Source organism: Streptomyces sp. NPDC002499, from assembly GCF_053595415.1.
The window spans coordinates 1-56,372 of the sequence record NZ_JBSFXO010000016.1 but is presented as its reverse complement, the minus strand read 5'-3'; the positions used below and the strand labels follow the sequence as shown (position 1 = coordinate 56,372).

The 56,372-nt window shown below is 70.1% G+C and carries 50 protein-coding genes and 2 pseudogenes (1 of these 52 running past the window's edge); 28 read left to right on the top strand and 24 right to left on the bottom strand.

Annotated elements, in window-relative coordinates:
* The 3 genes from ACWD5F_RS38990 to ACWD5F_RS38980 all read left to right on the top strand — a co-directional run.
* Positions 1-625 carry the 3' portion of an acetyl-CoA C-acetyltransferase gene (locus tag ACWD5F_RS38990; RefSeq protein WP_123997700.1) on the top strand. 578 nt of this gene lie to the left of the window's left edge, so only the last 625 of its 1,203 coding nucleotides appear in the window; the start codon falls outside the window, past its left edge; the stop codon is at positions 623-625.
* A gap of 53 nt (positions 626-678) precedes the next feature.
* On the top strand, positions 679-1,635 hold the full coding sequence (meaB, locus tag ACWD5F_RS38985) for a methylmalonyl Co-A mutase-associated GTPase MeaB (protein WP_451261005.1): 957 nt from the start codon (positions 679-681) through the stop codon (positions 1,633-1,635).
* Between the two features lie 319 nt (positions 1,636-1,954).
* On the top strand, positions 1,955-3,220 hold the full coding sequence (locus ACWD5F_RS38980) for an MFS transporter (RefSeq protein ID WP_451261004.1): 1,266 nt from the start codon (positions 1,955-1,957) through the stop codon (positions 3,218-3,220).
* A 15-nt stretch (positions 3,221-3,235) separates the two neighbouring features.
* Here the strand turns inward: ACWD5F_RS38980 and ACWD5F_RS38975 are convergent, their stop codons facing one another.
* Positions 3,236-3,877, bottom strand: a complete 642-nt coding sequence (locus tag ACWD5F_RS38975; protein ID WP_451261003.1) for a PepSY domain-containing protein — start codon at positions 3,875-3,877, stop codon at positions 3,236-3,238.
* A gap of 116 nt (positions 3,878-3,993) precedes the next feature.
* Between ACWD5F_RS38975 and ACWD5F_RS38970 the strand changes: the two genes are divergently transcribed.
* Together ACWD5F_RS38970 and ACWD5F_RS38965 are read left to right on the top strand one after the other, a co-directional pair.
* Positions 3,994-4,662: a response regulator transcription factor gene (locus tag ACWD5F_RS38970; RefSeq protein WP_401728811.1), complete on the top strand. Its 669-nt coding sequence runs from the start codon at positions 3,994-3,996 to the stop codon at positions 4,660-4,662.
* Positions 4,659-6,098, top strand: coding sequence for a sensor histidine kinase (locus ACWD5F_RS38965; RefSeq protein WP_451261002.1), 1,440 nt, complete (start codon positions 4,659-4,661; stop codon positions 6,096-6,098). Before ACWD5F_RS38970 ends, ACWD5F_RS38965 begins: the two co-directional genes overlap by 4 nt.
* A gap of 5 nt (positions 6,099-6,103) precedes the next feature.
* Here the strand turns inward: ACWD5F_RS38965 and ACWD5F_RS38960 are convergent, their stop codons facing one another.
* The 4 genes from ACWD5F_RS38960 to ACWD5F_RS38945 all read right to left on the bottom strand — a co-directional run bounded on the left by ACWD5F_RS38960 (position 6,104) and on the right by ACWD5F_RS38945 (position 8,748).
* Positions 6,104-6,580, bottom strand: coding sequence for a MarR family winged helix-turn-helix transcriptional regulator (locus ACWD5F_RS38960; protein ID WP_451261001.1), 477 nt, complete (start codon positions 6,578-6,580; stop codon positions 6,104-6,106).
* A gap of 92 nt (positions 6,581-6,672) precedes the next feature.
* Complete coding sequence (locus tag ACWD5F_RS38955; RefSeq protein WP_401728808.1) at positions 6,673-7,467, bottom strand: AIM24 family protein; 795 nt, start codon at positions 7,465-7,467, stop codon at positions 6,673-6,675.
* Positions 7,464-8,114 carry an AIM24 family protein gene (locus tag ACWD5F_RS38950; protein WP_401728807.1) on the bottom strand — a complete coding sequence of 217 codons (651 nt, stop codon included), beginning with the start codon at positions 8,112-8,114 and terminating at the stop codon, positions 7,464-7,466. Before ACWD5F_RS38950 ends, ACWD5F_RS38955 begins: the two co-directional genes overlap by 4 nt.
* A 1-nt stretch (position 8,115) precedes the next feature.
* Complete coding sequence (locus ACWD5F_RS38945; RefSeq protein WP_123999261.1) at positions 8,116-8,748, bottom strand: AIM24 family protein; 633 nt, start codon at positions 8,746-8,748, stop codon at positions 8,116-8,118.
* A 159-nt stretch (positions 8,749-8,907) separates the two neighbouring features.
* Here ACWD5F_RS38945 and ACWD5F_RS38940 point away from each other — a divergent pair, with 159 nt between their 5' ends.
* The 7 genes from ACWD5F_RS38940 (at position 8,908) to ACWD5F_RS38910 (ending at position 15,888) form a co-directional block, all read left to right on the top strand.
* The gene (locus ACWD5F_RS38940; protein WP_451261000.1) at positions 8,908-9,252 is read left to right on the top strand and encodes a DUF3817 domain-containing protein; all 345 of its coding nucleotides are present in this window, start codon (positions 8,908-8,910) and stop codon (positions 9,250-9,252) included.
* The gene (locus ACWD5F_RS38935) at positions 9,249-9,542 is read left to right on the top strand and encodes an MTH1187 family thiamine-binding protein (RefSeq protein ID WP_451260999.1); all 294 of its coding nucleotides are present in this window, start codon (positions 9,249-9,251) and stop codon (positions 9,540-9,542) included. Before ACWD5F_RS38940 ends, ACWD5F_RS38935 begins: the two co-directional genes overlap by 4 nt.
* Before the next feature lie 155 nt (positions 9,543-9,697).
* Positions 9,698-10,495: a hypothetical protein gene (locus ACWD5F_RS38930; protein ID WP_451260998.1), complete on the top strand. Its 798-nt coding sequence runs from the start codon at positions 9,698-9,700 to the stop codon at positions 10,493-10,495.
* On the top strand, positions 10,492-11,178 hold the full coding sequence (locus ACWD5F_RS38925) for a DUF4166 domain-containing protein (protein ID WP_451260997.1): 687 nt from the start codon (positions 10,492-10,494) through the stop codon (positions 11,176-11,178). The genes ACWD5F_RS38930 and ACWD5F_RS38925 overlap by 4 nt, the downstream gene beginning before the upstream one ends.
* Positions 11,175-11,825, top strand: coding sequence for a TetR/AcrR family transcriptional regulator (locus ACWD5F_RS38920; protein ID WP_451260996.1), 651 nt, complete (start codon positions 11,175-11,177; stop codon positions 11,823-11,825). The genes ACWD5F_RS38925 and ACWD5F_RS38920 overlap by 4 nt, the downstream gene beginning before the upstream one ends.
* Before the next feature lie 319 nt (positions 11,826-12,144).
* Positions 12,145-13,929, top strand: coding sequence for a glycosyltransferase family 2 protein (locus tag ACWD5F_RS38915; RefSeq protein WP_451260995.1), 1,785 nt, complete (start codon positions 12,145-12,147; stop codon positions 13,927-13,929).
* 3 nt (positions 13,930-13,932) lie between these two features.
* A complete protein-coding gene (locus ACWD5F_RS38910; RefSeq protein WP_451260994.1) occupies positions 13,933-15,888 on the top strand; it encodes a galactose oxidase-like domain-containing protein in 1,956 nt (651 codons plus the stop codon).
* Positions 15,889-15,921: 33 nt separating this feature from the next.
* Here ACWD5F_RS38910 and ACWD5F_RS38905 read toward each other — a convergent pair whose 3' ends face one another.
* Both ACWD5F_RS38905 and ACWD5F_RS38900 read right to left on the bottom strand, forming a co-directional pair.
* Positions 15,922-16,917, bottom strand: a complete 996-nt coding sequence (locus ACWD5F_RS38905; RefSeq protein WP_451260993.1) for a glycoside hydrolase family 6 protein — start codon at positions 16,915-16,917, stop codon at positions 15,922-15,924.
* Between the two features lie 315 nt (positions 16,918-17,232).
* Positions 17,233-18,216 carry a DUF5937 family protein gene (locus ACWD5F_RS38900; protein ID WP_451260992.1) on the bottom strand — a complete coding sequence of 328 codons (984 nt, stop codon included), beginning with the start codon at positions 18,214-18,216 and terminating at the stop codon, positions 17,233-17,235.
* 85 nt (positions 18,217-18,301) lie between these two features.
* On the opposite strand from ACWD5F_RS38900, the gene ACWD5F_RS38895 reads away from it, so the two are divergent.
* The 4 genes from ACWD5F_RS38895 to ACWD5F_RS38880 all read left to right on the top strand — a co-directional run bounded on the left by ACWD5F_RS38895 (position 18,302) and on the right by ACWD5F_RS38880 (position 22,276).
* Positions 18,302-19,564 carry an MFS transporter gene (locus tag ACWD5F_RS38895; protein WP_451260991.1) on the top strand — a complete coding sequence of 421 codons (1,263 nt, stop codon included), beginning with the start codon at positions 18,302-18,304 and terminating at the stop codon, positions 19,562-19,564.
* Between the two features lie 21 nt (positions 19,565-19,585).
* Complete coding sequence (locus ACWD5F_RS38890) at positions 19,586-20,095, top strand: MarR family winged helix-turn-helix transcriptional regulator (RefSeq protein WP_401728794.1); 510 nt, start codon at positions 19,586-19,588, stop codon at positions 20,093-20,095.
* Between the two features lie 66 nt (positions 20,096-20,161).
* Positions 20,162-20,500: a DUF3817 domain-containing protein gene (locus tag ACWD5F_RS38885; RefSeq protein WP_451260990.1), complete on the top strand. Its 339-nt coding sequence runs from the start codon at positions 20,162-20,164 to the stop codon at positions 20,498-20,500.
* 75 nt (positions 20,501-20,575) lie between these two features.
* The gene (locus ACWD5F_RS38880; protein ID WP_451260989.1) at positions 20,576-22,276 is read left to right on the top strand and encodes an acyl-CoA mutase large subunit family protein; all 1,701 of its coding nucleotides are present in this window, start codon (positions 20,576-20,578) and stop codon (positions 22,274-22,276) included.
* Positions 22,277-22,399: 123 nt separating this feature from the next.
* On the opposite strand, the gene ACWD5F_RS38875 is transcribed toward ACWD5F_RS38880, so the two are convergent.
* Positions 22,400-23,020 (bottom strand): TetR/AcrR family transcriptional regulator, encoded by a 621-nt coding sequence (locus ACWD5F_RS38875; protein WP_451260988.1) that lies wholly within the window; start codon positions 23,018-23,020, stop codon positions 22,400-22,402.
* Between the two features lie 203 nt (positions 23,021-23,223).
* Between ACWD5F_RS38875 and ACWD5F_RS38870 the strand changes: the two genes are divergently transcribed.
* The gene (locus ACWD5F_RS38870) at positions 23,224-24,201 is read left to right on the top strand and encodes a tetratricopeptide repeat protein (RefSeq protein WP_451260987.1); all 978 of its coding nucleotides are present in this window, start codon (positions 23,224-23,226) and stop codon (positions 24,199-24,201) included.
* 646 nt (positions 24,202-24,847) lie between these two features.
* Entirely contained in the window at positions 24,848-25,480 is a 633-nt protein-coding gene (locus ACWD5F_RS38865) for a DUF6230 family protein (RefSeq protein ID WP_451260986.1), read from the top strand.
* Positions 25,481-25,484: 4 nt separating this feature from the next.
* On the opposite strand, the gene ACWD5F_RS38860 is transcribed toward ACWD5F_RS38865, so the two are convergent.
* On the bottom strand, positions 25,485-25,634 hold the full coding sequence (locus ACWD5F_RS38860; RefSeq protein WP_450357109.1) for a hypothetical protein: 150 nt from the start codon (positions 25,632-25,634) through the stop codon (positions 25,485-25,487).
* Between ACWD5F_RS38860 and ACWD5F_RS38855 the strand changes: the two genes are divergently transcribed.
* Together ACWD5F_RS38855 and ACWD5F_RS38850 are read left to right on the top strand one after the other, a co-directional pair.
* The gene (locus ACWD5F_RS38855) at positions 25,633-26,214 is read left to right on the top strand and encodes a DUF6114 domain-containing protein (RefSeq protein ID WP_451260985.1); all 582 of its coding nucleotides are present in this window, start codon (positions 25,633-25,635) and stop codon (positions 26,212-26,214) included. The genes ACWD5F_RS38860 and ACWD5F_RS38855 overlap by 2 nt on opposite strands.
* A complete protein-coding gene (locus tag ACWD5F_RS38850; RefSeq protein ID WP_451260984.1) occupies positions 26,204-27,532 on the top strand; it encodes a hypothetical protein in 1,329 nt (442 codons plus the stop codon). The genes ACWD5F_RS38855 and ACWD5F_RS38850 overlap by 11 nt, the downstream gene beginning before the upstream one ends.
* A gap of 107 nt (positions 27,533-27,639) precedes the next feature.
* On the opposite strand, the gene pyk is transcribed toward ACWD5F_RS38850, so the two are convergent.
* The 3 genes from pyk to pta form a co-directional block, all read right to left on the bottom strand.
* A complete protein-coding gene (pyk, locus tag ACWD5F_RS38845; protein ID WP_451260983.1) occupies positions 27,640-29,067 on the bottom strand; it encodes a pyruvate kinase in 1,428 nt (475 codons plus the stop codon).
* A 109-nt stretch (positions 29,068-29,176) separates the two neighbouring features.
* The gene (locus ACWD5F_RS38840; protein ID WP_451260982.1) at positions 29,177-30,385 is read right to left on the bottom strand and encodes an acetate kinase; all 1,209 of its coding nucleotides are present in this window, start codon (positions 30,383-30,385) and stop codon (positions 29,177-29,179) included.
* Positions 30,382-32,472, bottom strand: a complete 2,091-nt coding sequence (gene pta, locus ACWD5F_RS38835; RefSeq protein WP_451260981.1) for a phosphate acetyltransferase — start codon at positions 32,470-32,472, stop codon at positions 30,382-30,384. The genes ACWD5F_RS38840 and pta overlap by 4 nt, the downstream gene beginning before the upstream one ends.
* 236 nt (positions 32,473-32,708) lie before the next feature.
* On the opposite strand from pta, the gene ACWD5F_RS38830 reads away from it, so the two are divergent.
* Complete coding sequence (locus ACWD5F_RS38830; protein ID WP_123997670.1) at positions 32,709-33,734, top strand: ATP-dependent 6-phosphofructokinase; 1,026 nt, start codon at positions 32,709-32,711, stop codon at positions 33,732-33,734.
* Between the two features lie 14 nt (positions 33,735-33,748).
* On the opposite strand, the gene ACWD5F_RS38825 is transcribed toward ACWD5F_RS38830, so the two are convergent.
* Positions 33,749-34,480: a helix-turn-helix domain-containing protein gene (locus ACWD5F_RS38825; RefSeq protein WP_451260980.1), complete on the bottom strand. Its 732-nt coding sequence runs from the start codon at positions 34,478-34,480 to the stop codon at positions 33,749-33,751.
* A 337-nt stretch (positions 34,481-34,817) separates the two neighbouring features.
* Between ACWD5F_RS38825 and ACWD5F_RS38820 the strand changes: the two are divergent.
* A pseudogene (locus ACWD5F_RS38820) lies at positions 34,818-35,165 on the top strand (maltokinase N-terminal cap-like domain-containing protein); the annotation flags it as partial.
* A gap of 16 nt (positions 35,166-35,181) precedes the next feature.
* Here ACWD5F_RS38820 and ACWD5F_RS38815 read toward each other — a convergent pair.
* The 6 genes and pseudogenes from ACWD5F_RS38815 to ACWD5F_RS38790 form a co-directional block, all read right to left on the bottom strand.
* On the bottom strand, positions 35,182-35,538 hold the full coding sequence (locus ACWD5F_RS38815; protein ID WP_451260979.1) for a VOC family protein: 357 nt from the start codon (positions 35,536-35,538) through the stop codon (positions 35,182-35,184).
* A gap of 33 nt (positions 35,539-35,571) precedes the next feature.
* Positions 35,572-36,435 (bottom strand): carbohydrate ABC transporter permease, encoded by an 864-nt coding sequence (locus ACWD5F_RS38810; RefSeq protein WP_451260978.1) that lies wholly within the window; start codon positions 36,433-36,435, stop codon positions 35,572-35,574.
* A gap of 5 nt (positions 36,436-36,440) precedes the next feature.
* Entirely contained in the window at positions 36,441-37,388 is a 948-nt protein-coding gene (locus tag ACWD5F_RS38805) for a carbohydrate ABC transporter permease (RefSeq protein WP_401728762.1), read from the bottom strand.
* Positions 37,389-37,401: 13 nt separating this feature from the next.
* The gene (locus tag ACWD5F_RS38800) at positions 37,402-38,799 is read right to left on the bottom strand and encodes an extracellular solute-binding protein (protein WP_451260977.1); all 1,398 of its coding nucleotides are present in this window, start codon (positions 38,797-38,799) and stop codon (positions 37,402-37,404) included.
* Positions 38,800-38,896: 97 nt separating this feature from the next.
* The gene (locus ACWD5F_RS38795) at positions 38,897-39,589 is read right to left on the bottom strand and encodes a response regulator (RefSeq protein ID WP_451260976.1); all 693 of its coding nucleotides are present in this window, start codon (positions 39,587-39,589) and stop codon (positions 38,897-38,899) included.
* A 653-nt stretch (positions 39,590-40,242) separates the two neighbouring features.
* Positions 40,243-41,850, bottom strand: a pseudogene (locus tag ACWD5F_RS38790) (sensor histidine kinase); the annotation flags it as partial.
* Between the two features lie 230 nt (positions 41,851-42,080).
* Here ACWD5F_RS38790 and ACWD5F_RS38785 point away from each other — a divergent pair.
* On the top strand, positions 42,081-43,457 hold the full coding sequence (locus ACWD5F_RS38785) for a cation:dicarboxylate symporter family transporter (RefSeq protein ID WP_401728757.1): 1,377 nt from the start codon (positions 42,081-42,083) through the stop codon (positions 43,455-43,457).
* 46 nt (positions 43,458-43,503) lie between these two features.
* On the opposite strand, the gene ACWD5F_RS38780 is transcribed toward ACWD5F_RS38785, so the two are convergent.
* The gene (locus ACWD5F_RS38780; protein ID WP_451260975.1) at positions 43,504-44,133 is read right to left on the bottom strand and encodes a TetR/AcrR family transcriptional regulator; all 630 of its coding nucleotides are present in this window, start codon (positions 44,131-44,133) and stop codon (positions 43,504-43,506) included.
* Positions 44,134-44,287: 154 nt separating this feature from the next.
* On the opposite strand from ACWD5F_RS38780, the gene ACWD5F_RS38775 reads away from it, so the two are divergent.
* From ACWD5F_RS38775 to ACWD5F_RS38755, 5 genes are all read left to right on the top strand, one after another.
* On the top strand, positions 44,288-45,052 hold the full coding sequence (locus tag ACWD5F_RS38775) for a DUF2127 domain-containing protein (RefSeq protein WP_451260974.1): 765 nt from the start codon (positions 44,288-44,290) through the stop codon (positions 45,050-45,052).
* Positions 45,053-45,187: 135 nt separating this feature from the next.
* The gene (locus ACWD5F_RS38770; RefSeq protein WP_451260973.1) at positions 45,188-46,714 is read left to right on the top strand and encodes an AAA family ATPase; all 1,527 of its coding nucleotides are present in this window, start codon (positions 45,188-45,190) and stop codon (positions 46,712-46,714) included.
* A gap of 29 nt (positions 46,715-46,743) precedes the next feature.
* Positions 46,744-47,130, top strand: a complete 387-nt coding sequence (locus ACWD5F_RS38765; RefSeq protein WP_451261170.1) for a MerR family transcriptional regulator — start codon at positions 46,744-46,746, stop codon at positions 47,128-47,130.
* A 14-nt stretch (positions 47,131-47,144) separates the two neighbouring features.
* Entirely contained in the window at positions 47,145-47,459 is a 315-nt protein-coding gene (locus ACWD5F_RS38760; protein WP_451260972.1) for a thioredoxin family protein, read from the top strand.
* 152 nt (positions 47,460-47,611) lie between these two features.
* A complete protein-coding gene (locus ACWD5F_RS38755; protein ID WP_451261169.1) occupies positions 47,612-49,840 on the top strand; it encodes a HelD family protein in 2,229 nt (742 codons plus the stop codon).
* Here ACWD5F_RS38755 and ACWD5F_RS38750 read toward each other — a convergent pair.
* From ACWD5F_RS38750 to treS, 4 genes are all read right to left on the bottom strand, one after another.
* Positions 49,827-50,687 carry a hypothetical protein gene (locus tag ACWD5F_RS38750; RefSeq protein WP_451260971.1) on the bottom strand — a complete coding sequence of 287 codons (861 nt, stop codon included), beginning with the start codon at positions 50,685-50,687 and terminating at the stop codon, positions 49,827-49,829. The two genes, ACWD5F_RS38755 and ACWD5F_RS38750, sit on opposite strands and share 14 nt — an antisense overlap.
* Positions 50,688-50,753: 66 nt before the next feature.
* A complete protein-coding gene (gene glgB, locus ACWD5F_RS38745) occupies positions 50,754-53,294 on the bottom strand; it encodes a 1,4-alpha-glucan branching enzyme (RefSeq protein WP_451260970.1) in 2,541 nt (846 codons plus the stop codon).
* 31 nt (positions 53,295-53,325) lie between these two features.
* A complete protein-coding gene (locus ACWD5F_RS38740) occupies positions 53,326-54,696 on the bottom strand; it encodes a maltokinase N-terminal cap-like domain-containing protein (protein WP_451260969.1) in 1,371 nt (456 codons plus the stop codon).
* A gap of 86 nt (positions 54,697-54,782) precedes the next feature.
* Positions 54,783-56,372: maltose alpha-D-glucosyltransferase (gene treS, locus ACWD5F_RS38735; RefSeq protein WP_451260968.1), on the bottom strand; the 1,590-nt coding region annotated here is incomplete at its 5' end.

Sequence of the window (56,372 nt, the reverse complement as noted above, 5' to 3'; positions counted from 1 at the left end):
CGCGCAGAAGAACGGCGTCTTCGAGGCCGAGATCACCCCGGTGGAGATCCCGCAGCGCAAGGGCGACCCGGTGCTCTTCAGCAAGGACGAGGGCATCCGCGGCGACACGACCGTCGAGTCGCTCGGCAAGCTGCGTCCGGCGTTCACCAAGGACGGCACGATCACCGCGGGTTCCGCCTCGCAGATCTCGGACGGCGCGGCGGCCGTGGTCGTCATGAGCAAGACCAAGGCGCAGGAGCTGGGCCTGGAGTGGATCGCGGAGATCGGCGCCCACGGGAACGTGGCGGGGCCGGACAACTCCCTCCAGTCCCAGCCCTCCAACGCCATCCTGCACGCCCTGAAGAAGGAGGGCCTGGACGTCTCCGACCTCGACCTGATCGAGATCAACGAGGCGTTCGCGGCCGTCGCGGTCCAGTCGATGAAGGACCTCGGGGTGTCCCCGGAAAGGGTGAACGTCAACGGTGGTGCCATTGCCCTGGGCCACCCGATCGGCATGTCGGGCGCCCGGCTCGTCCTGCACCTGGCGCTCGAGCTCAAGCGGCGGGGCGGCGGGGTCGGCGCGGCGGCGCTGTGCGGTGGCGGCGGGCAGGGCGACGCGCTGATCGTCCGGGTGGCCAAGGCCTGAGTGGTACCTGTGGCGGTACTTCCAGCGCTACCTCTTTTGCGAACGGAGCTGTGATGCAGGACGTCTCCTCTCTGGTGGCCCAGGCCAGGGAAGGCCGGCCGCGGGCCGTGGCCCGGCTGATCTCCCTCGTGGAGGGGGCGTCCCCGCAGCTCAGGGAGGTCATGGCGGCCCTGGCACCGCTGACGGGAAACGCGTACGTGGTCGGTCTCACGGGATCGCCGGGCGTCGGCAAGTCCACGTCCACCGCGGCCCTGGTGACCGCGTACCGCAAGCAGGGCAAGCGGGTCGGCGTCCTGGCCGTCGACCCGTCCTCGCCCTTCTCCGGCGGCGCCCTCCTCGGCGACCGCGTCCGCATGTCGGACCACGCCTCCGACCCCGGCGTCTACATCCGCTCCATGGCCACGCGCGGCCACCTCGGCGGGCTCGCGTGGGCGGCCCCGCAGGCGATCCGCGTCCTGGACGCGGCGGGCTGCGACGTGGTCCTGGTGGAGACGGTCGGCGTAGGGCAGTCGGAGGTGGAGATCGCCTCCCAGGCGGACACGAGCGTGGTCCTGCTCGCCCCGGGCATGGGCGACGGCATCCAGGCCGCGAAGGCCGGAATCCTGGAGATCGGCGACGTCTACGTCGTCAACAAGGCCGACCGCGACGGCGCGGACGCGACCGCCCGCGAGCTCAACCACATGCTGGGCCTCGGGGAGTCCCGCGGTCCCGGCGACTGGCGTCCGCCGATCGTCAAGACGGTCGCCGCGCGGTCCGAGGGCATCGACGAGGTGGTCGAGGCGCTGGAGAAGCACCGGGCGTGGATGGAGGAGCGGGGGGTTCTCACGGAGCGCCGGCGCGGGCGCGCGGCTCGTGAGGTGGAGACCATCGCGGTCACGGCCTTGCGTGAACGCATCGAGGATCTGCACGGAGATCGTCGCCTTAGCGCTCTCGCGGAACGGATCGTTGCCGGGGAGTTGGATCCGTATCGGGCGGCGGACGAGTTGATTGCTGGGCTTACGCAAGGGTGACGTGGGTGTGGGGCGGGGCGCCTATTCGTCTGCCGGGTGCGGTTGTGTGGCGAGTGCGGGCTGTTCGTGGCTGGTCGCGCCCACGCGGCGGAGCCGCAAATCGATACAGTCCCGCGCCCCTGGAGTGGGTGATCTGCGCCGGCGTTGACGATGCCTGGTAAGAAATCGCTGGTCGGACCCCGACCCCCGCTGCTAGCTTGCCCCTCGTGTTCCTCCTCTTGGCATAGGGCCCGCCCCGGCCCGCGATCGGCGCGTAACGATGTCGCCGTCGCGGTCCCTCGGTGTCCCCTTCTTCGCCTCCAGTTGAGGAACCTTTCGCATGTCCGCGTCGTCGTCTCCGCGGCCTTCGTATGCCGCTGTTCTCCGGGTCCCGTATGCCCGCCGTACCTTTCTCGCCGCCCTCGTGGGGCGGTTGTGCTACGGGGTCGTCTCCGTCGCCGTGATGCTCTCCGTGACCCGGGCGACCGGGTCGTACGCCGTGGCCGGCACGGTCATGGCCCTGTTCGGCGCCACCGGCGTCTTCCTGATGCCGTATCGGGCGGCCCTGGTCGACCGGTACGGGCCGCGCCGTGCGCTGACGCCCATGGCGCTGCTGTACGCGGGGCTGCTCTGTGTGCTCGCGGCGGCCACCTGGCGCCCCGGCACGCCCGCGCCGGCGCTCGGCGTGATCGCGGCCGTCACCGGTGCGTGTGCGCCTCCGCTGGGGCCCACGATGCGTGCCGTGTGGGCCGAACTCGTCGTCGAGCGCGGGATGTTGCAGCGCGCGTACGGCCTGGACGGGGTCGCGGAGGAACTCCTGTTCGTCACCGGTCCGTTGGTGGTCGGCGTGGTGGTGGGGTTCGCCTCGCCGGCCGCCGGTGTGCTGCTGAGCGCGGTGCTGATGGCGGTCGGCACGCTGGCCTTCGTGACGTCACCGGCGGTGGGCGGGGCGCGGCCCGCGGACGCCGGGTCCCGGGCGAAGTCGCCGTCGGCCAAGGAGAGTTCGCCGCTGTCCGGGCGCGCACTCCTGCAACCCGTCGTCGTCGCGACCGGCGTCGGCCTCTCGCTCAGCGTCGTCGAACTCCTCGTCGTCGCCTTCGCCGAACAGCGTCACCTGGGCGCCGGCTCCGCCGCGTGGGTGCTCGCCGCGCTCTCGGCGGGCAGCGCGGTGGGCGGCCTGCTCAACGGCGCGGTCGACTGGCGTACGCCCGCTCGCGTACGACTGCCCAGGCTGGCGGCGGGGTTGGGCCTGACCCTCGCCGCGGCCGGCCTCGCCCCCGGCCTGTGGACGCTCGCGGCGGCCGTGGCCTGTGCCGGCGTCTTCGTCGCGCCTGCGCTGACGACCGCGTACCTGCTGGCCGACGAGACGGCGGCACCCGGGGCGCGGACACGGGCCGGAGCCTGGATCAACACGGGCGTGAACGCCGGGAGTTCGGGCGGGGCGATGGCGGCGGGGCTGCTGGTGGGCCGCCTACCGCTCGGGGCGTGCTTCGTGGTGGCGGGGGCCGCGGTACTGGCCCCGACGGTCCTCACCCTCCTCCGACCGACGTCGAGCCCGCCCGCACCCGGGCGGACCCGCCGCCAATCAGCCGTGAATCGGCGTTGAGAGGCCCCGACCGCGTCAGTCGTCCGACCGGTCCGCCGTGACGGCGCCCGTGCGGGCGTCGACCAGCCAGTCCTGGTCGGCCTTGGCGGTGGAGGTGCGGGTCTCGACCTCCCAGCCCTGGGACCGGGTGTCGTCGTCCAGGTCCACTGACGTCACCGTGCCCTTGGCGGACGCGGCTCGCGCGGCCTCGGCCGCCGTCACGGACGTGCCCTTCAGCGCGGCCCGCACCTGGGCGGCGTCGTCCTCGTCCTCGGTGTGCGAGCCGAGGACCGCGCCGCTGCCGGCGTCGATCCGCACGCTGTGCCAGGTCCCGTTCCCGGCGAGGACGTCCACGTCCCACACGGTCGCCCCGCCGCGACGGTCGTCGTCGTCCAGTTCGGCGGAGACGGCCGTGCCCCGGGTGTCCCGCAGCGCCGCGGCGATCGCGTCGGCGGCCGTCACGTCGCCGGACCGCACGACCAGGGTCGCGGCATCGCCACCGTCGTCGTCCCGGTCGCTGTCGTCGGCCCTGTCGTCCGTGCCGACCCCGTCATCCCCGCTCTCTCGCGCCGCCGTCTCCCGGCCCCCGTCGTCCCCCGTCACCGCGAGGGCCGTGGCCGTGCCGCCTCCGAGCAGCGCGGCGGCCGTCACGGCGGCGATCACGATGTTGCGCTTCATGGTGTTTCCTCCTGAGTCGCGTCGCTTTCGACACCCTCACCTTCGCGAACCGATGCTGAGGAGATGCTGAAGCCGCCTGAAGGGATCTTCAGGTTCGTTTTGCGACCCTGTACGACATGCGCCTGTTGATCGTCGAGGACGAGAAGCGGCTGGCCCTGTCGCTCGCCAAGGGACTGACCGCCGAGGGATACGCCGTGGACGTCGTGCACGACGGCCGCGAGGGACTGCACCGGGCCGGTGAGGGCGCGTACGACCTCGTGATCCTCGACATCATGCTGCCCGGCCTCAACGGCTACCGCGTCTGCGCCGCCCTGCGCGCCGCGGGCCACGACGTGCCGATCCTGATGCTGACCGCCAAGGACGGCGAGTACGACGAGGCCGAGGGGCTGGACACCGGCGCCGACGACTACCTCACCAAGCCGTTCTCGTACGTCGTCCTCGTCGCCCGCGTGAAGGCCCTGCTGCGGCGCCGGAGTCAGGGGCCCGGGGCCTCGCCCGTCCACGTTCTCGGTGAGTTGAAGGTCGACACCTCCGCCCGGCGCGTCCACCTCGCCGACGACGAAGTGACGCTGACGACAAAGGAGTTCGCCGTCCTGGAGCAGCTCGTCGTGCGGGCCGGCGCGGTGGTGTCCAAGGCCGAGATCCTGGAGCACGTCTGGGACTTCGCGTACGAGGGCGATCCCAACATCGTCGAGGTGTACGTCAGCGCCCTGCGCCGCAAGCTGCGCCCCGGGCTCATCTCCACGGTGCGCGGCGCCGGTTACCGCCTGGAGAACCCGCGATGAGACGCCTCTTCGGCTCCGTGCGGGCCCGGGCCACCCTGGGCGCCACCCTCGTCGTCGCCGTGGCCCTGGTCGCGGCCGGCGTCGCCGTGCTGCTGTCCCTGCGCTCCAACCTCACCGACCAGGCCGACACCCAGGCCGAGCGCACCGCACGGAACGTGGCGGCCGACCTCGCCGCCGGGACGCCGTACGCCCAACTGTCCCTGGACGACGACGAGGAGCCGGTCCAGGTCGTCGACGCCGCCGGGCGGCTCGTGGCGGCCACGGAGGGGCTGGAGCGGATCGGCGGCACCGGCACGGTCGCGGTGCGGCCGCAGCCGACGGCCACCGCCACCCCGGGTGACGACGACGAGGGCGACGACCACGGCGGCGACGGACGCGACGACGACTCCGCGCTCGAACCCGGCGAGATCGACGACGAGGTCTCCTACACGGGCGGCTCCGCCACCGTCGACGGCGACAGCGCCGACTACCGCTTCGCCGCCGTGCGCGTCGAGGTCCCCGGCACGGGGCTGCTCACCGTGCACGCCGGCGCCCAACTCGCCGCCGAGCAGAGCGCGGTGAGCACCGCGCTGACCGCGCTGCTGTTCGGGTTCCCGCTGCTGCTCGCCGTCGTCGCGGGCGTGACCTGGCTGGTCACCCGGCGCGCCCTGCGGCCCGTCGAGGGCATCCGGCGCGAGATGGCCGCGATCACCGCCTCCGCGGACCTGGCCCGCCGGGTGCCGGTGCCCGACACGCACGACGAGGTCGCCCGCCTCGCCCGGACGACGAACGAGACGCTGGCCGCGCTGGAGACCTCCGTGGAGCGGCAGCGCCGGTTCGTCGCCGACGCCTCCCACGAACTGCGCAGCCCGATCGCGTCCCTGCGCACCCAGCTCGAAGTGGGCGCCGCCCACCCGGAGTTGCTGGACGTGCCGGGCGCGGTCGAGGACACCGTACGACTGCAGTCCCTGGCCGCCGATCTGCTGTTGCTCGCCCGGCTGGACGCGGGGGAGCGGCCGGGCAAGGGGCGGTTCGACCTGGGGGCGCTCGCGGGGGAGGAGGCGGCCCGGCGGGCGGGCGTGCGGGTGGCGGCGGAGTCGGTCGAGGTGGGCGGATCGCGCGGGCAGGTGGAGCGGGTGCTGGGCAACCTGCTCGACAACGCCCGGCGGCATGCCCGGTCGGCGGTCACCATGTCCGTGCGGCGGGAGGGGAGTTGGGCCGTGCTGTCCGTCGCCGACGACGGGGACGGGGTGCCGGCGGGAGACCGGGAGCGGGTCTTCGAGCGGTTCGTACGGCTCGACGACGCCCGCAGCCGGGACGAGGGCGGGGCCGGGCTCGGGCTCGCCATCGCCCGGGACGTGGCTCTACGCCACGGCGGCACCCTCACGGTCCGCGACGCGCCGACAGGCGGAGCCCTGTTCGAACTCCGCCTGCCGGTCGCCGATTCGGAGAAGTGAGCCCGTCAGGGCCGCCCTCGCTGCCCCCGCAGATGATCCGCGATGGGCTTCAGGCCCTTGTCGAGTTCCGCCAGGGCCTCGGGGGAGAGCAGGTCGATGAAGTGCCTGCGCACGGACGCCACATGATGGGGCGCGACCTTCCGCATCGTCTCCAGGCCCTGCTCGGTGAGGACCGCGTAGAGGCCGCGGCGGTCCGACTCGCAGTTCTCGCGGCGGACCAGGTCCGCGTTCTCCATGCGGGTGATCTGGTGGGAGAGGCGGCTCTTGGACTGGAGGGTGGCGGAGGCGAGGTCGCTCATCCGCAGCCGCCGGTCCGCCGCCTCGGAGAGGTTCACCAGGATCTCGTAGTCGTTCATCGTCAGGCCGAACGGCTGAAGGTCCTTCTCGAGCTGATACGTCAACAGCCTGTTGACCTCCAGGTGGGTGCGCCAGGCGCACTGCTCCGCATCGGTCAGCCAGCGCGTGGCCGTCTCGGTCTCCATAAATGAAGTCTACCTAAAATGTTGAAATGCGAACTAGTGAGGGCGGTGTGACGGTGCGCACGCGTTCGACGTCACACTCCGCAGACTACCGCTCACAGCCCGAAGCGACGTTGGAGGTCTCCCAGCTGTCCGGGAAGGCGCGGTGCGCCGGCTTGCTGTCCGGGGCCTGTGGGTCCGCCATGTCCCGGCACCCCGGCCTGCTGCGGAACCGCCCCCGTGGCCTGCTCGGCCATGAGGATCTCGGTGGACTGGAGCAGGACCGTGCCGGCCCCCACGAACTCGAACTGGTGCTCCTCCCCGGAGGCCCCTCCGATGCCCGTCAGTGCACGTAGACCGCCCATTACACCTGTCATGTAGGAGTGGTCGTAGTGATGGCAGGGCGAGGGACAGTCGGCCCAGCCGACCAGCGCCTGCGGGTCCACCCGGATCGGGGGCTCCATGAACACCACCGGACCGTTCGAGGCGGCCACGAACTTTCCGGTTCCGATGAGGGTCAGAAAACCGGGCACGATCGATTGCTTCAGCGCGAGAGTTGGCTGAAAAGCGAGAAGGTTGCCCGAGCGAATGGTCAGATTGCCGTCTTCGAGGTCGTACGAGTTCACGTCGAAGGCCCGGTCGGCGAGGAGCATCTTGCCCGAACCCTCCGCCACGACCCAGTCGCTGGCGTGCAGAGGCGAATGAAAGGACGTACGGACAAGGCGGTCCAGACGGCCGTGTCCGACGCCGTTGAACTCGATCGAGCCGTAGTAGGCGATCATCTTCCCCTTCTGCAGGAACCACTGGCTCCCTTTGAGTTCCACGCAGAAGGTGTACTTGTTGACGCTGTCGTCGACCGGCAGCGTCATCGGGTCGTAGATCGTGGGCCCCGCCCCCGGGTAGGTGGTCACAGCTTCTCCTCCGACGCCTGGACGTACACCGCACCGCTGCCGCTGAGCTCCAGCTGGAAGGCCTCGCCCGAGCCGCGCCCCACCATGTCGCGCCAACCGAGCGCGGTGGACAGCTTGTTGCGGACGTCGCCGTGGTGGGCGACGTAGGCCTGGGGGTCGACGTGCACCGGCCGCTGCGGGGTGATCGGGATCTCGAAGACACCCCCGTGCGCCATCACGGCGACGGCACCCTGCCCCTGGAGGGTGGTCGTGAACAGCCCCTGGCCGGTGACCTGCCCGCGCACCATGCCCATCACGCCGCCCTGCGAGCCCATGAACATCGTGCCCTGGCGCAGCGTGCCCTCGAAGGCGAGCAGCCGGTCCGCCTCCACGTAGAGCGTGTCGCCGGTGAGCCCGATGACCTGGACGTGATGCCCGCCGTGCCCGAACAGCACGGTCCCGCTGCCCTCGACCGTCATCAGGGGGGTCGCCTCGTTGGCCACCCGGCGCCCGATCATCGACATGATCCCGCCCTGGCCGCCCTGCACGTTGGGCGTGAAGGACACCTCGCCCTTGTAGGCGAGCATCGCGCCGCGCTGACTGAACAGCCGCTGCCCGGGCAGCACGGTCGCCTCGACCATCTTGGAGTTGATCTCGCGGAAGGTCATGTCACACGTCCCCCGCGATCGTGTTCCGCTCGCTCGGCTGTACGTACACCAGCCCGTCCCCCTCGAACCGGATCTGGAAGGCCTCGCCGCCGCCCTCCCCGAACAGCGTGCGGAAGGTCACGCCGGACTGGAAGGACTGCCGGACGTTGCCCTGATGGGCGATGTACGCCCCCGGGTCCACGATCAGCGGGTACTGCTGACTGACCCGCAGCACGACCGCAGGACCGTCCGACGTGATCGCCGCCTGGCCGGAGCCCTCCACGGTCGTCGTGAACAGCCCGTTGCCCTGTGAGGCGCCGCGCATCCCCGTGAACGTCGTGCCCGTCCTGAGCCCCGCGTCCGTCGCGAGCAGATTGCTCGACTCCACGTACAGCTTGTCCCCCCGGAGCTCCACGAGATTGATCTCCGAGGCCCGGTCCGCGAACCAGCACGTCCCCTGCCCCCGCACCTCCATCACGGTCATCTGCTCACCGGTGATCCTGCGGGTCACCATCCCCCGCAGGCCCTCACCGCCGCCGCTCAGTTTCTTGAAGGCCATCTGCCCGTCGTACGCGACCATCGAGCCGTTCTTCGCCTTGACGGCATCCCCGGTCATGTCGACGGCGAGCACCTTGCTGCCTTGAAGTCGGAACATCGCCACGCAGCGACGGTAGCCGCCGGATCGGCCCGCCGAACAGGGCCCGGAGGTGGAGAGGCACCCTGACCGCACCCCTAGGGGGAGTGTTTGTCAGAATGGGCGAACGCTTGTGCTCACGTTCACAAAGAGCGACCTGCCTCCCACCGAAGGTGACCCGTGGACCTCAAGACCGCCTCCGCCCTGCGCCGCCTGCGCCTCGTCTCGGCCCCCGAGGCCGTCTCCTTCCTGCTCCTGCTGGTCTGCTCGGTCCTGAAGCGGACCACGGACTTCAATGCGGTGCCGGTGATGGGCATGGTCCACGGCGTCCTGTTCGTCCTGTATGTGGTGTTCTGGGCCGACGCCTGGAACCGCACCAAGTGGGGGCCCCGCACCGCCGCCCTCTACTTCGTCCTCTCGGTCCTGCCCACCGGCGGCTTCTTCGCCGAGCGCAAGCTCAAGCACGCGGCCGAGGCCGAGGTCATCGCCTCCCGCGCACGCCAGGAAGGAATCGTGAACGCATGATCGTCGCCTTCTCCGTCTCCCCGCTCGGTGTCGGCGAGGACGTGGGCGAGTACGTCGCCGACGCCGTCCGCGTCGTCCGCGAGTCGGGGCTGCCCAACCGCACCGACGCGATGTTCACGTCCATCGAGGGCGAGTGGGACGAGGTCATGGACGTCGTCAAGCGCGCGGTCGCCGCCGTCGAGGCGCGGGCGCCCCGCGTCTCCCTGGTCCTCAAGGCGGACATCCGCCCCGGCGTGACCGACGGACTCACGTCCAAGGTGGCGACGGTGGAGCGGTACCTGGCGGAGTAGCCAGGCCAGTTGACGCGACGAGCCCCTGCCCGGCCGGGCAGGGGCTTTCTTGCGGCGATGTGATTGAGCGATCGCTCAAAGAGGTGTAATTTCCTGTCCGACGGATTTGAGCGACCGCTCAAACACCGCTCACACGCCGGATACGGGGGATGCGCATGCGGAACACGGGGCTCTACATAGAGGCGCGGATTCACGCCTCGCTCGACGACCTCTGGATCCGCACGCAGGACCCGTCCCTCCACCAGCGCTGGGACCTCCGCTTCACCGAGATCACCTACCTCCCGCGCGCGGAGGACGAGCCCCAGCGTTTCCGCTACGCCACGCGCGTGCTGCCCTTCCTTACCGTCGCCGGCACCGGAGTCTCGGCCGGCGAGAAAGAACGCCCCGACGGGACCCGCACGTCAGCACTCCGCTTCTCCTCGCCCAGTTGGCTCTCGGTGCTGGCGCAGGGGAGTGGGTACTGGCGCTACGTCCCGGACGGCGACGGGGTCCGCTTCTTCACGGGCTACGACTACCGCCCCCGCTGGGGCGTCTTCGGGGCGGTCGCCGACCGGGTTCTCTTCCGCCCGCTGATGGGCTGGGCGACGGCATGGTCCTTCGACCGGCTCCGGCTGTGGCTGGAACGGGGGATCGCACCGGAGCGCGCACGCCGGAACTGGCTGGTGGAACTGGCCGTACGGGCCCTGGCGATCGTCGTCGCGTGCACGGGCTTCGGGTACGGCGGGCTGCTGCGGCTGACCGGTCCCTTCGCGCCGCTCTTCTTCTACGCGATGCCGCTGCTGACGCTGGTGCTGCTGTCCCTGGCGCTCCTCGCGCCGCCGCTGCCGACCACCCCGGCGGCCCGCCGCTGCCTGCGCACGCCACCGGCACGCACGCGTGCGCCTCGACTGCTCGGCACGTTGGGCGGCTTGGGCGCCCTGGACGGCCTGGACAACCTGGAGGGCACCCGATGACGGTCCCGTCGATCTTCCGTACGGTCATGGGCGCGGACTTCGACCGCCTGCACCCTCAGCTCCGGCGCCGTTTCTCGGTCGGTCTGGCGAGCGGTGAGGCGTGTGTCGGGCGGGGTGTCATGGACCGGATCTGGCACGGCGGGGCGTTCGTGAAGCCGTTCCTCGCGCTCGGGGCCACGCGCAACATCCTGGTGCCGCGGGAAGGGCGTGACGTGCCCTTCGTCATCGAGAACGTCCCCTACGTCGACACCTACGGCCGTGAGACGGTGACCTTCGTGCGCACCTTCGACCTTCCCGCGGGACCCCGCCGATTCGACGCCCAGATGGTGCTGAGCCCGAAGGGCGATCGCGTCCTCGACTACCTCGGCACCCATCAGCACCTCGCCAGCGACCTGCACTTCCGTGCCGAGCCGGACGGGTCGCTGCTGATCCGGTCCGGGGAACACCGGTTCCGGGAGGGGGCGGTGGATGTGCGGGTGCCCGAGTTGGTCGGGGCGACGGCGGAGGTCCGCGAGTCGTACGACGACGTGGCCGGCCGGTTCCGTATCCAAGTGCGCGTGGTCAACCGGTACTTCGGCCCGCTCTTCGGTTACGAGGGGTCCTTCCGGGCGACGTACTCGGACATCCGGAGCTGTGGTGTGCGGCCCGGTCTGCGTCCTGTCCGGGAGGAGTCGCGCGCGTGAGTCCCGAGACGGTGAAGTCCCTTGAGACCAAGGCGAAGTTGCTGGAAGGGGCGTTGCGGACGCTCACCGAGCAGGGGATCGCGAAGACGTCGGCACGGACCGTCGCGGCGGCGGCGGGGGTGAATCAGGCGCTCGTCTTCTACCACTTCGGGTCCGTCGACGAGTTGTTGGCGGCGGCCTGTCGGTACGGGGCGGAACAGGCGGTGGGGCGGTATCGGGAGCGGTTCGACGCGGTGGCCTCGCTGTCCGAACTCCTCGCCGTGGGGCGGGAGATGCATGAGGCGGAGCGGGACGGTGGGCATGTCGCGCTCCTCGGGCAGTTGCTTGCCGGGGCGCAGACGCATGAGGCGCTCGGGCCTGCGACGGCGGCGGGGCTCGATCTGTGGATCGTCGAGATCGAGCGGGTCCTGGTGAGGGTGTTGGGCGGGTCGCCGGTGGGGGAGTTCGTGGATCCGGCGGGGTTGGCTCGGGCGGTTGCTGCGTCGTTCGTGGGGATGGAGTTGTACGAGGGGGTGGATGCGGTGGGGGCGAGCTCGGCGTTGGATGCGCTGGACCAACTCGGGCTGCTGGTATCGGCGTTGGAGGAGCTCGGGCCGGTGGCTCAGCGGGCGGTTCGGCATCGGTTGCGGCGGACGGCTCGTCGCTGACGGGTGTTTTTCACCCCCGCCGCCCCTACCCGTCCCATCCCCAAGGGGCGCTGCCCCCTTCGACCCCCGGTTCCGGGGGCCAGCCCCCGGGCCCCCGCTCCTCAAACGCCGGAGGGGCTGAGAGATGCGGACCGGCGTTCAAGAGGCGCAGCCCTCTGCGGGTGGGTGGGGGATCGGGGTGGCGTCGGCACCTCGATACCGCCACCCGATACCCCATACGCCCACCTGGCCGTCCTCAGTTCGACACGCCCACAAATGTCCTCTTTTGTATGGATATCGGACAAGATCGCCGATCATTCCTCACTCACTGGAGGGCGCTGTGCGGCCGGAGGGCTACGACTACGACACCCACAGCCGACTGGCCGGACCGCTCACGGAGCCGTCCGCCGGGGCCTATCGGGTGCAGTACACCTCGCTCCTCTCGCGCGAGCCCCACCGAATACGTGCCGTCCTGCTGATGAGCCTCGCGCCGCTGCTCACCGCGGCCCTGCTCGTGTACCTCGTGTGGCCCACCCACTGGGTGGAGCGCGAGGGCGGGGAGGAGTGGATGGTCGGGTTGGACGTGGCGATGCTCATTGCCATCGGGCTCATCGAGCTGTTCATGGTCGTCAATGTCGCCTCCGTCGCCCACGCCACCCTCGTCGCCCGCGACCCGGTCCCGGTGGTTCCGGAAGCCGGCACCCGCGTTGCCTTCCTGACGACCTATGTGCCGGGCAAGGAACCTCTTTCGATGGTCCGCGCCACGCTTGAAGGGGCGGTGAGGATCACGCACACCGGGCCGCTGGACGTCTGGCTGCTCGATGAAGGGGACGACGCGCAGGCCAAGGCGTTGTGCGCCGAGCTCGGCGTGCGGCACTTCACCCGGCACGGCGTGCCCGAGTGGAACCGGCCCAAGGGCGTGCACAAGGCCCGTACCAAGCACGGGAACTACAACGCGTGGATCGCGATGCACGGCGACGAGTACGAGTTCTTCGCCTCCGTGGACACCGACCACGTCCCGCACCCCGACTTCCTGCTGCGGATGATGGGGTACTTCCGCGACCCGGACGTCGCCTTCGTCGTCGGGCCCCAGGTGTACGGGAACTACCACAACCCCGTCACCAAGGCCGCCGAGTCCCAGCAGTTCCTCTTCCACGCGCTGATCCAGCGGGCAGGTAATCGCTACCGCGCGCCCATGTTCGTCGGTACGAACAACGTCGTACGGATCGCGGCCGTCAAGCAGATCGGCGGGCTGTTCGACTCCATCACCGAGGACATGGCCACGGGGTTCGAGATCCACCGGCACCGGAATCCGGTCTCGCGCAAGCACTGGCGGTCCGTCTACACGCCCGACGTCCTGGCCACCGGCGAGGGCCCGGCCTCCTGGACCGACTTCTTCACGCAGCAGATGCGCTGGTCGCGGGGGACGTACGAGACGCTCTTCAAGCAGTACTGGAAGGCGCCGTTCACGATGCCTCCCGGGCGGCTGTTCTCCTACACGCTCATGCTCGTGTACTACCCGATGACGGCCGTCAACTGGCTGCTGGGCATCATGAGTTGCTTCCTGTTCCTGTGGTTCGGGGCCTCCGGCACCCAGGTCTCCGCCTCCGTGTGGCTGATGCTCTACAGCGACGCGGCCGCGCTCCAGATCGGGCTCTACCTCTGGAACCGCCGCCACAACGTCTCCCCGCACGAACCGGAGGGCTCGGGCGGACTGGCCGGCATGGCGATGTCGGCCCTGTCCGCGCCGATCTACCTCAAGTCCTTCGGCGAGGCCATCATCCGGCGGCCCTCCCGCTTCGTCGTCACCCCCAAGGGCGGCGACGCCAGCGCGGACCGGCTGGCGACCTTCCGTATCCATCTCTTCTGGGCGATCTTCCTCGGCACCTCGCTGGCCGCCTCGGTCGTCCTCAACCACACCCACGCGGCCATGCGCACCTGGGCCGTCCTGGCCATGGCGATAGCGCTGGCGCCGGTCGTGGTGTGGTGCTCCACGCTGCTCAAGGAGCGGCGCGCGCGGCAGTCGCCGCACCGGTCCGCGCTCAGTGTCGAGGGCGCCGAACCGGCGCTCGCGACCAGCGCCGCCGGTCCCTCCGTCTCCGGCTCCGCGACAGGAGGCAACTAGGCCATGGCCTACCAGCCGTCCCAGAAGACCAAGAAGACCGTGCTGGGGATCGGGGGCATCGCCCTCCTGGCGGGCCTGAACGCCCCGGCCGCACTGGACTTCGCGAGCGAGAAGTACCACGAGTACGAGATCTCGCGGCCCGAGTACAAGGCGAAGTACGGCTCCTGGAGTCAGATCGACATCCCGGAGCAGTACCGCACCAACGCCATCCACGCGGCGCTCCTGCACACCGGCAAGGTGCTCATCGTGGCCGGGTCGGGCAACGAGCAGAAGAAGTTCGACAAAGGGTCCTTCGACACCGTTCTGTGGGATCCGAAGGCCAACACCTTCAAGAAGATCCCCACTCCGGACGACTTCTTCTGCTCCGGGCACGCCCAACTCCCCGACGGCAGACTCCTGGTGGCCGGCGGTACCGCCCGCTACGAGCGGCTGGACGGGGAGGTGCAGCGGGCCGGCGGCGGGATGCGGGTCAAGAACGAGAACCCCGACAAGGCCATGTTCCTCAAGAAGGGCACCCGGTTCAGATCGCCCGCCGGCGTCGAGTACGTCAGCCGCTTCGACGTCACCGTGCCCAAGGCCAAGCGGGCCTTCAAGGTGACGTACAACGCCCGCGGTGTGATGCAGCCCTGGCGCACCAGCGTGACCGCGAGCGAGGTCCGTGTCTTCGTCGAGGCCGTCGAGACGGGTCCGCTGTCCGCCACGGACAAGCAGGCCCAGTACGACATCGAGGGCCTGACCGGCAAGGACGCGAACAACACGTACGGGCTGAGCGAGCAGATCACGCTCGACAAGCAGGACTTCCAAGGCATCCGCGCCGCCTACGAGTTCGACCCGAAGGCCGAGCGGTACATCCCCGTCGACCCGATGCAGAAGGCGCGTTGGTACCCGACCCTCGTCGGCCTCGACGACGGACGGGTCCTCGCGGTCTCCGGTCTCGACGACGTCGGCGTCATCGACCCCGGCGACAACGAGTACTACGACCCGAAGACCAAGAAGTGGTCTCCGGGGCCGAAGCGGTACTTCCCGACGTATCCGGCGCTCTTCCTCACCAAGGGCGGCAAGCTCTTCTACCCGGCCTCCAACGCCGGTTACGGGCCCGCGGAGAAGGGGCGCGAACCGGGACTGTGGGACCTGAAGACCAACACCTTCACCAAGGTGCCCGGGCTGCGCGACCCCGACGAGACCGAGACCTCGTCCTCCCTGCTGCTGCCGCCCGCGCAGGACCAGAAGGTGATGATCATGGGTGGGGGCGGGGTCGGTGAGTCCAAGCGCTCGACGCCCCGCACGGCGGTCGTCGACCTGAAGAAGGACAACCCCGTCTTCGAGGACGGCCCCAACCTCCCGCAGGGTACGCGGTACTTGAACAGCGTGATCATGCCGGACGACTCGGTGTTCACCACCAACGGCTCCGAGGACTACCGCGGACGCGGCGCCAGCAACATCCTCAAGGCGCAGTTCTACGACCCCAAGGCCAACGCCTTCCACGAGGCGGCCGACCCCGCGGTGGGCCGCAACTACCACTCCGAGGCGCTTCTGTTGCCCGACGGCCGGGTCGTCACCTTCGGCTCGGACCCGCTCTTCGACGACCAACAGAACACGAAACTGGGCCACTTCGAGCAGCGCATGGAGATCTTCACGCCGCCCGTCGTGCACCGGGGCGCCGCCGTCCGGCCGGTCCTGGAGGACGGCCCGCAGGAACTCGACCGGCACCACCGGGCCACCTACCGGACCGATCACCCGGAGCGGGTCGTCAAGGCCCGGCTGATGCGGCCCAGCGCGGTCACCCACACCACCGACGTCGAGCAGCGCTCCATCGAGCTCGGCCTGACCAAGGACGCGCACGCGGTCACGGTCGACGTGCCGAACGACCCGGCCCTGGTGCCGCCCGGCTGGTACATGCTCTTCGTGACGGACGCGCAGGGCACGCCGTCCGAGGCCAAGTGGATCCAGGTGAAGTGACGCCTGAGTGAGGTACGGCGGTGAACGCCGGTGCTACGCCTTGGAGTTGCGTGCCAGCTCCAGGGCGTACTCCGGCCACCACTGCCCCGCGTCCGGACCGCCCTCGCACGTGCCGTCCGACTCACCGGGCCGCTTGACCCAGAGGTAGGCGTCCACGGCCTCCTGGCCGGTGTCGGTCGTCGGGCGGGTGCCGAGCGCCCGGCCCGGCGGGTTGCACCAGGCGCCCGGCATCGGCCCGTTGCCGTTGCGGCTGGTGTCGACGACGAAGTGCTTGCCGCCCAGGTCGCGCGAGAGCTGGAGGCCGTACTTGGTGGTGCGGTCGTCGGTCTGGAAGTTGGAGACGTTCAGCGAGAAGCCGTCGGCCCGGTCGATGCCGGCGCGCTTGAGCGGGTCGACCAGCTTCCACGGCTCGCGGATCCAGGACGGGTTGCCGGCGTCCAGGTACACCTTGGTGTTCGGCTGCTGCTTCAGCCGGTCGATGGCCTCGCCCAGCAACTGCTCGCGCTCCTCGTGGTATTCACCCGGCGTGCAGCCGTCCACGATGTGCGCGACCGCGTCCGGTTCGAGCACCACGAGCGCCTTGCTGTCCCCGAGCGCCTCCGCGAACTGCCCGATCCAGGCCCGGTAGGCGTCCGCGTCCGCCGCCCCGCCCGCCGAGTGCTGACCGCAGTCGCGGTGCGGGATGTCGTACGCCACGAAGAGCGCCGTCCGGTCCTCCGAGCTCGCGGACGCGGTCGCCGTGCGCACGGCCGGGCCCGGGTCGAGCTCGCCGGCCGGCCACAGCGCGACGGGCTCGTCGGCGATCCGGCCGAGCAGCTCGGCGTCCTGCTTGCGGCCCTGGCGCTGCCACATCGCGATCTGCTGCGCGGCCGGACTCTCGGGGTCGACCCAGAAGGCGGTGGACGTCTTGGCGCGCGCCTTGCCGGAGGCGGCGCCGGCGACGGAGGCCTCGTCGACGCCGGACGACGAACAGCCCGCCGCGAGCCCGAGGACCGCGAGAGCCGCGAGGGTGTGGATCAGCCGGGACATGCCGCTCCCTGGGGCGAGGTGACGGAACGTCAGCAATCGTCGCATAAAGGTATCTAAGGGTACGGAACCGACATGGCCGCCGTCGGTCGTTCCGGCCAGCGGCCAGCGGCCAGCGGCCCGTCGTCGGCGGCCGCTCTTCCGTCGCCCGCCCGTCGTCGACTGTCAGCCGCCTGCTGCGCCTGCCCTGCGTCCCCCGTCCCCTGGCCGGCAGCCAGCCGGCGGTGGCCGGCGGGTAGTCGCCCGTCGTCAGCTGCCGCCCTTCAGGCGCCTGCCCGCAAGCAGTTGCCGTCAGTCGGCCGTCGCGGACGCCCTCCGTCAGCCGTCCCCCGACACCAGCGCGATTCCCAGCGGCGTCCGCTCGTACAGCACCTGATGGCCGTACCGCCGCGCGGTCAGCAGTCCGGCGTCCCGCAGCAGGGTCAGGTGTGCGGAGACCGACGACGGGGCGAGGCCGAGGCGGTGGGCGAGGGCGGCGGTCGAGGCGGGTTCGTCGAGGGCGGCCAGGACCGTGGCGCGACCGCGGCCGAGCAGGCGGAGCAGGGTGTCGGGGGTGCGGCCGGCCGGCTCGGCCCACAGGCCGCCGATGCCGCGGGCCGGGTAGGCGAGGGTCGGCTGCCACGGCGGGTCGAAGGTGGAGACGACGTCCGGCCAGATGAAGACGCTCGGCATCAGCATCAGGCCCTGCCCGCCCAGCCGCCGCTCGTGCTCCAGGTTCATGTCGACGGTCAGCGTGCCGGCCTGCCAGCCGAACCGCCGGTTGATCTCGGGCAGCAGCCCGCCGAGCCCGACCTCGGCCAGCCGCCGCGAGTGGAAGGCGACATCGGCCTCCAGCAGGGTGCGCAGCCGGGGCCAGTCCGGGGCGATCAGCGCGCGCCAGGCCTCCTCCATCGCGTCCGCCAGTTCCCGCACCATGCCCACCGGATCCCGCAGCCACCTCCTGGCCTGCGGCGAGTCGAGCGCGCCCGGGGTGTCGGCCAGCGACTTGGCGGTGTCGGCGCGGGCGATGGCCGGGTCGGTGGCCCGTACCGCCGCGATCTCCTCCTCGAACGTCGCCGCGGGACCGATCGGCGGCGGGCACAGCCAGTCCGGACAGTGCCCCCGGCGCGGCATCAGCAGCCACAGATCCGTGAGGTCGAGCCCGGCCGCCACCTTCTCCATCCGCCGCAGCCAGTGCGCGTGATACCCCTGCCGCTCGGGCCGCTTGAGCATGCGCACCACCTCCTGCGTCTCCCACAACGGGGACACCGCGAAGCGGCAGCGCAGGAAGTCGTCCTCCCCGAAGTACAGACGCGACGGCATGCCCACCCACTCCCTTCCGGCGGCCAACATTCGGTCGGTGCCGAATCTCTAGAATGCCCCGCCCCGGCCGAGCACGCTGCTGCTCATGCCAGACCAGTCCGCCGGCACCACGACCCGGCCCGCACCCCAGGCCCCCGCCGGATACGCCCGTGTCTTCGCCGTCCCCGAGTTCCGTGCCGTCTTCGCCGCGCACGCCCTCTCCCTGCTCGGCGTCGTCGTCAGCGAGATCTCGCTCTCCGTCCTCGTCTACGACCTCACCGGCTCCCCCCTGCTCAGCGCCCTCACCTTCGCCCTCGGCTTCCTGCCGTACGTCGTCGGAGGGACCCTGCTCGCGGGCGTCGCCGACCGCTTCCCGGCCCGGCGGGTGCTGGTGGTGTGCGACCTGGTGTGCGCGGTGTGCGTCGCGCCGATGGTGCTGCCCGGCGCGCACATCGGCGTCCTGCTCGCGCTGCGCTGCTGCGTGGCCGTCGTCTCGCCGGTGTTCCAGGGGACCCGGATGGCGACACTCGCCGACATCCTCGGCGACGGCGACCTGTTCGTCCTCGGCCGCTCCCTGCTGCGGATCGTCTCGCAGAGCGCGCTGCTCCTCGGCTACGGCCTCGGCGGACTGCTCCTGATCGTCGTGTCGCCGCGGCACGCGCTGCTGATCACCGTCGGCACCTTCTGCGCCTCCGCGCTGCTGCTCCGCTTCGGCACCCGCCGCCGGCCGGCCCGGGCGGGCGTCGGCAACGCCCTGGTGCGGGACGGACTCAAGGGCGCCCGGCAGGTGCTCGCCCATCGGCGCATACGCGCGCTGCTCCTCCTCTTCTGGATCCCGCCGATGTTCTCGGTCGCCCCGGAGGCGCTGGCCGCTCCCTACGCCGCCGAACTGACGGCCGGTTCCGTCGGTCTCGGCCTGCTGATGTGCGCGCTGCCGGTCGGCACCATCGCCGGCGAGCTGTACGCGGGCGCCCGGTTGCGCCCGGCCGCCCGGGAGCGGATCACCCTCCCGCTGGTGTGCTGCGCGCTGCTGCCGTACGCCGGCTACCTGTTCCACCCGGGCCTCGCGGTCTCGCTCCTGCTCCTCCTGGTCTCCGGCGCGGGATCGGCGTACACGCTGGGACTCGACCAGTGGTTCGTGCGGGCCGTGCCCGACGAGCTGCGGGGGCGCGCGATGACTCTGCTCACCGCCGGACTGATGACGATCCAGGGGGTGGGGATGGCACTCGCCGGAGTGGTCGCGGAGTTCGCCGGAGTACGGGCCACCGTGGCCGGTGCCGGGCTGGTCGGAGCGGTGTGCTGCGCCCTGTTGGCGAGGGAGGTGGTACGCACCCGACCGAAAGGCGAGACGGGGCTGACCACCATATGACCGGCCGGTAAGGTCGTTGCCGTGCCGAAGCCGCTCAGCCTTCCCTTCGACCCCATCGCCCGCGCCGACGAACTCTGGAAGCAGCGCTGGGGAAACGTGCCGTCCATGGTCGCCATCACCTCGATCATGCGTGCCCAGCAGATCCTGCTCGCCGAGGTCGACGCGGTGGTCAAGCCCTACGGACTGACGTTCGCGCGGTACGAGGCACTGGTGCTGCTCACCTTCTCCAAGGCCGGCGAGCTGCCGATGTCGAAGATCGGCGAGCGCCTGATGGTCCACCCCACCTCCGTCACCAACACCGTCGACCGCCTGGTGCGCTCCGGCCTGGTCGACAAGCGGCCCAACCCCAACGACGGGCGCGGCACGCTCGCCACCATCACCGACAAGGGCCGCGAGGTGGTCGAGTCGGCCACCCGCGACCTGATGGCGATGGACTTCGGACTCGGTGCCTACGACTCCGAGGAGTGCGCGGAGATCTTCGCGATGCTGCGCCCGCTGCGGATCGCGGCGAGCGACTTCGACGAGGCGTAGGGCTTCTGTGACGGCCCCCCAGGGGCGCCGGAAGATCGCTCGAAACGGGTGGTTACGCTCGTAGCCATGAAAAAGAGCGTGCTGACCCGCTACCGCGTCATGGCCTACGTCACCGGTGTGCTGCTGGTCCTGCTGTGCCTGAGCATGATCGCCAAGTACGGCCTGGACGTCGACGGGGCCGCGGACTTCACCCGCGTCGTCGCCATCGCGCACGGCTGGCTCTACGTGGTCTACCTGGTCTTCGCCTTCGACCTGGGCTCCAAGGCCAAGTGGCCGGTCGGCAAGCAGCTGTGGGTCCTGCTCGCGGGGACCATCCCGACGGCCGCCTTCTTCGTGGAGCGGAAGATCAGCCACGAGCTGGAGGGCAAGGTCACCGAGCCCGCCCCGGCGCCCGTCAAGGCGTAACACCCACCGCCGTGCGACATGCGTACGGCGGTCAGCCATCGACATTTACTAGGACGTCCTAGTAAATTCGAAGGCATGGACGCTGACGCCATCGAAGAGGGCCGCCGACGCTGGCAGGCCCGGTACGACGCCGCACGTAAGCGTGAGGCCGATTTCACGACGCTCTCCGGAGACTCGGTAGAGCCTGTGTACGGGCCGCGGGCGGGTGACGCGTACGAGGGGTTCGAGCGGATCGGCTGGCCGGGGGAGTACCCCTTCACGCGCGGGCTGCATCCGACCGGCTATCGAGGGCGGACGTGGACCATCCGGCAGTTCGCCGGGTTCGGGAACGCCGAGCAGACCAACGAGCGGTACAAGATGATCCTCGCCAACGGCGGCGGGGGTCTGTCCGTGGCGTTCGACATGCCCACGCTCATGGGGCGCGACTCCGACGATCCGCGCTCGCTCGGCGAGGTCGGGCACTGCGGGGTCGCCATCGACTCGGCCGCCGACATGGAGGTCCTGTTCAAGGACATCCCGCTGGGCGATGTGACGACGTCCATGACCATCAGCGGGCCGGCCGTCCCGGTCTTCTGCATGTACCTCGTCGCCGCCGAGCGGCAGGGCGTCGACCCGGCCGTCCTCAACGGCACGCTCCAGACGGACATCTTCAAGGAGTACATCGCGCAGAAGGAGTGGCTCTTCCAGCCGGAGCCCCATCTGCGGCTGATCGGCGACCTGATGGAGTACTGCGCGACCGGGATCCCCGCCTACAAGCCGCTGTCCGTCTCCGGGTACCACATCCGTGAGGCCGGGGCGACGGCCGCGCAGGAGCTGGCGTACACGCTGGCGGACGGGTTCGGGTACGTGGAGCTGGGGCTCAGCCGCGGGATGGACGTGGACGTGTTCGCGCCCGGTCTGTCCTTCTTCTTCGACGCGCACCTCGACTTCTTCGAGGAGATCGCCAAGTTCCGTGCGGCGCGGCGGATCTGGGCGCGGTGGATGCGGGACGTGTACGGGGCGAAGACCGACAAGGCGCAGTGGTTGCGGTTCCACACGCAGACCGCGGGGGTCTCGCTGACGGCTCAGCAGCCGTACAACAACGTGGTGCGTACGGCGGTCGAGGCGCTGGCGGCGGTGCTCGGTGGGACCAACTCGCTGCACACCAACGCGCTGGACGAGACCCTCGCGCTTCCGAGTGAGCAGGCGGCGGAGATCGCGTTGCGGACCCAGCAGGTGCTCATGGAGGAGACCGGGGTCGCCAACGTGGCGGATCCGCTGGGTGGTTCGTGGTTCGTGGAGCAACTGACGGACCGGATCGAGGCGGACGCGGAGAAGATCTTCGAGCAGATCAAGGAGCGGGGGCTGCGGGCGCATCCGGACGGGCGGCACCCGATCGGGCCGATCACGTCCGGGATCCTTCGCGGGATCGAGGACGGGTGGTTCACGGGCGAGATCGCCGAGTCGGCCTTCCAGTACCAGAAGTCCCTCGAGAAGGGGGACAAGCGGGTCGTGGGTGTGAACGTCCACACGGGGTCCGTCACGGGTGACTTGGAGATCCTGCGGGTCAGCCATGAGGTGGAGCGGGATCAGGTGCGTGCGCTCGGTGGGCGGCGGGTGGCTCGGGACGAGGGGGCTGTGCGGGCTGCGTTGGACGCGATGCTGGCGGCTGCTCGGGATGGGTCGAACATGATCGGTCCGATGCTGGACGCTGCGCGGGCGGAGGCGACGCTGGGGGAGATCTGCGGGGTCTTGCGGGACGAGTGGGGGGTGTACACGGAGCCTGCTGGGTTCTGAGGCGCCGGTTGCGGTGGGCGAAGGGCGGGGCGTTGCGCAGCCCGGCGCGACGGGGTGCCGCCTCTCTTTGGGATGGGCGCCGCCCTGCGGCACGACTGCCCGCAGGCTAGGCGGGTTGGTCTGTTACGGCTGGCCCGACAAGCCCGTCAGTAGGACCTGCGTGAAGTTGTGGACCCATTCCTCGTCTGCTGGTTCTGCGCTTACCAGGGTGCGGTGGACTACCGCGCCGGCGACCATGTCGAAGATGAGGTCGACCGTGCGGGAGGACTCCGACGGGTCGGTTTCCGGGGGGAGTTCGCCTCGGGCCTGGGCTCGGGCCCGGCCCTCCAGGACCAGGCATTTCTGGCGGTCGACGATCGACGCCCGGATGCGCTCGCGCAGCGCCTCGTCGTGGATCGACTCCGCGACGACCGCCATCAGGCCGCTCTTGGTCTCCGGGCGGGCCAGGATCGCCGCGAACTGGAGGACCACGCCCTCGATGTCGGCGGCCAGGTTGCCGCGGTCGGGAAGGTGGAGTTCGTCGAAGAGTTCCGCCACGGCGTCGACGACCAGTTCGTTCTTGCCGGCCCAGCGGCGATAAAGGGTCGTCTTCGCAACCCCCGCGCGCGTGGCCACGTCTCCGAGGGAGAGCTTCGACCAGCCCAGCTCGACCAGCGCCTCCCGGGTGGCCGCGAGGATCGCGGCGTCCGCCGCGGCGCTGCGGGGGCGACCGGTGGCGCGTGGGGCGGGAGTGCGGCTCTGCATCCCCAGACCATAACCGGCGTTTCATGTGCGGCCGTGAGGGAGATCACCGGGGTGTGGTGTACCGATGGCCCCCCAAGCCATTACGCTACGACTCGTAGCGAAACCACGGGTGCGGAGTGGGGACCCCGCGCCGAACGGCACGTAGCGGGACCGGCTTTCACAAGGCTTTTCACGTACACGCGGGAACGGGGGAGGATAGACGCATGCAGCCACGGAACATGTCCATGAGCGGAGTCGTCGACCTCGCCGCGGTGAAGGCGGCCCAGGAGGCCAAGGCGAAGGCGGAGCAGGCCCGCGCCGAAGCCGCCCGGCAGGGCACCGGCACCGGTGCCGTCTCGCCCGCCGACCTGGTGATCGACGTCGACGAGGCCTCCTTCGAGCGCGACATCCTTCAGCGGTCCACCGAGGTGCCCGTCGTCATCGACTTCTGGGCCGAGTGGTGCGAGCCCTGCAAGCAGCTCAGCCCCGTCCTGGAGCGGCTCGCCGTCGAGTACGCCGGGCGCTTCGTGCTCGCCAAGATCGACGTCGACGCCAACCAGATGCTGATGCAGCAGTTCGGGATCCAGGGCATCCCGGCCGTCTTCGCGGTGGTCGCCGGACAGGCGCTGCCGCTCTTCCAGGGGGCCGCGGGCGAGGCCCAGATCCGGCAGACCCTGGACCAGTTGGTGCAGGTCGCCGAGGAGCGCTTCGGCCTGACCGGTCTCGCCGTCGACCCGGACGCCGAGCCGGGCGCGGCCCCGTCGGCTCCCGAGATCCCGGTCGGCCCCTACGACGCGTTGCTCGAAGCGGCCGTACAGGCCCTGGACGCGGGGGACTTCGGCGGTGCGATCCAGGCGTACAAGAACGTGCTGAGCGACGACCCGGGCAACCCCGAGGCCAAACTGGGGCTGGTCCAGGCCGAGTTGCTCCAGCGGGTGCAGGGTCTTGATCCGCAGCAGGTGCGCAAGGACGCGGCGGAGAGGCCGGCCGATGCCGGGGCGCAGATCGCCGCCGCCGATCTGGATCTGGTGGGCGGGCACGTCGAGGACGCCTTCGGGCGGCTGATCGAGACCGTGCGGCGCACGGCCGGCGACGACCGGGACACCGTACGACTGCGGCTGTTGGAGCTCTTCGAGGTCGTGGGGGCCGAGGACCCGCGGGTGGGCGCGGCGCGGCGGGCGTTGGCGCGCGCGCTGTTCTGAGCGGGGCGGCGGGCCGGTTCTGACCAGTCGCTAAACGCGACGCCTTGTGTTGCCCGAGTGAAAGATTTGCCGACAGCGCGTCAGAGTGGCCGCGCTTTACCAAAACTTGGTAATCGCGGCCGCTGTTACTGCGAGTAAGTAATGGGCGTCGGTCTGTCGGATTCTGTCCGTCTGTCAACTGGTTTGTCCTGGCGCCCTGGAGCACCCAGCGTCGTCGGTCGAGACCTGTGGGTCGTTGTTCGGTTATCCGGCCGTTACTAGCCAGTAACGAACCCCCTTGTGCGGGCGGCGAGAATGCACCACGATCGGCGACGCTCGGTCCATTCCCGTACTCCGACAGCCGGTCGGATCGCGGGAGTTCCTGGGTCCCCACCGAGCAGAGCAGGCGCCCCGGGTGCCGGCTCTTGGACAGGGGGGTCTTCGCCCGACGGGTGGAGCCTGTCCAGCAGGGTTGTGCGTGATGCGTGTCAGGCGCGACCAGTGGTTGTCGCTCGGGGGTGATCGCCGGTGATCGGTGCGCTGTTCAGCGCCTCCGAGCGCGGGCGCTCCCCTTCCCGAGGACGTAGCACTTCTCCCATCCCTGCCCGGCTGAGCCGACCTATGGGGCAGTCAGGGCCAGGAGATGTACGTCCGAGAAGGAGGAAATATGGAGTCCCTTGTGCGTGGCGGGACGAGATGGAAGCGGTTCGCTGTGGTCATGGTGCCCAGCGTCGCCGCTACGGCCGCGATAGGTGTCGCCCTTGCCCAGGGTGCTCTCGCCGCGTCATTCAGCGTGTCCGGCCAGCAGTTCAAGGTGTCGGCCGACTCGCTGACCGGCACCGGCTTCTCGCAGTACGGAGCCATTGACTCGGGGTACACCCTCGATGGCAAGCAGACGGCCCACCCGGTCGCGGTCTCGGCGTTCAAGTCCGCGAGCATCAAGGGCCTGTGCCAGTCCGTGGTCACCCCGGACATCCCGCTGCTGGGCAGCGTCAGCCTGATCCTGAAGGCGGGCGGCGGTGACAAGCCGGTCGAGGCCGAGAACCTGTACATCGACCTCGACGACCTGAGTGCCGACGCGACCTTCACCAACATCGACATCGGTGTTGCGGCCAAGGACGCCAGCAAGGGTCCGGGCATCCAGAAGGGCGACAAGGCGAACCCGTACGGATTCGCGCAGCAGGCCGACAAGGCCTCGCTGACCGGTGTGAAGCAGACGGCGTGGGCCACCACCGCCGGAACCTTCAAGCTCAGCGGTCTGCACATGTCGGTGTCACAGGGTGTCAAGGAGTGCTTCTAAGCACTCACTGACGGGCGGGGGAGCCGATGGCGCCCCCGCCCGTCCACTCTTCGCGGGTCTTCTTCACCGCCTGCACAACTCTCCACCACCACACCAACACCACCAGTACCAGCACCACACCACAGAAAAGCCGCACCAGGGAGCTGTTTTCCATGAGCGCCGAGACTCCTGCCGTGTCCGACGGCCAGTTCAGCCGCCGGAGGCTGCAGTTCCGCGCCTGGCGAGGCACCCGGCCGTTCTGGGCCGGCCTGTTCGTCATGCTCGCCGGAGTCCCCATCGCGTACTTCCCGTACGCGAATCTGCAGATCGGTCACCTCACGTTGGCGATGGCCACCACTGCTGGTGCCGGGTCCCTGATCATCGGTGTGCTGCTCGTCGTCCTGGGTTTCAGCCTCTGGTTCCAGAAGCACGTCCGCACCTTCGCGGGCGTCGCCTCGATCCTGCTGGGACTGGTGTCCATCCCCGTGTCCAACCTCGGCGGCTTCCTGATCGGCTTCCTGTTCGCCCTCGTCGGCGGCGCGATGGCCGTGTCGTGGGCGCCGGGCGCACCGCCCGCCGATGAGCGGGCGTACGAAGCCCCCCGGGGAACCGGAGACGCTCCCGAAGGGAACGGCGACGCTCCCCAGGGGAACGACCCGGACACCACGCTCCTCAAGCCCGTGGTGGGCGAGCCGAACGATCTGTCAGGAACGAGCCCGGCCAACGGGGCGAACGGGAGGCACAGTGCCGGCTGACGAGGTGACCCACGGGACTGACGTGGAGGAGTCCCGTGTGAGAACCGGGCCGCGGCATGCGGCACCCAAGAAGCCGCTGTTCACCAGGTTCCACATGCCGGCCGGCAAGGCGATAGCCATGGCGGCGATGCCCACGGCGGTCATCGTGGGAATGGGGTTCACGTCGAGCCTCGCGCTCGCCGACAGCAACGGCTCCTCGCCGTCGCCGACCGCCAAGAGCCTGACCGCCGACGAGTACAAGGACTGCCTCGCGGCCCTTGAGGACGAGGACGCTTCGGGATCGCCGTCGCCGTCCGCGAGCGAGTCGACCGACACGGCGACGCCGAGCCCCTCGGAGACGTCTTCCTCGGACTCCGGTTCGGGCTCGGACTCCGACCCGGGCAAGACCCCTTCGTCGGATTCGGGTTCCGACGACAAGGCCACGCCCACGCCGTCCCCGTCCAAGAGCACCAGTGACGGTTCCGGCGACTCCGGCGGCGACACCGCCACTCCGTCGCCCTCGGCGTCCGAGAGCAGCGGTGGCGGCCTGCTGGACACCATCGGCGACACGATCGGTGACATCCTCACCGGTGGCGGCTCCGACGACAGCGCCACGCCGAGCGCCACCCCGTCGGCGTCGGCGTCCCCGTCCGAGAGCGCGAGCAAGGACACCTCGTCCGACGCCGCGGGCACGGTCAAGGACACGACGGACAAGCTCACCGACACGGTGGACGACACCGTGAAGGACACGACCGACAAGGCGTCCGAGGCGGCGAAGGACGCCACCGACGCCGCCAAGGAGGCGGCCGACGAGGCCACTTCGTCCGCGAGCCCGAGCCCGTCGCCGAGTTCCTCCACGGACGCGGACGACTGCCCGACCGCCACGGACGACGAGAGCGGCGTCGACAACAAGGTGCCGGTGGCGGACGACCCCTGGTACCTGAACGCCAGCTCGCTGCTCCTCAAGGGCGCCGACTACCAGGGCGTGGTCGAGGTGAAGACGGCCAACGGCACCAAGAAGAAGGTGCTGAAGTACGTCATCTCCAGCGGCACCGACATCGGCGACCTGCACCAGACGGTCAACGACGAACAGTCCGGCAAGACCTACCACGTGCAGGCCGCCAAGGGCTCGACGTCCACGATCACCGACGGCGACACCACGATGTACACGGAGAGCATCTCCGGGAACCTGTTCGGTCTGATCCCGATCACGTTCAGCCCCGACAACCCGCCGCCGCTGAACATCCCGTTGATCTACTTCACCAACGTGAAGGTCGTCCAGGCCGCGCAGTTCGGCGGCACGCTGCACGTCCCCGGGATGCACGTCTACACCAGCTGAACATCGCCACGAGCCCGTCCGGGAGCCGCACAACACTGAGGGCGCCCCCTTCTCCAGGGGGCGCCCTCAGCGTCGTACAGGAGGCTTCAAGAGCCTTTTCGGGGGTGTCAGTTGGTGGCGCCGCCGATGTGGTGGACGCGGAGCATGTTCGTGGTGCCGGGGACGCCGGGGGGCGAGCCGGCGGTGATGATGACGATCTCGCCGGGGCTGAAGCGGTTGATCTTGGCGATCTCCTGGTCGACCATGTCGACCATCTCGTCGGTGCTGTTCACGAACGGCACGACGTGCGACTCGACGCCCCAGCTGAGCGCCAGCTGGTTGCGGGTGTTCTCGTCGGTGGTGAAGGCGATGATCGGCTGTGAGGCGCGGTAGCGGGAGAGGCGGCGCGCGGTGTCGCCGGACTGCGTGAAGGCCACCAGGCCCCGGCCGCCCAGGAAGTCCGCGATCTCGCACGCGGCACGCGCGACCGAACCGCTCTGTGTGCGCGGCTTCTTGCCGGGGACCAGGGGCTGGAGGCCCTTGCTCATCAGCTCCTGCTCGGCCGCCACGACGATCTTCGACATCGTCTTGACCGTCTCGATCGGGTACGCGCCCACGCTCGACTCGGCGGACAGCATGACCGCGTCCGCGCCGTCCAGGATCGCGTTGGCCACGTCGGAGGCCTCGGCGCGGGTGGGGCGGGAGTTGGTGATCATCGACTCCATCATCTGGGTCGCCACGATCACCGGCTTGGCGTTGCGGCGGCACAGCTCGATGAGCCGCTTCTGCACCATCGGGACCTTCTCGAGCGGGTACTCGACGGCCAGGTCGCCACGGGCGACCATCACGCCGTCGAACGCCATCACGACGTCCTCCATGTTGTCGACCGCCTGCGGCTTCTCCACCTTGGCGATGACGGGGACGCGACGGCCCTCCTCGTCCATGACCTTGTGGACGTCGGCGACGTCCTTGGCGTCCCGGACGAAGGACAGCGCGACCATGTCGCAGCCCATGCGCAGTGCGAAGCGCAGGTCCTCGACGTCCTTCTCGGACAGCGCCGGCACGTTCACCGCCGTGCCCGGGAGATTGATGCCCTTGTGGTCGGAGACGACACCGCCCTCGATGACGATCGTCTTGACCCGCGAGCCCTCGACGTCGAGGACCTTCAGCTCGACGTTGCCGTCGTTGATGAGGATCTGGTCGCCGCGCGAGACGTCGCCCGGCAGGCCCTTGTAGGTCGTGCCGCAGATGTGCTTGTCGCCCGGCACGTCCTCGGTCGTGATGACGAACTCGTCGCCGCGCTCCAGCTCCACCGGGCCCTCGGCGAAGGTCTCCAGGCGGATCTTGGGGCCCTGGAGGTCGGCGAGGACACCGATGGCCCGGCCGGTCTCCTTGGCGGCGGCACGGACCCGGTCGTACCGGCCCTGGTGCTCGGCGTGGGTGCCGTGGCTGAAGTTGAACCGGGCCACGTTCATTCCGGCCTCGATCATCGAGACCAGCATTTCGTGGGAGTCGACCGCGGGGCCGAGAGTACAGACGATTTTCGAACGGCGCATGGGACGATCCTATCGGTTTGTTTCGCTACGGAATATTCCGTCTGGCGGAAGAAACAAATGGGCGGGGCCTTGCTCAATTGCGAGGTCGGGCTCAATTGCCGGTTACCGCTCAGTCGCCCTGTCTCACCAGTGCGTAGGTCTGCGTCGCGATTTCCAGTTCTTCGTCGGTCGGCACCACGGCGACCTTCACCCGTGCGTCCTCGGGCGAGATCAGCCGCGGCTGGTCACTGCGTACGGCGTTCAGCGCGCTGTCCACCGCCGGGCCCAGGGTCTCCAGGCCCGCGACGGCCGCCTCGCGCACCGGCGCCGCGTTCTCGCCGACTCCGGCCGTGAACGCGATCGCGTCCACCGTACCGAGCACGGCGCAATAGGCGCCTATGTACTTCTTGAGGCGGTGAATGTAGATGTCGAAGGCGAGCTGTGCCCGCTCGTCGCCCTCGTCGATCCGGCGGCGTATCTCCCGCATGTCGTTGTCGCCGCACAGGCCGACGAGCCCGCTCTTCTTGTTGAGAAGAGTGTCGATTTCATCGATGGACATTCCGCCAACACGCGCCAAATGGAAGATGACGGCCGGATCGATGTCCCCCGAGCGGGTCCCCATCACGAGTCCCTCCAAAGGCGTCAGCCCCATGGAGGTGTCCACGCACTTCCCGCCCCGCACGGCGGACGCGGACGCGCCGTTGCCGAGGTGCAGCACGATCACGTTGACGTCCTCGGGCGCCTTCCCGAGCAGTTTCGCCGTCGCCCGGGAGACGTACGCGTGCGAGGTGCCGTGGAAGCCGTAGCGCCGGACGCGGTACGCGTCGGCGGTCGCCGCGTCGATCGCGTAGCGCGCCGCCGACTCCGGCATCGTGGTGTGGAAGGCGGTGTCGAAGACGGCGACCTGGGGCAGGTCGGGGCGCAGTGCCGTCGCCGTGCGGATGCCGATGAGGTTGGCGGGGTTGTGCAGCGGCGCGAGGGGGATCAGCCGCTCGATCTCGGCGAGCACGGTCTCGTCGATGACCGTCGGCTCGGTGAAGGTCCGGCCGCCGTGCACCACCCGGTGCCCGATGGCGACCAACTCCGGTGAGTCCAGCCCGAATCCGTCCCTCGCCAGTTCCTCCGAGACGGCCTTCAGGGCGGCCTCGTGATCGGCGATCGGCCCGGTCCACTCCCGTTCGGCACCGCCGGCGAGGTGCGTGTGCTTCAGCCGCGCGTTCTCCTCGCCGATCCGCTCGACCAGCCCCGCGGCCAGCCGGTCGCCGTCGCTCATGTCGAGCAGCTGGTACTTCACCGACGAGGAGCCGGAGTTGAGGACGAGGACGCGGGACGGGCTCACTGGGCGGTTGCCTTCTCGTTCGGGTTCTGGGCCTGGATCGCCGTGATGGCGACGGTGTTGACGATGTCCTGGACGAGCGCGCCCCGGGACAGGTCGTTGACCGGCTTGCGCAGCCCCTGGAGCACCGGTCCGACGGCGATCGCGCCGGCCGAACGCTGCACGGCCTTGTAGGTGTTGTTGCCGGTGTTGAGGTCCGGGAAGATCAACACGCTTGCCTGGCCTGCGACTTCGGATTCCGGCAGCTTGGTCGCGGCGACGGTCGGCTCGACGGCGGCGTCGTACTGGATCGGTCCCTCGATCCGCAGATCCGGGCGCCGCTCGCGCACCAGCTCGGTGGCCTCCCGCACCTTGTCGACGTCGGCGCCCGAGCCGGACGTACCGGTCGAGTACGACAGCATCGCGATCCGCGGCTCCACCCCGAACTGCTCGGCGGTGGCGGCCGACTGGATGGCGATGTCGGCCAACTGCTCGGCGTTCGGGTCCGGGTTCACGGCGCAGTCGCCGTACACCAGCACCTTGTCGGCGAGGCACATGAAGAAGACCGACGAGACGATGTCCGCGTCCGGCTTGGTCTTGATGATCTCGAAGGCGGGGCGGATGGTCGCGGCCGTGGAGTGCACGGAACCGGAGACCATGCCGTCCGCGTAGCCCTCCTGGACCATGAGCGTGCCGAAGTAGTTCACGTCCGAGACGACGTCGTAGGCCAGCTCGACGGTGACGCCCCGGTGGGCGCGGAAGCGGGCGTACTTCTCGGCGAAGGAGTCGCGCAGCTCGCTGGTGGCCGGGTCGATCAACTGGGTGTCGCCCAGGTCGATGCCGAGGTCGGCGGCGCGCTTGCGGATCTGGTCGAGCGGGCCGAGCAGCGTGAGGTCGCAGACCCCGCGGCGCAGCAGCACCTCGGCCGCGTGCAGGACGCGCGGTTCGGTGCCCTCGGGCAGCACGACCCGGCGCAGATCGGAGCGGGCCTGGTCGAGCAGCTTGTGCTCGAACATCATCGGCGTGACGCGGTCGCTGCTCGGGGCGGAGACGCGGCGGGTGAGGTCGGTGTTGTCGACGTACCGCTCGAAGAGGCCGAGCGCGGTCTCCGCCTTCCTGGGCGTCGCCGCGTTCAACTTCCCCTCCAGGGAGAAGAGTTCGGTGGCCGTGGTGAAGCTGTTGCCGGCCACCGAGAGCACCGGGGTGCCCGGGGCGAGGCGGGCGGCGAGGGTGAGGACCTCGTCGGTCGGCACCTCGTCCAGGGTGAGCAGGACGCCGGCTATCGGCGGGGTGCCGGCGCTGTGCGCGGCGAGCGAGCCGACGACCAGGTCGGCGCGGTCGCCCGGGGTGACGACCAGACAGCCCGGGGTCAGGGCGCCCAGGAAGTTCGGCAGCATCGCGCCGCCGAAGACGAAGTCCAGTACGTCCCGGGCGAGCCCCGACTCGTCGCCGAGCAGCACCTTGGCGCCGAGGGCCTGGCCGATCTGGGAGACCGTCGGGGCGGCGAGCGCGGGTTCGTCGGGCAGGACGTAACACGGCACCGGCAGCCGGGAGTCCAGGCTCGCGGCGATCTCGTCCCGGTCCTCCCTGGCCACCCGGTTGGTCACCATGGCCAGGACGTCGCAGCCCAGGCTCGCGTAGGCCCGGTAGGCGTTGCGCGTCTCGGCGAGCACGGACTCGGCGTTCTGCTTGCGGCCGCCGACCACGGGGATCACGGACGCCCCGAACTCGTTGGCGAGGCGGGCGTTGAGGGAGAGCTCGTCCGGGAGCTGGGTGTCGGCGAAGTCGGTGCCGAGGACGAGGACGACGTCGTAGTCGCGGGCGACGGCGTGGAAGCGGTCGACGAGGGTCGACACCAGTTCGTCGGTGCCCTGCTCGGCCTGGCGGGCGGACGCCTCGTGGTAGTCCATGCCGTAGACCGTGGTCGGGTCCTGGGAGAGCCGGTAGCGGGCGCGCAGCAGCTCGAACAGGCGGTCCGGGATGTGGTGGACGAGCGGTCGGAACACCCCGACCCGGTCGACCTGCCGGGTCAGGAGCTCCATCACTCCCAGCTCGACGACCTGGCGGCCGTCGCCGCGGTCGATCCCGGTCACGTACACGCTGCGGGTCACGCGTGCTCTCCGTTCGGTCTTTCGTGGGGCACAAAAATCGCCCACCGAGGTGAGCAGAACCTTCTTGACGGTACCCGTAACGGGGGATAAGGCGCCCGTCGGACCTCCGGGCCCGTCCGGACAACCCGATAGGGCCAATCGGGTCATACATACCAGAAGCGACACCGTCCTGCCGGGCATGAAAGAATCGGACCGGCTCACCGGTATCGACGACACCGAGCAGGAGACACAGCACGATGCGCATCGGAGTTCTCACCGCAGGCGGCGACTGCCCTGGTCTGAACGCCGTGATCAGGTCGGTCGTGCACCGAGCGGTCACCACGTACGGCGACGAGGTCATCGGCTTCGAGGACGGTTACGCCGGCCTGCTCGACAGCCACTACCGCACCCTCGACCTCGACGCGGTCAGCGGCATCCTGGCCCGCGGCGGCACGATCCTCGGCTCCTCCCGCCTCGAGCGCGACCGGCTGCGCGAGGCCTGCGAGAACGTGGCGGACATCGCGCGCGACTTCGGCATCGACGTACTGATCCCGATCGGCGGCGAGGGCACGCTGACGGCGGCGCGCATGCTGCACGACGCGGGTCTGCCGGTGGTCGGCGTGCCGAAGACGATCGACAACGACATCTCCTCCACGGACCGCACCTTCGGCTTCGACACCGCGGTCGGCGTCGCCACGGAGGCGATGGACCGCCTCAAGACGACCGCCGAGTCCCACCAGCGCGTGATGGTCGTCGAGGTCATGGGCCGGCACGCCGGCTGGATCGCCCTGGAGTCCGGCATGGCGGCCGGCGCCCACGGCATCTGCCTGCCCGAGCGCCCCTTCGACCCGGCCGACCTGGTCAAGATGGTCGAGGAGCGCTTCGCCCGCGGCAAGAAGTTCGCGGTGGTCTGCGTGGCCGAGGGCGCGCACCCCGCCGAGGGCTCCATGGACTACGGCAAGGGCGACATCGACCAGTTCGGCCACGAGCGCTTCCAGGGCATCGGTACGGCGCTCGCGTACGAGCTGGAGCGCCGTCTCGGCAAGGAGGCCAAGCCGGTCATCCTGGGCCATGTGCAGCGCGGCGGTGTCCCCACGGCCTACGACCGCGTCCTCGCCACCCGCTTCGGCTGGCACGCCGTGGAGGCGGCGCACCGGGGCGACTTCGGCAAGATGACGGCGCTGCGCGGGACGGACATCGAGATGGTGCCGCTCGCGGAGGCGGTGACCGAGCTGAAGACGGTGCCGAAGGACCGGATGGACGAGGCGGAGTCGGTCTTCTAGGAACTGCCGGTCTCTCAGGAGCTGTTGTCCTGGACCGCGGCCCAGAAGTGGTCGACGATCCGGTCCAGGTAGGCGCGGCCGGAGTCGAGTGCCGTGCCGGCCGAAGCGCCCTCGCCCCAGTTCAGCGAGGCGACCATCTGCCCCTGGTAGTCCTGGTGGAGCTCCTGGAGGACGTCCTCCAGGAGGCGCCGGTCCAGCGGCACCAGCTTGGTCACCTGCCGGACGTACGCCTGCCAGCGCGTGGTCGCGGCACTGCGGAGCAGCTCGGCGAGCCTGGCCTCACGGCCGGTGACCGCGACGAAGTCCGGGATCGAGAGGTCGAGCACCTCGGCGAGGGCCGCGGACTGACGGTCGCCGCCGCGCCAGGTGTTCTCCTCCTCCATCTGGAGATACGCCCGCAGTTCGAGCCCGACGGCCCGCGCCACGTCCTCCGGGGCGAGCGCCCGGGCGATCCGGTGCTCGCCCAACGTTCTTGGTCTCCCGATGAGTTCACCGAGGGAACACCACAACACGCCCGCGAGGGCGGTGAGTTCGGGACTGCTGGGCGCGGTCAGTCCCCGCTCCCAGGCGACGACGAGATCCGGGGTGACGTAGGGCAGCCCGTACGAGGTACGCAGCCCGTAGGCGACATGCTCGGGCCCCATGTTCAGCGCGGACCGCAGCCGACGGGCGGCGGGGGCGTTGAAGGGCGGAGCCGAGGAGCTTGGCTGATTCGGCGGGTTCGGGTGGGCCGGGGGTTGGTGCACGGGGCACAAAATAGGGGTCCCTGGGTGCGGTGACTACGGTCCGTTCGGCCAGGAATACGGATTGTAGGAACGTACGGATCCGGCCAGAGAGGGGTCGGGCCGGGCAGTGGTGGCTCAAGGCGGGCGGCGATGAATATGCCGATCTACCTTGCCTTTTGCGCTTGACGGCCGTGAGGGGCGAGGTCGGCTTCGAAGGCGTGTGCGTCAAGGCGGAGCTGACGTGTGGGGATTTGGGGGTCCTGCGCGGGCGGCGCAATCCATACGGGTGGTTGACGAATCAACCGCCGAGACGCAGCCTATTCGACTGGCTGCCCGAGCAGAGTTGGTACGTCGGTGACTTGAGGGTGTCCCCGGTGCAGCGTTCATCGGGACCTCCGAGCACGGGGTGCTCGGCACGCGGTGGATCTACGACGGTGTTCACGATCCGGTCGTGATGGTGCAGTTGGGAGCCCTGCTGCGCGGTGAGGCCGTGCCGCAGCAGCAGAGCCGGAGTCATGCTCCTGATCCGACCGTTGTCGTCGACGGGATCGGTGCCGGGCCCGGTGACCCGCTCGATGTTCGGGTCAACCGCGTACTGCGCTCGGCCGAGGCCCCGCAGGGCTCGTCCGGGCGGCTCGTCGCCGGGTGGAACTGGCCGGACGGGACGCCGGCGCGGGGCGTACTCGCTGCCGTGGCACCGCAGTAGGGCCCCTGCCCCCCGGTCAATCGGCCGGCTGCCACAGCTCCAGTCGGTTGCCCTCGGGATCCGTGACCCAGCCGAAGCGGCCCACGCCCTCCATGTCCTGTGTCTCGTCGGAGACGTCCGCGCCCTTGGCGCGGAGTTGCGTGAGCATCGCGTCCAGGTCGCGGACCCGGAAGTTGAGCATGGTCTGCTGGGTGGGGGAGCCGAAGTAGTCGGTCTTGGGCTCGAAGGTCGCGAAGACCGTCGGGCCGGGGTCCTGGTGCCAGAGGCCGTGTTCGTCGGTGTCCAGGCCGAGGCAGTCGCGATACCAGGCGGTCAGAGCCTCCGGGTCCGTGGCCCGCAGGAAGTAGCCGCCGATTCCGAGTACACGTTCCATGGCGCCATCCTGCCCCAGGCCGGGCGGGTTCGCTCAGCCCTTGACGGCACCCCCCAGCGCGAAGCCGCCGCCCAGCCGTCGGGCGATCAGCACGTACAGCAGGATCACCGGCGTCGAGTAGACGACCGAGAACGCGGCCAGCTGCCCGTACGCCACCATTCCGCGGTTGCCGAAGAACTCGTTGATGCTCACGCTCGCCGGCATCTGGTCCGGGGTGAGCAGCAGCATGAAGGGGACGAAGAAGTTCCCCCACATCATGACGAAGGAGAAGATCGTCACGACCGCCACACCGGGGCCCATGAGGGGCAGGACGATGCGGATCAGGGACTGGAAGGCGGAGGCGCCGTCCGTCCAGGCCGCCTCCTCCAACTCCTTCGGGACGCCGTCCATGAAGTTCTTCATCAGCCAGATGGCGAAGGGGAGTTGGGAGGCGGCGAAGAAGAGGATCGTGCCCTGCATGGTGTCGATCAGGTTCACCTGCACGAAGAGTGCGTAGACCGGGACCATGATCGCCGTGATCGGCAGGCTCGTGGTGAACAGGATCGTCAGGAGGAAGGGCCGGTTGAGGCGGGACTTGAAGCGGGACAGGGGGTAGGCGGCCAGGGCCGCGCAGACCACCGTCAGCAGGGTCGCGCCGCCGCACAGGATGAGACTGTTGAGCAGCGGCGTGAAGGTGATGTCCTGCGTGAGGATCGCGTCGAAGTTGCCGAAGGTGAGGCCGTCGGGAGCCTTCACCCTGAGGTTCGCGTGCGGGTCCACCGAGGACAGGACGACCCAGATCAGCGGCAGCGCGAACGCGGCGGCGGCCACCAGGAGCCCCACGTCCGCGGCCAACCGCCGGGTTGTCCTGCGGTCGGCCAGGCGGGCGGAGCGGGGGAGTGTCCTTGAGAGTGCCATGCGGGTCAGACCTCCGTCCGCAGCAGTCGTACGTAGACGAGCGAGAACAGCGCGCCGACCACCAGCAGCAGCAACGCCACCGCAGTGCCGTAGCCGATCATGCTGTTCTGGAAGGCCTGTTCGTACATGAACAGGGGGAGCGTCTGGCTCTTGTCGCCCGGGCCGCCCCTCGTCATCACCCAGATCAGTCCGAAGACCGACAGGGTCTGGAGGGTGTTGAGCATCAGGTTCGTGCCGATGGAGCGGCGGATCATCGGGAGCGTGATGTGCCACATGCGGCGCCAGCCGCCCGCGCCGTCGACCTCGGCGGCCTCCGTGATCTCCTTCGGGATCTCGTTGAGCGCGGCCGTGTAGACCAGCATCGAGAAGGCCGTGCCGCGCCAGACGTTGGCGAAGGACACCGCGAGGATCGGGAGGGTGAACAGCCAGTTCTGGGACGGGAGATGGAGCCAGTCCAGGATGGCGTTCAGAGTGCCCTCGCGCCGGAAGAAGGCGTAGAGGAGGAAGCCCGCCACGACTTCGGGCAGGACCCACGCCGTGATCACGATCCCGCCGACGAGCGTGCGGATCGGCTTCGACGCGCGCTGCATGAGGGTGGCGAGCGCCAGGCCGAGCGTGTTCTGCCCGATCAGCGAGGACAGGACCGTGAACACCAGCGTCAGCCATACGGCGTTGAGGAACTCCTCGTCCTGGAAGGCCGCGCGGAAGTTCGCGAGGCCGACGAAGGAGGAGTGGGCCTGGCCGGTCAACTGGAGGTCGGTGAAGGCGATGTAGGCGCAGTAGCCGATCGGTCCCGCGAGGAAGAGCAGCAGGAGGATCACGGCGGGGGAGAGGGGGAGGAAGCGGGCCAGGGTGCGCGTGCGCGGGCGGCGCTGCGGGTCGGGTGTGCGGGGCGCCGGGCCCGGGGGGACTTTCGTCACGCCCGGGCCCGCCTGCTGCGGTGCGGTGGTCATCGGCGGTCGCCGCTCACTTCTCGATCACCTGGTTGTCGGTGGCCGACTTGAGATCGTCGTCGTACGAACTCGCCGCCTTCTCCACCGACGAGTCACCCGTCGTCACGGCCTCCATCGCCTCCTGGACGGCCGTGGAGACCTTCGGGTACGCGGGGTACGCCGGCCGGTAGTGCGTGCTCGCCACCAGGTCCGTGAAGAACTTGATGCCGGGCTGCGCGGTGGCGTACGAGGGGTCGCCCGCGACGTCCTTGCGGACCGCGATACCGGAGTTGGCGATGTACCACTTCTGGGCGTTCGCCTTGGTCTGCATGGTCTTGATGAAGTCGAAGGCGAGGTCGGGGTTGCCGGCCTTGGCCGGGACCGACCAGGTCCAGCCGCCGGACATGCTCACCTTGCCGGGCGCCTGGCCGTGCTGGGTGGGCATCGCGGCGAGGCCCAGCTTCTCGGACCACTCGGGCCATTCGTGGCCACTGCCCGGCAGCCAGTCCTGCGGCAGCCACGAGCCGTCGAGGTCGATGCCGAGCTTGCCCTTGGGCAGCAGTTCACCGCGGACCTGGGTGCCGAAGTTGGGGTCGAGGGCGTCGGAGACGTCCGGGCCGAGCTTCTCCTTGAAGACCGTCTCGACGAACTGAAGGGAGTCCTTGAACCCCTGGCTGCCGGCCACCCACTTCTTCGTCGCCTTGTCGTACAGCGGGTCCGTCTTGCCGTCGTTCGTGCCGTACAGCAGCATCTCGAAGGTCTGCATGGTGGACGCCTCGCCGGCCGGCTTGCCGGTGTAGACGTTGAGCGGGGTGACCCCGGGGACCTTCTCCTTGATCGTGCGGGCCGCGGCGAGCACGTCGTCCCACGTCTTGGGCTGCCAGGTCGCGGGCAGGCCCGCCTTCTTGAAGATGGCCTTGTCGTACCAGAGGCCCCGGGTGTCGGTGCCGTCCGGGACGCCGTACGTCTTGCCGTCCTCGCCCTGCGCGGCGGCCTTCGCGGTGTCGATGAACTGGTTCCAGTCCGGCCACTTGGCGAGGTAGCTGTCGAGCGGCTTCAGGTACCCGCTGGTGATGTCCGAGTTGATGAGGAAGGTGTCCTCGTAGACCAGGTCGGGGGCGGTCTTGGGGGAGCGGAGCATCTGCTGGAGCTTGGTGTAGTACTCCGAGTCCGGGGCCTTGATCGGGACGAGTTCGACCTTCTTGCCGGGGTTCTCCTTCTCGAACTGCTTCTTGATGTCCCCGAGGAAGTCGTCCATCACATGGATCGAGTTGTCGGTGGACTGTTTGAAGGAGATCTTCACGGTGTCCGGGTCACTCCCGGACCCGCTGCCACAGGCGGTGAGGCCGGTGGCGGCGACGGCGAGCGTGAGAAGAACGGTGAGCTGGGGGCGGACGGCGGTGGGGCGCACGGGACGACCTCCTACGGGCATGACTACGTTGTCGGCCGAGTTGGTTGCCCGCGAACGTAAGAGGAATGGTCTAGTCAGGTCAATGACCGTGCGGGTCACGTCTTGGTCGACGAGGGTTCTAACGCGTACGAACCCACCGATAAACCAGCTCGGGCCTTCCCACCTGGCCATACAACGGACTGCGCCCCGCCCGCCCCGCCTCCACCAGGTGCTCCAGATACCGCCTGGCGGTGATCCGCGAGATGCCCACCGCCACGGCGACCCCCGCTGCGGTCAGCCCCTCCTCGGCCTCCCGCAGCGCCCCGGTCACCCGCTCCAGGGTCGGCCCGCTCAGCCCCTTCGGCAGCGCGGCCGGTGAGGGCGCCCGCAGGGTCGCCAGCGCCCGGTCCACCTCGTCCTGGCCGCTCGCCTCGCCTGCGGCCCCCCGGAACTCCGCGTACCGCACGAGCCGGTCCCGCAGGGTCGCGAAGGTGAACGGCTTCAGCACGTACTGCACGACCCCCAGCGAGACCCCCTCCCGCACCACGGTCAGGTCCCGTGCCGAGGTCACCGCTATCACGTCCGCGTGATGACCGGCGGCCCGCAGCGACCGCGCGAACTGCAGCCCGTGCACATCGGGCAGATGCAGGTCGAGCAGGAGCAGATCCACCGGCGTACGGTCCAGCAGACGCCGCGCCTCCGCGCCGGTGTGCGCCTTGCCGACCGCCGCGAAGCCCGGCACCCGCCCGACGTACATGACATGCGCGTCCGCGGCCACGGGGTCGTCCTCGACGACCAGCACGCGGATCGGGTCGGCGGCGGGGCCCGTCATGCCGTGCCTCCCGGCCCACGCGAGGCCCGAACCGACGGGGATGCCGAGGGCGTGCCTTCTTGGGCCGCGGCCGCCGAGGTGACGACCGCCCGGTCGGCGGCTCCTCGGGTACGGGCTTCCTGAGGTGCGGTCTCCTCGGGCTCGGTCTGCGGGGCAGCGGGGTGAGGGTCTGTGGTCTTCGTGGCTGCGGGTTTCCACGCCGTGGCCTCGGAGGCGGCAGTTTCCGGGTCTGTGTGTTTCCGAGGCGTGCTTGGTCCCGTGAACTCCTGGGCCGGGGCTTTCCGGCCCGCGGTCTCCGACGCCTCGGCCTTCGGGGCCACGGTCTCCGGGGTCGGGGTCTTCCGCGTGCCGGTCTCTGGGCTCGCGGTCTCCCGCGCCACGGTCTCTGGGCTCGCGGTCTTCCGCGCCACGGTCTCTGGGCTCGCGGTCTTTCGCGCGCCGGTCTCCGGGCTCGCGGTCTCCCGCGCCCCGGTCTTCCACGCCCCGGTCTCCGGGCTCGCGGTCTCCCGCGCCCCGGCCTCTGGGGCAGCGGCTTCCCGGAGCGTGGTCTCCCCAGGGACAGGCTCGCGAGATGCCCGCTCGCGAGGCGCCGGCTTCTGAGGTGTCCGCTCCCGAGATGCCGCGTCCGAGTCCCCCGCTCGCACCGCCGTCCGCAACGGCATCCGTACGTCGAACTCCGCTCCGCCGCCGTCCGCCTCGGTCACCGTCAGTACTCCGCCGTGTCGCTGCACCGCCTGCCGGGCCAGGGCCAGGCCGAGGCCTCGGCCGCCCGGGCCCGACGGTTTCGTGGAGAAGCCGCGCTGGAAGACCATCTCGGCGTGGGCCGGATCGACCCCGGTGCCCGTGTCGGAGACCTTGAGGACCAGCTCGGCCGGTCCGGCGGAGCCGTCCGCGGGCGCGGTGTACGCCGTCACCGTCACCCGGGCCCGCACGCTGCCCTGGGCCGCGTCCACCGCGTTGTCGATGAGGTTGCCGAGGATCGTGACCAGGTCCCGGGGCGGGAGCGAGGGCGGCAGCAGGCCGTCGTCGAGACGGCTGTCCTCCGACACCACCAGCTCCACGCCCCGCTCGTTCGCCTGCGCCGTCTTGCCGAGCAGCAGGGCGGCCAGTACCGGTTCGCCCACCGCGGCCACCACCTGGTCGGTCAGTGCCTGGGCCAGCTCCAGTTCGGCGGTGGCGAAGTCGACGGCCTCCTCGGCGCGGCCCAGTTCGATGAGTGAGACGACCGTGTGCAGCCGGTTCGCCGCCTCGTGGGCCTGCGAGCGCAGCGCCTGCGTGAAACCGCGCTCCGAGTCCAACTCGCCCATCACGGACTGGAGTTCGGTCACGTCCCGGAGTGTGACGACCGTGCCGCGGCGCTCACCGCCCGACACCGGCGAGGTGTTGACCACCAGCACCCGGTCCGCCGCCAGATGCACCTCGTCCACCCGCGGCTCCGACGCCAGCAGCGCGCCGGTCAGCTGTGCGGGCAGACCCAGCTCGGCCACCGATCGGCCCACCACGTCACCGGCCACACCCAGCAACTCCCGTCCACCGTCGTTGATCAGCGCCACACGGTACTGCCCGTCGAGCATCAACAGCCCCTCGCGTACGGCATGCAGTGCCGCCTCGTGATAGTCGTGCATGTGGCTGAGCTCGGCCGCGTTCATGCCGTGGGTGTGGCGGCGCAGCCGGGCGTTGATGACGTAGGTGCCGAGGCCGCCGAGCGCGAGGGCGCCGGCCGCGACGCCGAGCATGGTGGCCAGCTGGGCCCGGACCCGTTCGCTGATCGCCTCGACCTTGATGCCGGCGCTGACCAGGCCGATGATCACGTGGTCGTCGTTCTCGATGGGTGTGACCGCGCGGACCGAGGCGCCGAGGGTGCCGGTGTAGGTCTCGGTGATGGTCTCGCCCCTGAGCGCGCGGTCGATGTGACCGAGGAAGGGCCGGCCGATCTGGTCGGGGCTCGGGTGGGTCCAGCGGATCCCCCGCGGATCCATGATCGTGACGAAGTCGACCTCGGTGTCCGCCATCACCTTCATCGCGTAGGGCTGGAGCTCGACGCTGGGGCGGGCGGTGGCGATCGCCTCGTGCACCGACGGCGAGTCCGCGACCGAGCGGGCCACCGCCGTCGCCTGCCGCCCGGCGGCGTCCTCGGCCTGCCGCTCGTCGTTGACGTACGTGAACACCGCGTAACCGGCCACGAGCACCGCTATCAGCACGGCCTGCATGGCGAAGAGCTGGCCGGCCAGGCTGCGGGGGCTCGGGACGGGGATGCGCATGACGTCAGTGTGCCTCGCACGTTAAGTGTGAACTAAATGAACGGAAGGGTGACCGGGCTCACAGGGCGGGAGATAGTCACCGCAATACGGAAGCAATATGGCCGGTTCCGGCCTCCGTTTCCAGCCGTTCGTCCCCCCATTCTCCCCCGCTCCACCCCACCCCCCACTTCGCCCGACCCGGACGTGAGCCGCACGCCGGTCCTACCGACGAAGACGTCAAGGAGGCAGCCGTGACGACGACGCCTACGGCACCTGCCGCGCCCGCCGCGAAGCGGGACCGCACCCACTATCTGTACATCGCCGTCATCATCGCGGTGGCGCTCGGCATCGCCGTGGGTCTGATCTGGCCCGACGCCGGGATCGAGCTCAAGCCGCTCGGTACGGGCTTCGTCAACCTGATCAAGATGATGATCTCGCCGATCATCTTCTGCACGATCGTGCTCGGCATCGGTTCCGTACGGAAGGCCGCCAAGGTCGGCGCCGTCGGCGGTATCGCGCTCGGCTACTTCCTGGTGATGTCGCTGGTCGCCCTGGGCATCGGCCTGGTCGTCGGCAACATCCTGCACCCGGGCGACGGACTGCACATCACCGACGCGATCAAGGCGTCCGGACACGACCAGGTGTCGGCCGACGCGCTGCCGCCCGTCGACTTCGTCCTGTCGATCATCCCGCTGACCTTCGTCTCCGCCTTCACCGAGGGCCAGGTCCTGCAGACCCTGCTGATCGCCCTGCTCGCCGGCTTCGCGCTCCAGGCGATGGGTTCGACCGGCCAGCCGATCCTGCGCGGTGTCGAGCACATCCAGCGGCTCGTCTTCCGCATCCTCGCCATGGTCATGTGGGCCGCCCCGATCGGCGCCTTCGGCGCGATCGCCGCGGTCGTCGGCTCCGCCGGTGTCGACGCGCTCAAGAGCCTCGCGGTCCTGATGCTCGGCTTCTACGTGACCTGTGTGCTGTTCGTCTTCATCGTGCTCGGCCTGATGCTGCGGCTCATCGCGGGGCTGAACATCCTCGTGCTGTTCAAGTACCTGGCCCGGGAGTTCCTGCTCATCCTGTCGACCTCCTCCTCCGAGTCCGCGCTGCCGCGGCTCATCGCGAAGATGGAGCACCTGGGCGTCAGCAAGCCCGTCGTCGGCATCACCGTCCCGACCGGCTACTCCTTCAACCTCGACGGCACCATGATCTACATGACCATGGCGTCCCTCTACATCGCCGACGCCCTGGGCACCCCGATGTCCATCGGCGAGCAGATCCCGCTGCTGCTCTTCCTGCTGCTCGCCTCCAAGGGCGCGGCGGGCGTCAGCGGCGCCGGCCTCGCCACGCTGGCCGGTGGTCTGCAGTCGCACAAGCCGGCCCTGGTGGACGGCGTCGGTCTGATCGTCGGCATCGACCGCTTCATGAGCGAGGCCCGCGCCCTGACCAACTTCGCGGGCAACGCGGTCGCCACCGTCCTGATCGGCACCTGGACCAAGGAGATCGACAACGAGCGCGTCCGCCAGGTGCTCGCCGGCGAGCTGCCCTTCGACGAGACGACCCTGCTCGATGAGGGGGACGACGCCCCGGTCGAACTCCCGGAGCAGGGTGGCGAGAAGGAACTCGCCAAGGCCTGAGGAACGGCCCGCAGGACGCCGGGTGGCTGGGTGTTCCCCCCGTCGCTCAGCCGCCCGGCCCACTTCTTGCGACGCTCAGCTTCGCCACCAGTTCGGTGGCGTCGGAGGCGGGTACGCCCGCCGCGGTCAGCACGGTGACCGCGGTGGCGCGACCCGCCTCCCGCGCTGTCAGCAGCCCGTCGTTGACCGCGTCCACCACCGCGAACAGCATCTGCTCGTGCACGTACGCCAGTGCGGCGGCCGGCAGGGGCGAGGTGAACTCGCCCGAGTCCAGGCCCGCTTGGATCACCTCGGTGAAGCCCTCGCGCACGGGTGCCAGCCGGGCCCGGATGCCCTGCACGGTGACACTGCGCTGGGCCAGCGCGACCAGGATGCGGTAGCGGTCGGCGACCTCCCACACCGCGAGCGTGCCGCCGGCCAGCGCCTCCACCGGCCCCTCGGTCGCCTTCAGTCCCGCGACGCGCGCCTCGGCCACCGCCACCACGGCACCGTCGACGAGGGTCGCGATCAGCGCCTCACGGTTCGGGAAATGCCCGTACACCGTCCGTCGTACGACGCCCGCGGCGCGCGCGATCTGGTCCATGGACGCGTCGGGATCGCGCAGCAGCTCGGCGAGCGCGACGTCCAGGATGCGACGCCGGTTGGCTTCGGCGCGGCTGCTGCTACCCGTGGTCATGGACGCCAGTGTGCCTCTTCCCACGTTATTTGCACAAGGGTGTGTAATTCCGTCGGCCGGGCCGATCCTCACCGACCTCTTACCCTCGTCCACTAGCCTGCCGCGCCGGTCCAATACCGGCGCGGCAGGCCACTTCTCTTTGGAGGCGCGGGGGATGAAGATCGACTGGGACCGGCGGACGTGTGCGCGCAAGGGGCACGTCACCTACGCGCCGGACGACCCCCGGCTGCGGGTGCGCCTGCACGCGCAGACCGCCCTCGGGGACGTCTGGCGCTGTCTGCGCTGCGGCGACTTCGCGCTCGGCGAGCCGCACGGTTCGGGACCGGCCGACGAGGCGCCGCTGGTGCCGCGCGGCAAGGTGCTGCGCGACCTGTTCATCCTGCGCTTCCTGGCGATCGAGCGGGCCGTGCGCGGGGTGTTCATCGTGCTGGTCGCGGCGGCGGTGTGGAAGTTCAGCAACAGCCAGGACGCGGTGCGCAGGCTCTTCGACGAATACCTCGACGTCCTCCGCCCCGTCTTCAAGCACTTCCACTACGACCTCGACCACTCACCGGTCGTCGGCACCATCCAGAAGACGTTCGGCTACAAGCACTCCACGCTCGTCCTGGTCGCCGCCCTGCTGGTGGTGTACGCGCTGATCGAGCTCGTCGAGGCCGTCGGGCTCTGGTACGCCAAGCGCTGGGCGGAGTATCTGACGGTGGTCGCCACCGCCGCCTTCCTGCCGCTGGAGATCTACGAACTCACCGAGCACATCAGCTGGTTGAAGATCGCCACCCTGGTCCTCAACGTCCTCGCCGTGCTCTACATCGCCCTCGCCAAGCGGCTGTTCGGGCTGCGCGGCGGACGCAAGGCCTTCGACGAGGAGCGGGAGAGCGCGTCCCTGCTGGAGGTGGAGACGTCCGCCGGGGTGCTGGTCTGAACACAACCGGGATGCCGGCCCGAGACCGGCGGGGGCCGATCGGGGACAATCGCCGCAAATGCTTTGACCCGCCCCCGCGTACGGCCGCACGCTGGGAGGCCTGACACGACCGGTCGGACCAAGGCGGAGGCCAGCATGGGGGAAACGGGCGGAGTCGAGCTCGTCAGCTCGGAGGAGTACGAGCGCAGGTACGGCGCGGGACGGGACCCCTCGCCGCTGTCACTGGAGCGGATCAACGAACTCTTCTACGAGTTCCTCGCCGCGGTCGCGCGGCCCAAGGACAAGGAACAGGACGCGGCCCGCAACCTGACCAGGCGGCTGCGCGAACACCTCGGCGGCGCGCCCGCCGACCGGCCCGTGGTCAAGGCCGCGTACCCGCCGTACGACCTGCCCAACGTGCATCTCGCGCTGGAGAACTGGTTCACCCCGGACGGCCGCTCCTACGAGCTGGTCGGCATGCGCGGCGCGCAGCACCACGGCGATCTCACCCTCGGCGACATCCTCGAAGCCGCCGACCGTTACGACCGGTTCACCATCGGCGCCGTGGACTACGCGCACCTGCCGATCGCGCCGGACGAGGAACTCGCCTGCGTCTCCTGCGGGTTCTACCTCGGCGTGGAGGGCGACAATCGCTTCGCGGTGCTGCTGCGCGGCCCGGCCGACGAGTACGGACGCAACAAGGTCGAGATCGAAGTCCTCGCCCAGGACAAGGAGTTCGCGGACCGGCTGCTCGCCGAGATCGACGCCCTCGTGCACGAGCTCAACATCTTCCGGGGCCAGGTGCTCTCCTTCGAGGGCTCCCAGTTCCGGCACGGCCTCGGCCCGTTCAGTTTCCACCGGCGCCCCGGACTGACCCGCGAGGACATCGTGCTCCCCGAGGGACTCCTGGAGCGCGTGGAGCGTCAGGTCGTCGGCGTGGCCCGGCGCCGCGAGCAGCTGCGCGCCGCCGGCCAGCACCTGCGCCGCGGACTGCTCCTGTACGGGCCGCCCGGCACCGGCAAGACCCACACGATCCGCTATCTCCTCTCCCACCTCCCCGAGTTCACCGTGGTGATCCTGTCCGGCGAGAGCATCGACGCCATCGGCCCCGCGTGCGCCCTGGCCCGCATGCTCCAGCCCGCGCTGGTCGTCCTGGAGGACTGCGACCTGATCGCGGAGGCCCGCGACCACGGCGCCGGCGAACAGCCCCTGCTCTTCCAGGTGCTGAACGAGATGGACGGTCTCGGCGACGACGCCGACGTGGCCTTCCTGCTCACCACCAACCGCGCCGACCTGCTGGAGCCGGCCCTCGTCCAGCGCCCCGGCCGCGTCGACCTCGCGGTCGAGGTCCCGCTGCCGGACGAGTCTGGCCGCGCCGCCCTGTTCGCCCTCTACGGCAGCGGCCTCGGCCTCGGCACGGACATCACCGAGGAGGTCGTGACCCGCACGGAGGGCACGACGGCTTCCTTCACCAAGGAACTGGTCCGGCGCTCCGTACTGATCGCCGCCGAGCGCGAGTCGGACACCACCGAAGCGGCCGACGTCCGCGCCGCCCTCGACGAACTCCTCTCCGACCGCGACCGGTTGACCCGCCGCCTGCTCGGGGCGCGGGACGGGAGCGAGGACGAGTGGCCCCCGGACACCAAGGACGACGAGGGTCCCGGGATCGAGCCCTTGCCCTGACGCCGACGTCAAGGATTACGTTCATGGACATGCGAATCGGCGAGCTGGCCGCACGGGCCGGGACCACGACGCGGACGCTCAGGTACTACGAGTCGCGCGGGCTGCTGCCCGCGCGGCGCTCCGGGAACGGCTACCGGACGTACGACGAGAGCGACCTGAAGCTGCTCGGGCAGATCAGGACGCTCCAGGACTTCGGGTTCGACCTGGAGGAGACGCGGCCGTTCGTGGAGTGTCTGCGGGCCGGGCATCCGGAGGGCGACACCTGTCCCGCCTCGCTCGCGGTCTACCGGCGCAAGCTGGCCGAACTGGACTCCCTGATCGGGGAGTTGCAGGCCGTGCGGGCGACGATCGGGGTGCGGCTGGCCTCCGCCGAGGGCGACTCACCGTTGTGCGAACTCGGAGGGCGGGACCTGTGATCAAGGCGGCAGGCGTGACGGAAGTGACGGACGCGGATTTCGCGGCGGAGGTGATCGGGGCCGAGCTGCCGGTGCTGGTGGAGTTCACGGCGGACTGGTGTCCGCCGTGCCGGCAGATGGGACCGGTGCTCAGCGCGCTGGCCGAGGAGGAGGGTGAGCGCCTGAAGGTGGTCCAGCTGGACGTGGACACCAACCCGGAGACCACCAACGCCTACCGGGTGCTGTCGATGCCGACCTTCATGGTCTTCCGGGGCGGTGAGCCGGTGAAGGCGATGGTGGGGGCCCGGCCCAAGCGGCGGCTGCTTGAGGAACTGGCCGACGTGATCTGAGCCCTGGTACGAAAGAAATCCCCCGAGCAATTGCGCTCGGGGGATTTCTTTGCGTATATTCAATGGTTCGCGACTTCAGGGCGTGAAGACGCGAAGAGGCTTAGTGAGCACACTATATCTGCTCGGGAGTGGAATTGTCAAACAGCGATGAAATTCGCGGTGAGCAGGAATTCATCGACGGACTGTACGCGCGGGTCGACGCCCTGCGCGGGGACACCGAGAGCGGTGTCACGGACGCGCTCGGGCAGGGCAACACGCCGATGCAGGCCCGGCTGGAGCGGGACATCCTGGTCGCCGAGCGGTCCGGGCTGCTCGCCGCGCTGAACGCGGTGGACGGCTCGCTCTGCTTCGGCCGCATCGACCTCACCGCGGGCGGCAACCACCACATCGGCCGGATCGGTCTGCGCACCGACGACGCCGAGCGCACGCCGATCCTGATCGACTGGCGGGCCGCCGTCGCCCGCCCCTTCTACCTGGCCACCGGCCACACCCCGATGGGCCTGCGCAGGCGCCGGCACATCACCACCAGCGAGCGCGCGGTGACCGCGCTGCACGACGAGATCCTCGACCTGGGCGACCAGGAGCGCACCGGCCACGAGGACCCGACCGGCGACGCCGTGCTGCTCGCCGCGCTGAACTCCGCGCGCACCGGTCGCATGAACGACATCGTGCAGACCATCCAGGCCGAGCAGGACGAGATCATCCGCGCGCCCCATCGCGGGGTCCTGGTCGTCGAGGGCGGCCCCGGCACCGGCAAGACCGCGGTCGCCCTGCACCGGGCCGCGTATCTCCTCTACGAACACCGCGAACTGCTCGCCAAGCGTGCCGTCCTCATCGTCGGACCCAACCCCGCCTTCCTCGGCTACATCGCCGAGGTGCTGCCCTCGCTCGGCGAGACGGGCGTGCTGCTCGCGACCGTCGGCGAACTCTTCCCCGGCGTCAGGGCGAAGGCCGCCGACACGCGTGAGGCGGCCGCGGTCAAGGGCCGCGCCGACATGGCGGACGTGCTCGCCGACGCCGTACGCGACTGGCAGTCGCTGCCCGATCCGGTGATCGCGATCGAGCACGACCGCGAGATCCTCATGCTCGACGACGGCCTGGTGAGCGTCGCCCGCGAGCGCACCCGGGCCGCCCGGCTGCCGCACAACGTGGCCCGTGAGCACTTCGAGGGGCACATCCTCAACACGCTCACCGACATGGTCGCCGAACGCATCGGCACGGACCCGTTCGACGGCGGCAACCTGCTCGACCCGAGCGACATCACCCAGATCCGTGACGATCTCGCCGAGAACCCCGAAGTGTGGGCCGCCATCGACCAGTTGTGGCCGCGGCTGACCCCGCAGCGGCTGGTCGCGGACTTCCTCGCCGACCCCGTGGGCTACCTCCCCGACGAGGACGCCGCCGCCATCCGCCGCCCGGCGACCCGCGAGTGGACGGTCGCGGACGTGCCGCTACTCGACGAGGCGGCCGAACTGCTCGGCGTGGACGAGCGGTTGGCGCGGGCGCGGGCCGACCGCGAGCGGGAGACGCAGGTCGCCTACGCGCAGGGCGTGCTGGACGTCTCCTACGCCTCGCGCACCTACGAGTTCGACGACAAGGACGAGGAGGACTCCGAGGTCCTGTCGGCGCACGACATCATCGACGCGGAGCGGTTCGCCGAGCGGCAGGAGGAGGACGACCACCGCAGCGCCGCCGAGCGCGCGGCGGCCGACCGCACCTGGGCGTTCGGGCACATCATCGTCGACGAGGCCCAGGAACTCTCCCCGATGGCCTGGCGGTTGCTCATGCGGCGCAGCCCGACCCGCTCGATGACCCTGGTCGGCGACCCCGCGCAGACCGCGGAGGCGGCCGGCGTCGGCTCCTGGGAGAAGATCCTCGACCCGTACGTCGCCGACCGCTGGACGCACACCCGCCTCGGCGTCAACTACCGCACCCCCGCCGAGATCATGGACCTCGCCGCGGCCGTGGTGCGCGCCGAGCACCCCGGCTTCGAACCGCCGAGTTCGGTGCGGTCCACGGGCGTACGGCCCTGGGTGCGCGCCACCGACGACCTGCCCGGCGCCGTCGCCAAGGCGGTCGGGGAGCTGACGCCCGCCGAGGGTCGGCTGGCCGTCATCGCCCCGCGCAACCTGCACCGCAGGCTGGCCGCGCGGCTCGACGGAGTGACGGCGGGCGCCGAACCCGACCTGACGCAGCAGGTCGTACTCCTCGATCCGCGGCAGGCCAAGGGTCTTGAGTTCGACTCGGTGCTGGTGGTGGAGCCGGGGCGGTACGGGACGAGCGACCTGTACGTGGCGCTGACCCGGGCCACCCAGCGGCTCGGGGTGCTGCACACCGGGCGGCTGCCGAAGGCGCTGGCCGACGCCGTCAGCGGGTCGTAGCGGTGGCCGTGGGGGAGGCGGAGGCCGGCGGATAGCTGGGGTGCAGGGCGGGGTCGAGCGGGGCGAGCGACGCGCACAGGGCGGTCGGGAAGGCGGGCTCGACCTTCAGCACGTCCGTGCAGCCGCCCGCCGAGCTCCGGGCGATCGTCTTCCAGCCGGCCTTGGTCGCCCGGAAGAAGAAGCGGTCGCCCAGCCGGGACGTGCACGCGGAGTTCTTCGTGTCGTCGCCGCACGCCGGTCCGGTGGGCCAGGAGAAGTCCAGCACCAGCCACTTGCCGTCGCAGTGCTCGGAGTCGCGGTAGGTGTGCGCGGGCGCGCCGACGGCCAGCAGGGCCTGGTCGTAGGAGCCGGGGGAGCAGCCGGTGGCGGGCGGGTCGCAGCCCAACTCGCCGCACAGGCGCAGGGCGGGCAACTTGGCGCCCTCGGCGGTGAACACCGTGTCGTTGTCGACGGACAGATGCCGGTCGCCGAGTGCCTGCGGCAGCCGGACCTGTGCGGTGGCCCGGGTCTCCTCGGTGCATCCCGAGCGCCGGTCGCCCGACGGTGAGTCGAAGGTGAGCTGCACCCACACGGTCCGGGCGTCGGAGCCGGTGACCTTCGCCTTGAAGTCCCGCACACACGGGTTCCTGCCGTGCGGTACGTCCGCGTCGACGCTCAGTGTCCGGTGGTCACCGGCGAGCCGGGCCGCGGTGACCCGGGCGGGCTGGGCGAGCGTCCACGGGATCGGTCCCGTCGCGGTTGCGGTCGCCGTCGCCGAGCCCCGGCCGGCCACCTCGGTCCCGCACCCGGCGAGCAGCAGTACGGCGAGCGCGCACAGCGCGGCCACCACCGACCTGTTGGATCGCACGCGCGACAACCCCCCCCGTGGGCGCACCGACGTTGACCCGGGCAACTATAGAACGCCCCACCCGCCTCAGGCGGGCCGCAGCCAGACCGTCGCCAACGGCGGCAGCGTCAGCCGGATGCTGGCCGGACGGCCGTGCCAGGCCTGCGGTTCCGGCTTGATGTCGTCCGGGTTGGTGACGTCGCTGCCGCCGTACTTGCCGAGGTCGGTGTTGAGGGTCTCGGCCCAGGCCGGGATGTCGTCGGGGACACCGAGGCGGTAGTCGTGGCGGACGACGGGGGCGAGGTTGGAGACCGCGAGGAGCGGGCCCCCTTCGGCGTCGTAGCGCAGGAACGCGAAGACGTTGTCCTCGGCCGCGTCACCGACGATCCACTGGAAGCCGGCCGGTTTGATGTCCTGCTGCCACAGGGCGGGGGTGTGGCGGTAGACGATGTTGATGTCCCGGACGAGGTCGCGGACGCCCCGGTGATCGGGCTCGGCGCCGTAACCCGGGTCCAGGAGCCACCAGTCGGGGCCGTAGGCCTCGGACCATTCGGAGCCCTGGGCGAACTCCTGGCCCATGAAGAGGAGTTGTTTGCCGGGGTGGGCCCACATGAAGGCGAGGTAGGCGCGCAGGTTGGCGCGCTGCTGCCACCAGTCACCGGGCATCTTGGAGACCAGCGAGCCCTTGCCGTGCACGACTTCGTCGTGGGAGATGGGCAGGACGTAGTTCTCGCTGTAGGCGTACACCATCGAGAACGTCATCTCGTTGTGGTGGAACTTGCGGTGCACGGGATCGTGGCTCATGTAGTCCAGCGAGTCGTGCATCCAGCCCATGTTCCACTTCAGCCCGAAGCCCAGACCGCCGAAGCCGCCCGGACCGACGTGATGGGTTGCCCGCGTGACGCCGTCCCACGCCGTGGACTCCTCGGCGATGGTCACCACGCCCGGCACCCGCCGGTACACCGTCGCGTTCATCTCCTGGAGGAACGCCACCGCGTCCAGGTTCTCCCGGCCGCCGAACTCGTTCGGCAGCCACTGGCCGGGCTCGCGCGAGTAGTCGAGGTAGAGCATGGAGGCGACCGCGTCGACCCGCAGTCCGTCGATGTGGAACTCCTGGCACCAGTACACGGCGTTCGCCACCAGGAAGTTGCGCACCTCGCGCCGGCCGTAGTCGAACTCCAGCGTGCCCCAGTCGGGATGCGCCGACCGCAGCGGGTTCTCGTGCTCGTACAGCGGCCGCCCGTCGAACTCCGCCAACGCCCAGTCGTCGCGCGGGAAGTGGGCCGGCACCCAGTCCATCAGTACGCCGATCCCGGCCTGGTGCAGGGCGTCCACCAGGAACCGGAAGTCGTCGGGCGTGCCCAGGCGGGCCGTCGGCGCGTAGAAGCCGGTGACCTGGTAGCCCCAGGAACCGCCGAAGGGGTGCTCGGCGATCGGCATCAGCTCGACGTGCGTGAAACCGAGGTCCTTGACGTACTCGGGGAGCTGCTCGGCGAGTTGACGGTATGTCAGTCCGGGCCGCCAGGACGGCAGGTGGACCTCGTAGACCGAGAACGGCGCCTCGTGCACGGGGATGTCGGCGCGGCGGGCCAGCCACTCCTCGTCGTGCCACTCGTAGTGCGAGGCGGTCACCACGGACGAGGTGTTCGGCGGGACCTCCGTGCGACGGGCCAGCGGGTCGGCGCGCTGGGTCTTCGAACCGTCCTGCCGGATCAGCTCGAACTTGTACAGCTCGCCCTCGCCGATGCCCGGCACGAACAGCTCCCACACCCCGGAGGAGCCGAGGGAGCGCATCGGATACCCGCTGCCGTCCCAGAAGTTGAAGGTGCCGGCCACGCACGCGCCCCGCGCGTTCGGCGCCCACACCGAGAAGCGGGTGCCGGTCACGCCCTGGTGCGTCATCGGGTGCGCGCCGAGCACGTGCCACAGCTCCTCGTGCCGGCCCTCCCCGATCAGATGCAGGTCCAGCTCGCCCAGTGTGGGCAGCAGACGGTACGCGTCCTCGACCTCCTGCTCCGACCCCTCGTACGCCACGAGCAGGCGGTATTCCGGTACCTCGGACAGCGGCGCCAGACCGGAGAAGAACCCGCCCCCGTCGTCCTCCAGCTCGACGCGCAGGTCCCCGGCGACGACGGTGACGGCCTGCGCGTACGGCCTGAACGCCCGGAACGCGACACCGCCCGGCACCGGGTGCGCGCCGAGCACGCCGTGCGGGTCGTGATGGGTGCCGGTGACGAGACGGTCGCGGTCGGCGGAGGGCATGACCGGGGAGACGGGCGTGACGGGTGCCGGTGCCTCCGGCGGTGGGGCGGGGATCGACTCGGTGAGCTTCTGTGCGGGCGTCTCCTCCGCCGAGATCGCCTTCACCGAGATCGTCTTCGACGTGGCCTTCTTCGACGTGGCCTTCTTGCTCACCTCTTTCTTGGCCGAGGTTTTCTTGGCTGAGGCTTTCTTGGAGGCAGCCTTCTTCGTCGTGCCCTTCTTGGCCGCCGCCTTCTCCGCCGGGACAGTCTTCTCGGCGGCCTTCTCAGCGGCTTGTTCCGTGGCCTTCTTCGCAGGCTTCTTCGGGGCCTGCGCGTCGGCCGTCTTCTTCGCGTGCGAACCGCTGGACGAGGGGCGGGGGGTCACGGGCGGCGCCTCCTAGGCGAAAGCTGGGAACTCAGATCAGGTCGGATGTGGCGTAACGCTCGATCGCCGCCATGGGTACGGGGAGCCAGTCGGGGCGGTGCCGGGCCTCGTACACGACCTCGTATATGGCCTTGTCGGTCTCGTACGCACGCAGCAGTACGGGATCGGTGCGCGGGTCGGTGCCCGCGGCCTCCGCGTAGCCGGAGCAGTACGCGGCCCGGCAGGCCGCCGCCCACTCAGGTGCGGGCGGGCCCGCCGAGTGGGCCGCGTAGTCGAAGGAGCGGAGCATGCCCGCGACGTCCCGTGCCACCGGCTGCGGCAGCCGGCGCTCGGCGAGCGGCTTCGAAGGCTCGCCCTCGAAGTCGATCAGCGACCACTCCCCGTCGGCCGAGCGCAGACACTGTCCGAGGTGCAGGTCGCCGTGGATGCGCTGCGCGGTCCAGGTGTGGCCCTCGGCCGCCAGGTCCGCCAGCGCCTCGAACGCGGAGTGCAGTCCGAGCACGTACGGCCGCAGCGCGGGCACCGCCTGTGCCGCCGCGTCCAGCCGCTCGACCATGCCGTCGACCAGCGGCCGCAGCTGGGCGTGGCCCAGCGTGACGGTCGGCAGCGCGCGGGCGAGCGCGGTGTGCACCTCGGCGGTGGCCCGCCCCAGCGCCCGCGCCTCGCCGGTGAAGTCCTCGCCCTTGGCCAGCTCCCGCAGGGCCAGCTCCCAGCCGTCCGTCGCACCCCGCACGAAGGGCTGGAGCACGCCCAGCACGTACGACTGGCCGTCCAGCTCGGAGCGCAGCCACGCCGTCGGCGCGGGCACCCGGGGGGAGCCCTCGCGGGCGAGCGCGAGCGGGAGCTCCAGGTCGGGGTTGACGCCGGGCACGATCCGGCGCAGCAGCTTCAGGATGAACGTATCGCCGTATACGACCGACGAATTCGACTGCTCGGCGGTCATCAGGCGGGGCACCAGGTCCTCGTCGATCTCCTGGCCCGGGTCCCGCTCGAAGCGAAGCCCGCCGATGCGTGCCTGGGTGCGCAGCGCCTCCAGGAGCACCTCGGCGGGCCGGGTGTCGTACAGGGCGTCGTACACCGTCCGTCCGGCGAGCGCGCCCTCCTCCGCGTGTCCGATCAGCGCGGGCGCCAGCCGTGGTGGCAGCGCCTCGCGCACGCCTATGAGGAGCTGGTAGCAGTCCCCTGAGGACTGCGGCTGCTCGGCGACGACCAGCAGGTGGTAGAGGCCGAGCCGGGAGCCGGCCGGCAGCAGCTCGGTGGCCGCGACCAGCGTGAACCCGGTGACGGGACGCCCCTTGCCCGCGAACCAGCGCTGCCTGGGCAGCCATTCCCGCAGCAGTGGGTCCAGTGACGCGAGGAGGCCGGTACTTGTCGCGTCGAAGCGGGTGACCGTGTCCGACATGAGCCTCATGTCCTTTCCCCGGGGGGTCGGGGTGTTACTGATGCGTGCCCCGGGTGGGACAGTGGAAACCGCCCCACCCTGGGGTTCTATGCGGCGTCCTTGCGGAGCCGGAACCAGTAGAAGCCGTGCCCGCCGAGGGTCAGCAAGTACGGCAGCTCGCCGATGGCCGGGAATCGCACCCCGCCGAACAGCTCCACCGGATGCCGTCCGCTGAAGGCCCGCAGGTCGAGTTCCGTCGGCTGCGCGAACCGCGAGAAGTTGTTCACGCACAGCACCAGATCGTCCTCGTGCTCCCGCAGGAAGGCGATCACCGCCGGGTTCGACGACGGCAGTTCCGTGTAGGTGCCGAGGCCGAAGGCGTGGTTCTGCTTACGGATCTCGATCATCCGTCGGGTCCAGTGCAGCAGCGAGGAGGGCGACGACATCGACGCCTCGACGTTGGTGACCTGGTAACCGTGGACGGGGTCCATGATGGTCGGCAGGAAGAGTCGGCCGGGGTCGCAGGAGGAAAACCCTGCGTTGCGGTCGGGTGTCCACTGCATCGGGGTGCGGACCGCGTCGCGGTCGCCGAGCCAGATGTTGTCGCCCATGCCGATCTCGTCGCCGTAGTAGAGGATCGGCGAGCCCGGGAGGGACAGCAGGAGAGCCGTGAACAGCTCGATCTGGTTGCGGTCGTTGTCCAGGAGGGGCGCGAGCCGGCGGCGGATGCCGATGTTGGCGCGCATGCGGGGGTCCTTCGCGTACTCCGCCCACATGTAGTCGCGCTCTTCGTCGGTGACCATTTCGAGGGTCAGCTCGTCGTGGTTGCGCAGGAAGATGCCCCACTGGCAGTTCTTGGGGATGGCCGGGGTCTTCGCGAGGATCTCGGAGACGGGGTAGCGCGATTCCCTGCGCACCGCCATGAAGATGCGGGGCATGACCGGGAAGTGGAAGGCCATGTGGCACTCGTCGCCGCCGCTGGCGTAGTCGCCGAAGTAGTCGACGACGTCCTCGGGCCACTGGTTCGCCTCGGCCAGGACCACCGTGTCCGGGTAGTGGGCGTCGATCTCCTTGCGGACCCGCTTGAGGAACTCGTGGGTTGCCGGAAGGTTTTCGCAGTTGGTGCCCTCCTGTTGGTACAGGTAGGGCACGGCGTCGAGGCGGAAGCCGTCGATGCCCAGATCCAGCCAGAACCGCAGCGCGGAGATCATCTCCTCCTGCACGGCCGGGTTCTCGTAGTTGAGATCCGGCTGGTGGGAGAAGAAGCGGTGCCAGAAGTACTGCTTGCGGACCGGGTCGAAGGTCCAGTTGGAGGCCTCGGTGTCGACGAAGATGATCCGGGCTTCCGGGTACTGCTTGTCGTCGTCGGCCCAGACGTAGTAGTCGCCGTAGGGCCCCTCGGGGTCCTTTCTGGACTCCTGGAACCACGGGTGCTGGTCGCTGGTGTGGTTCATGACGAAGTCGATGATGACGCGCATCCCGCGCTGGTGGGAGGCGTCCACGAACTCGACGAAGTCGGCGAGGTCACCGAACTCCGGCAGTACGGCCGTGTAGTCCGAGACGTCGTAACCGCCGTCCCGCAGCGGGGACTTGAAGAAGGGCGGCAGCCAGATGCAGTCGATGCCCAGCCACTGGAGGTAGTCCAGTTTGGCGGTGAGTCCCTTGAGGTCGCCGACTCCGTCGCCGTTGCTGTCCTG

What these genes read in the sequence shown, in the direction of transcription:
- meaB (WP_451261005.1), top strand. Translation starts at nt 679, where the DNA reads ATGCAGGACGTCTCCTCTCTGGTGGCCCAGGCCAGGGAAGGCCGGCCG.
- ACWD5F_RS38980 (WP_451261004.1), top strand. Translation starts at nt 1,955, where the DNA reads ATGTCCGCGTCGTCGTCTCCGCGGCCTTCGTATGCCGCTGTTCTCCGG.
- ACWD5F_RS38975 (WP_451261003.1), bottom strand. Translation starts at nt 3,877, where the DNA reads ATGAAGCGCAACATCGTGATCGCCGCCGTGACGGCCGCCGCGCTGCTC.
- ACWD5F_RS38970 (WP_401728811.1), top strand. Translation starts at nt 3,994, where the DNA reads ATGCGCCTGTTGATCGTCGAGGACGAGAAGCGGCTGGCCCTGTCGCTC.
- ACWD5F_RS38965 (WP_451261002.1), top strand. Translation starts at nt 4,659, where the DNA reads ATGAGACGCCTCTTCGGCTCCGTGCGGGCCCGGGCCACCCTGGGCGCC.
- ACWD5F_RS38960 (WP_451261001.1), bottom strand. Translation starts at nt 6,580, where the DNA reads ATGGAGACCGAGACGGCCACGCGCTGGCTGACCGATGCGGAGCAGTGC.
- ACWD5F_RS38950 (WP_401728807.1), bottom strand. Translation starts at nt 8,114, where the DNA reads ATGACCTTCCGCGAGATCAACTCCAAGATGGTCGAGGCGACCGTGCTG.
- ACWD5F_RS38945 (WP_123999261.1), bottom strand. Translation starts at nt 8,748, where the DNA reads ATGTTCCGACTTCAAGGCAGCAAGGTGCTCGCCGTCGACATGACCGGG.
- ACWD5F_RS38935 (WP_451260999.1), top strand. Translation starts at nt 9,249, where the DNA reads ATGATCGTCGCCTTCTCCGTCTCCCCGCTCGGTGTCGGCGAGGACGTG.
- ACWD5F_RS38930 (WP_451260998.1), top strand. Translation starts at nt 9,698, where the DNA reads ATGCGGAACACGGGGCTCTACATAGAGGCGCGGATTCACGCCTCGCTC.
- ACWD5F_RS38925 (WP_451260997.1), top strand. Translation starts at nt 10,492, where the DNA reads ATGACGGTCCCGTCGATCTTCCGTACGGTCATGGGCGCGGACTTCGAC.
- ACWD5F_RS38910 (WP_451260994.1), top strand. Translation starts at nt 13,933, where the DNA reads ATGGCCTACCAGCCGTCCCAGAAGACCAAGAAGACCGTGCTGGGGATC.
- ACWD5F_RS38905 (WP_451260993.1), bottom strand. Translation starts at nt 16,917, where the DNA reads ATGTCCCGGCTGATCCACACCCTCGCGGCTCTCGCGGTCCTCGGGCTC.
- ACWD5F_RS38900 (WP_451260992.1), bottom strand. Translation starts at nt 18,216, where the DNA reads ATGCCGTCGCGTCTGTACTTCGGGGAGGACGACTTCCTGCGCTGCCGC.
- ACWD5F_RS38895 (WP_451260991.1), top strand. Translation starts at nt 18,302, where the DNA reads ATGCCAGACCAGTCCGCCGGCACCACGACCCGGCCCGCACCCCAGGCC.
- ACWD5F_RS38885 (WP_451260990.1), top strand. Translation starts at nt 20,162, where the DNA reads ATGAAAAAGAGCGTGCTGACCCGCTACCGCGTCATGGCCTACGTCACC.
- ACWD5F_RS38880 (WP_451260989.1), top strand. Translation starts at nt 20,576, where the DNA reads ATGGACGCTGACGCCATCGAAGAGGGCCGCCGACGCTGGCAGGCCCGG.
- ACWD5F_RS38875 (WP_451260988.1), bottom strand. Translation starts at nt 23,020, where the DNA reads ATGCAGAGCCGCACTCCCGCCCCACGCGCCACCGGTCGCCCCCGCAGC.
- ACWD5F_RS38870 (WP_451260987.1), top strand. Translation starts at nt 23,224, where the DNA reads ATGCAGCCACGGAACATGTCCATGAGCGGAGTCGTCGACCTCGCCGCG.
- ACWD5F_RS38865 (WP_451260986.1), top strand. Translation starts at nt 24,848, where the DNA reads ATGGAGTCCCTTGTGCGTGGCGGGACGAGATGGAAGCGGTTCGCTGTG.
- ACWD5F_RS38855 (WP_451260985.1), top strand. Translation starts at nt 25,633, where the DNA reads ATGAGCGCCGAGACTCCTGCCGTGTCCGACGGCCAGTTCAGCCGCCGG.
- ACWD5F_RS38860 (WP_450357109.1), bottom strand. Translation starts at nt 25,634, where the DNA reads ATGGAAAACAGCTCCCTGGTGCGGCTTTTCTGTGGTGTGGTGCTGGTA.
- pyk (WP_451260983.1), bottom strand. Translation starts at nt 29,067, where the DNA reads ATGCGCCGTTCGAAAATCGTCTGTACTCTCGGCCCCGCGGTCGACTCC.
- ACWD5F_RS38830 (WP_123997670.1), top strand. Translation starts at nt 32,709, where the DNA reads ATGCGCATCGGAGTTCTCACCGCAGGCGGCGACTGCCCTGGTCTGAAC.
- ACWD5F_RS38815 (WP_451260979.1), bottom strand. Translation starts at nt 35,538, where the DNA reads ATGGAACGTGTACTCGGAATCGGCGGCTACTTCCTGCGGGCCACGGAC.
- ACWD5F_RS38810 (WP_451260978.1), bottom strand. Translation starts at nt 36,435, where the DNA reads ATGGCACTCTCAAGGACACTCCCCCGCTCCGCCCGCCTGGCCGACCGC.
- ACWD5F_RS38805 (WP_401728762.1), bottom strand. Translation starts at nt 37,388, where the DNA reads ATGACCACCGCACCGCAGCAGGCGGGCCCGGGCGTGACGAAAGTCCCC.
- ACWD5F_RS38800 (WP_451260977.1), bottom strand. Translation starts at nt 38,799, where the DNA reads ATGCCCGTAGGAGGTCGTCCCGTGCGCCCCACCGCCGTCCGCCCCCAG.
- ACWD5F_RS38795 (WP_451260976.1), bottom strand. Translation starts at nt 39,589, where the DNA reads ATGACGGGCCCCGCCGCCGACCCGATCCGCGTGCTGGTCGTCGAGGAC.
- ACWD5F_RS38780 (WP_451260975.1), bottom strand. Translation starts at nt 44,133, where the DNA reads ATGACCACGGGTAGCAGCAGCCGCGCCGAAGCCAACCGGCGTCGCATC.
- ACWD5F_RS38775 (WP_451260974.1), top strand. Translation starts at nt 44,288, where the DNA reads ATGAAGATCGACTGGGACCGGCGGACGTGTGCGCGCAAGGGGCACGTC.
- ACWD5F_RS38770 (WP_451260973.1), top strand. Translation starts at nt 45,188, where the DNA reads ATGGGGGAAACGGGCGGAGTCGAGCTCGTCAGCTCGGAGGAGTACGAG.
- ACWD5F_RS38765 (WP_451261170.1), top strand. Translation starts at nt 46,744, where the DNA reads ATGCGAATCGGCGAGCTGGCCGCACGGGCCGGGACCACGACGCGGACG.
- ACWD5F_RS38740 (WP_451260969.1), bottom strand. Translation starts at nt 54,696, where the DNA reads ATGTCGGACACGGTCACCCGCTTCGACGCGACAAGTACCGGCCTCCTC.